Source organism: Pseudomonas sp. JC1203 (assembly GCF_056175065.1).
The window spans coordinates 1-55,396 of record NZ_JBWCAM010000030.1 but is presented as its reverse complement, the minus strand read 5'-3'; the positions used below and the strand labels follow the sequence as shown (position 1 = coordinate 55,396).

52 protein-coding genes (1 of these 52 cut by a window edge) are annotated in these 55,396 nt (G+C 64.5%); 26 read left to right on the top strand and 26 right to left on the bottom strand.

The genetic code is table 11. The features are described from left to right. The 3 genes from AC0SZ7_RS30375 to AC0SZ7_RS30365 form a co-directional block, all read right to left on the bottom strand. A protein-coding gene (locus AC0SZ7_RS30375; RefSeq protein ID WP_475507793.1) for a putative bifunctional diguanylate cyclase/phosphodiesterase crosses the window boundary here: on the bottom strand, positions 1–352 show its 5' portion. The gene continues 1,700 nt to the left of window position 1, outside the view; the window shows 352 of its 2,052 coding nt (coding positions 1–352); the start codon lies at positions 350–352; its stop codon lies off the left edge, out of view. Positions 353–614: 262 nt separating this feature from the next. After that, positions 615–1,211 carry a superoxide dismutase gene (locus AC0SZ7_RS30370; protein ID WP_475507792.1) on the bottom strand — a complete coding sequence of 199 codons (597 nt, stop codon included), beginning with the start codon at positions 1,209–1,211 and terminating at the stop codon, positions 615–617. A gap of 165 nt (positions 1,212–1,376) precedes the next feature. After that, entirely contained in the window at positions 1,377–1,976 is a 600-nt protein-coding gene (locus AC0SZ7_RS30365; protein ID WP_475507791.1) for a LysE/ArgO family amino acid transporter, read from the bottom strand. Positions 1,977–2,066: 90 nt separating this feature from the next. On the opposite strand from AC0SZ7_RS30365, the gene AC0SZ7_RS30360 reads away from it, so the two are divergent. From AC0SZ7_RS30360 to AC0SZ7_RS30350, 3 genes are all read left to right on the top strand, one after another. Next, positions 2,067–2,960, top strand: a complete 894-nt coding sequence (locus AC0SZ7_RS30360; protein WP_475507790.1) for a LysR family transcriptional regulator ArgP — start codon at positions 2,067–2,069, stop codon at positions 2,958–2,960. A 25-nt stretch (positions 2,961–2,985) separates the two neighbouring features. Further along, complete coding sequence (locus tag AC0SZ7_RS30355; protein ID WP_475507789.1) at positions 2,986–3,987, top strand: NAD-dependent epimerase/dehydratase family protein; 1,002 nt, start codon at positions 2,986–2,988, stop codon at positions 3,985–3,987. Between the two features lie 96 nt (positions 3,988–4,083). Further along, positions 4,084–4,926 carry an ATPase gene (locus tag AC0SZ7_RS30350; protein ID WP_475507788.1) on the top strand — a complete coding sequence of 281 codons (843 nt, stop codon included), beginning with the start codon at positions 4,084–4,086 and terminating at the stop codon, positions 4,924–4,926. 61 nt (positions 4,927–4,987) lie between these two features. Here AC0SZ7_RS30350 and AC0SZ7_RS30345 read toward each other — a convergent pair whose 3' ends face one another. Both AC0SZ7_RS30345 and AC0SZ7_RS30340 read right to left on the bottom strand, forming a co-directional pair. Further along, positions 4,988–6,037 carry an alkene reductase gene (locus tag AC0SZ7_RS30345; RefSeq protein WP_475507787.1) on the bottom strand — a complete coding sequence of 350 codons (1,050 nt, stop codon included), beginning with the start codon at positions 6,035–6,037 and terminating at the stop codon, positions 4,988–4,990. A 49-nt stretch (positions 6,038–6,086) separates the two neighbouring features. Next, entirely contained in the window at positions 6,087–6,392 is a 306-nt protein-coding gene (locus AC0SZ7_RS30340; protein WP_475507786.1) for an ArsR/SmtB family transcription factor, read from the bottom strand. Positions 6,393–6,544: 152 nt separating this feature from the next. Between AC0SZ7_RS30340 and AC0SZ7_RS30335 the strand changes: the two genes are divergently transcribed. Continuing rightward, the gene (locus AC0SZ7_RS30335) at positions 6,545–7,111 is read left to right on the top strand and encodes an acyl carrier protein phosphodiesterase (protein WP_475507785.1); all 567 of its coding nucleotides are present in this window, start codon (positions 6,545–6,547) and stop codon (positions 7,109–7,111) included. Between the two features lie 74 nt (positions 7,112–7,185). Here the strand turns inward: AC0SZ7_RS30335 and AC0SZ7_RS30330 are convergent, their stop codons facing one another. Then, the gene (locus AC0SZ7_RS30330; protein WP_475507784.1) at positions 7,186–7,956 is read right to left on the bottom strand and encodes a lysophospholipid acyltransferase family protein; all 771 of its coding nucleotides are present in this window, start codon (positions 7,954–7,956) and stop codon (positions 7,186–7,188) included. Continuing rightward, the gene (gene olsB, locus AC0SZ7_RS30325; protein ID WP_475507783.1) at positions 7,956–8,711 is read right to left on the bottom strand and encodes an L-ornithine N(alpha)-acyltransferase; all 756 of its coding nucleotides are present in this window, start codon (positions 8,709–8,711) and stop codon (positions 7,956–7,958) included. The genes AC0SZ7_RS30330 and olsB overlap by 1 nt, the downstream gene beginning before the upstream one ends. 132 nt (positions 8,712–8,843) lie before the next feature. Here olsB and AC0SZ7_RS30320 point away from each other — a divergent pair, with 132 nt between their 5' ends. From AC0SZ7_RS30320 to AC0SZ7_RS30295, 6 genes are all read left to right on the top strand, one after another. Next, on the top strand, positions 8,844–9,728 hold the full coding sequence (locus AC0SZ7_RS30320) for an acyl-CoA dehydrogenase family protein (RefSeq protein ID WP_475507782.1): 885 nt from the start codon (positions 8,844–8,846) through the stop codon (positions 9,726–9,728). Positions 9,729–9,791: 63 nt separating this feature from the next. Beyond that, positions 9,792–10,883 carry a serine hydrolase domain-containing protein gene (locus AC0SZ7_RS30315; protein WP_475507781.1) on the top strand — a complete coding sequence of 364 codons (1,092 nt, stop codon included), beginning with the start codon at positions 9,792–9,794 and terminating at the stop codon, positions 10,881–10,883. Continuing rightward, a complete protein-coding gene (locus AC0SZ7_RS30310) occupies positions 10,880–11,179 on the top strand; it encodes an amidase (protein WP_475507780.1) in 300 nt (99 codons plus the stop codon). Before AC0SZ7_RS30315 ends, AC0SZ7_RS30310 begins: the two co-directional genes overlap by 4 nt. 72 nt (positions 11,180–11,251) lie before the next feature. Beyond that, entirely contained in the window at positions 11,252–12,409 is a 1,158-nt protein-coding gene (locus AC0SZ7_RS30305; RefSeq protein WP_475507779.1) for a phospholipase D-like domain-containing protein, read from the top strand. Positions 12,410–12,512: 103 nt separating this feature from the next. Further along, positions 12,513–13,094: a DJ-1/PfpI family protein gene (locus tag AC0SZ7_RS30300; protein WP_475507778.1), complete on the top strand. Its 582-nt coding sequence runs from the start codon at positions 12,513–12,515 to the stop codon at positions 13,092–13,094. A 10-nt stretch (positions 13,095–13,104) separates the two neighbouring features. Continuing rightward, positions 13,105–13,422 (top strand): ribbon-helix-helix domain-containing protein, encoded by a 318-nt coding sequence (locus AC0SZ7_RS30295; RefSeq protein WP_475507777.1) that lies wholly within the window; start codon positions 13,105–13,107, stop codon positions 13,420–13,422. A 229-nt stretch (positions 13,423–13,651) separates the two neighbouring features. Here AC0SZ7_RS30295 and AC0SZ7_RS30290 read toward each other — a convergent pair whose 3' ends face one another. Continuing rightward, positions 13,652–15,175: a fumarate hydratase gene (locus tag AC0SZ7_RS30290; protein WP_416426750.1), complete on the bottom strand. Its 1,524-nt coding sequence runs from the start codon at positions 15,173–15,175 to the stop codon at positions 13,652–13,654. A gap of 336 nt (positions 15,176–15,511) precedes the next feature. Here AC0SZ7_RS30290 and AC0SZ7_RS30285 point away from each other — a divergent pair, with 336 nt between their 5' ends. Then, positions 15,512–16,618, top strand: a complete 1,107-nt coding sequence (locus AC0SZ7_RS30285) for a GGDEF domain-containing protein (protein ID WP_475507776.1) — start codon at positions 15,512–15,514, stop codon at positions 16,616–16,618. After that, positions 16,611–17,549, top strand: a complete 939-nt coding sequence (locus AC0SZ7_RS30280; protein WP_475507775.1) for an iron-sulfur-binding ferredoxin reductase — start codon at positions 16,611–16,613, stop codon at positions 17,547–17,549. Before AC0SZ7_RS30285 ends, AC0SZ7_RS30280 begins: the two co-directional genes overlap by 8 nt. On the opposite strand, the gene AC0SZ7_RS30275 is transcribed toward AC0SZ7_RS30280, so the two are convergent. Together AC0SZ7_RS30275 and AC0SZ7_RS30270 are read right to left on the bottom strand one after the other, a co-directional pair. Continuing rightward, positions 17,478–18,839, bottom strand: coding sequence for an NHL repeat-containing protein (locus tag AC0SZ7_RS30275; protein ID WP_475507774.1), 1,362 nt, complete (start codon positions 18,837–18,839; stop codon positions 17,478–17,480). The genes AC0SZ7_RS30280 and AC0SZ7_RS30275 overlap by 72 nt on opposite strands. 106 nt (positions 18,840–18,945) lie before the next feature. Further along, on the bottom strand, positions 18,946–20,268 hold the full coding sequence (locus tag AC0SZ7_RS30270) for an NHL repeat-containing protein (RefSeq protein ID WP_475507773.1): 1,323 nt from the start codon (positions 20,266–20,268) through the stop codon (positions 18,946–18,948). 141 nt (positions 20,269–20,409) lie between these two features. Between AC0SZ7_RS30270 and AC0SZ7_RS30265 the strand changes: the two genes are divergently transcribed. Next, a complete protein-coding gene (locus AC0SZ7_RS30265) occupies positions 20,410–21,603 on the top strand; it encodes an NHL repeat-containing protein (protein ID WP_475507772.1) in 1,194 nt (397 codons plus the stop codon). Here AC0SZ7_RS30265 and AC0SZ7_RS30260 read toward each other — a convergent pair. Next, the gene (locus AC0SZ7_RS30260; protein ID WP_475507771.1) at positions 21,596–24,184 is read right to left on the bottom strand and encodes a hypothetical protein; all 2,589 of its coding nucleotides are present in this window, start codon (positions 24,182–24,184) and stop codon (positions 21,596–21,598) included. The two genes, AC0SZ7_RS30265 and AC0SZ7_RS30260, sit on opposite strands and share 8 nt — an antisense overlap. Before the next feature lie 180 nt (positions 24,185–24,364). Next, entirely contained in the window at positions 24,365–25,816 is a 1,452-nt protein-coding gene (gene pyk, locus AC0SZ7_RS30255) for a pyruvate kinase (RefSeq protein ID WP_475507770.1), read from the bottom strand. A gap of 179 nt (positions 25,817–25,995) precedes the next feature. On the opposite strand from pyk, the gene AC0SZ7_RS30250 reads away from it, so the two are divergent. Continuing rightward, positions 25,996–26,370, top strand: a complete 375-nt coding sequence (locus tag AC0SZ7_RS30250; protein ID WP_416426739.1) for a tetratricopeptide repeat protein — start codon at positions 25,996–25,998, stop codon at positions 26,368–26,370. 131 nt (positions 26,371–26,501) lie between these two features. After that, entirely contained in the window at positions 26,502–26,843 is a 342-nt protein-coding gene (locus AC0SZ7_RS30245; protein ID WP_416426737.1) for a PilZ domain-containing protein, read from the top strand. Between the two features lie 21 nt (positions 26,844–26,864). On the opposite strand, the gene AC0SZ7_RS30240 is transcribed toward AC0SZ7_RS30245, so the two are convergent. The 6 genes from AC0SZ7_RS30240 to AC0SZ7_RS30215 are packed head-to-tail and all read right to left on the bottom strand — an operon-like array spanning position 26,865 to position 33,596. Further along, positions 26,865–28,196, bottom strand: a complete 1,332-nt coding sequence (locus AC0SZ7_RS30240) for a DUF58 domain-containing protein (RefSeq protein WP_475507805.1) — start codon at positions 28,194–28,196, stop codon at positions 26,865–26,867. Continuing rightward, positions 28,196–29,239, bottom strand: a complete 1,044-nt coding sequence (locus AC0SZ7_RS30235; protein ID WP_475507769.1) for an AAA family ATPase — start codon at positions 29,237–29,239, stop codon at positions 28,196–28,198. Before AC0SZ7_RS30235 ends, AC0SZ7_RS30240 begins: the two co-directional genes overlap by 1 nt. Next, entirely contained in the window at positions 29,236–30,396 is a 1,161-nt protein-coding gene (locus AC0SZ7_RS30230) for a DUF4350 domain-containing protein (RefSeq protein ID WP_475507768.1), read from the bottom strand. Before AC0SZ7_RS30230 ends, AC0SZ7_RS30235 begins: the two co-directional genes overlap by 4 nt. Beyond that, positions 30,393–31,910, bottom strand: coding sequence for a DUF4129 domain-containing protein (locus AC0SZ7_RS30225; protein ID WP_475507767.1), 1,518 nt, complete (start codon positions 31,908–31,910; stop codon positions 30,393–30,395). The genes AC0SZ7_RS30230 and AC0SZ7_RS30225 overlap by 4 nt, the downstream gene beginning before the upstream one ends. Beyond that, complete coding sequence (locus AC0SZ7_RS30220) at positions 31,897–32,874, bottom strand: stage II sporulation protein M (protein ID WP_475507766.1); 978 nt, start codon at positions 32,872–32,874, stop codon at positions 31,897–31,899. Before AC0SZ7_RS30220 ends, AC0SZ7_RS30225 begins: the two co-directional genes overlap by 14 nt. Beyond that, a complete protein-coding gene (locus AC0SZ7_RS30215) occupies positions 32,871–33,596 on the bottom strand; it encodes an RDD family protein (RefSeq protein ID WP_475507765.1) in 726 nt (241 codons plus the stop codon). The genes AC0SZ7_RS30220 and AC0SZ7_RS30215 overlap by 4 nt, the downstream gene beginning before the upstream one ends. 148 nt (positions 33,597–33,744) lie before the next feature. Here AC0SZ7_RS30215 and sbcB point away from each other — a divergent pair, with 148 nt between their 5' ends. Further along, positions 33,745–35,175, top strand: coding sequence for an exodeoxyribonuclease I (gene sbcB, locus AC0SZ7_RS30210; protein ID WP_475507764.1), 1,431 nt, complete (start codon positions 33,745–33,747; stop codon positions 35,173–35,175). Positions 35,176–35,254: 79 nt separating this feature from the next. On the opposite strand, the gene mvaT is transcribed toward sbcB, so the two are convergent. After that, positions 35,255–35,635, bottom strand: coding sequence for a histone-like nucleoid-structuring protein MvaT (mvaT, locus tag AC0SZ7_RS30205; RefSeq protein ID WP_475507763.1), 381 nt, complete (start codon positions 35,633–35,635; stop codon positions 35,255–35,257). A gap of 314 nt (positions 35,636–35,949) precedes the next feature. On the opposite strand from mvaT, the gene purU reads away from it, so the two are divergent. Both purU and AC0SZ7_RS30195 read left to right on the top strand, forming a co-directional pair. After that, a complete protein-coding gene (gene purU, locus AC0SZ7_RS30200; protein ID WP_475507762.1) occupies positions 35,950–36,801 on the top strand; it encodes a formyltetrahydrofolate deformylase in 852 nt (283 codons plus the stop codon). A gap of 27 nt (positions 36,802–36,828) precedes the next feature. Next, positions 36,829–36,996 carry a hypothetical protein gene (locus tag AC0SZ7_RS30195; RefSeq protein WP_475507761.1) on the top strand — a complete coding sequence of 56 codons (168 nt, stop codon included), beginning with the start codon at positions 36,829–36,831 and terminating at the stop codon, positions 36,994–36,996. A gap of 801 nt (positions 36,997–37,797) precedes the next feature. On the opposite strand, the gene AC0SZ7_RS30190 is transcribed toward AC0SZ7_RS30195, so the two are convergent. The 4 genes from AC0SZ7_RS30190 to AC0SZ7_RS30175 all read right to left on the bottom strand — a co-directional run bounded on the left by AC0SZ7_RS30190 (position 37,798) and on the right by AC0SZ7_RS30175 (position 42,645). Beyond that, positions 37,798–38,793 carry a lysylphosphatidylglycerol synthase transmembrane domain-containing protein gene (locus AC0SZ7_RS30190; RefSeq protein WP_475507760.1) on the bottom strand — a complete coding sequence of 332 codons (996 nt, stop codon included), beginning with the start codon at positions 38,791–38,793 and terminating at the stop codon, positions 37,798–37,800. Continuing rightward, the gene (locus AC0SZ7_RS30185; RefSeq protein ID WP_475507759.1) at positions 38,790–39,545 is read right to left on the bottom strand and encodes a DUF2334 domain-containing protein; all 756 of its coding nucleotides are present in this window, start codon (positions 39,543–39,545) and stop codon (positions 38,790–38,792) included. Before AC0SZ7_RS30185 ends, AC0SZ7_RS30190 begins: the two co-directional genes overlap by 4 nt. Next, positions 39,538–40,662, bottom strand: coding sequence for a glycosyltransferase family 4 protein (locus AC0SZ7_RS30180; protein ID WP_475507804.1), 1,125 nt, complete (start codon positions 40,660–40,662; stop codon positions 39,538–39,540). The genes AC0SZ7_RS30185 and AC0SZ7_RS30180 overlap by 8 nt, the downstream gene beginning before the upstream one ends. 93 nt (positions 40,663–40,755) lie before the next feature. Continuing rightward, entirely contained in the window at positions 40,756–42,645 is a 1,890-nt protein-coding gene (locus tag AC0SZ7_RS30175; RefSeq protein WP_475507758.1) for a methyl-accepting chemotaxis protein, read from the bottom strand. 150 nt (positions 42,646–42,795) lie between these two features. Between AC0SZ7_RS30175 and AC0SZ7_RS30170 the strand changes: the two genes are divergently transcribed. Further along, positions 42,796–44,265, top strand: coding sequence for a helicase HerA-like domain-containing protein (locus AC0SZ7_RS30170; protein ID WP_475507757.1), 1,470 nt, complete (start codon positions 42,796–42,798; stop codon positions 44,263–44,265). Positions 44,266–44,570: 305 nt separating this feature from the next. Here AC0SZ7_RS30170 and AC0SZ7_RS30165 read toward each other — a convergent pair whose 3' ends face one another. Both AC0SZ7_RS30165 and AC0SZ7_RS30160 read right to left on the bottom strand, forming a co-directional pair. Continuing rightward, a complete protein-coding gene (locus AC0SZ7_RS30165) occupies positions 44,571–46,043 on the bottom strand; it encodes an inorganic phosphate transporter (RefSeq protein ID WP_475507756.1) in 1,473 nt (490 codons plus the stop codon). 302 nt (positions 46,044–46,345) lie between these two features. Continuing rightward, the gene (locus AC0SZ7_RS30160) at positions 46,346–46,546 is read right to left on the bottom strand and encodes a hypothetical protein (RefSeq protein ID WP_475507803.1); all 201 of its coding nucleotides are present in this window, start codon (positions 46,544–46,546) and stop codon (positions 46,346–46,348) included. A 545-nt stretch (positions 46,547–47,091) separates the two neighbouring features. Here AC0SZ7_RS30160 and pcaR point away from each other — a divergent pair. From pcaR to pcaC, 7 genes are all read left to right on the top strand, one after another. Beyond that, positions 47,092–47,934 carry a pca regulon transcriptional regulator PcaR gene (gene pcaR / locus AC0SZ7_RS30155; protein ID WP_475507755.1) on the top strand — a complete coding sequence of 281 codons (843 nt, stop codon included), beginning with the start codon at positions 47,092–47,094 and terminating at the stop codon, positions 47,932–47,934. 264 nt (positions 47,935–48,198) lie between these two features. Continuing rightward, positions 48,199–49,545, top strand: a complete 1,347-nt coding sequence (gene pcaK, locus AC0SZ7_RS30150) for a 4-hydroxybenzoate transporter PcaK (protein ID WP_475507754.1) — start codon at positions 48,199–48,201, stop codon at positions 49,543–49,545. A gap of 242 nt (positions 49,546–49,787) precedes the next feature. Further along, positions 49,788–50,993, top strand: coding sequence for a 3-oxoadipyl-CoA thiolase (pcaF, locus tag AC0SZ7_RS30145; protein ID WP_416426713.1), 1,206 nt, complete (start codon positions 49,788–49,790; stop codon positions 50,991–50,993). A gap of 135 nt (positions 50,994–51,128) precedes the next feature. Next, complete coding sequence (locus tag AC0SZ7_RS30140; RefSeq protein WP_475507753.1) at positions 51,129–52,418, top strand: MFS family transporter; 1,290 nt, start codon at positions 51,129–51,131, stop codon at positions 52,416–52,418. A 48-nt stretch (positions 52,419–52,466) separates the two neighbouring features. Continuing rightward, the gene (locus tag AC0SZ7_RS30135; RefSeq protein WP_475507752.1) at positions 52,467–53,831 is read left to right on the top strand and encodes a 3-carboxy-cis,cis-muconate cycloisomerase; all 1,365 of its coding nucleotides are present in this window, start codon (positions 52,467–52,469) and stop codon (positions 53,829–53,831) included. 11 nt (positions 53,832–53,842) lie between these two features. Then, on the top strand, positions 53,843–54,637 hold the full coding sequence (gene pcaD / locus AC0SZ7_RS30130; RefSeq protein WP_475507751.1) for a 3-oxoadipate enol-lactonase: 795 nt from the start codon (positions 53,843–53,845) through the stop codon (positions 54,635–54,637). 17 nt (positions 54,638–54,654) lie between these two features. Beyond that, a complete protein-coding gene (gene pcaC, locus AC0SZ7_RS30125; RefSeq protein WP_027976947.1) occupies positions 54,655–55,047 on the top strand; it encodes a 4-carboxymuconolactone decarboxylase in 393 nt (130 codons plus the stop codon). A 251-nt stretch (positions 55,048–55,298) separates the two neighbouring features. On the opposite strand, the gene AC0SZ7_RS30120 is transcribed toward pcaC, so the two are convergent. Beyond that, the coding region (locus AC0SZ7_RS30120; RefSeq protein ID WP_475504378.1) for an IS3 family transposase at positions 55,299–55,396 on the bottom strand (98 nt) is incomplete at its 5' end.

The window sequence follows — 55,396 nt, the reverse complement described above, 5'->3', positions numbered from 1 at the left end:
CCAGGATAGGGTCGGTCAACCAGCGCGTGGCCGTCTGCAGCGGCGGGCGCGACTTGTCCGCCAGGGTCGGTTCGTTGGGGTGGCCGATGGACGCGATGCGCACGGCGTTGTCCTGGAACAGGCCTTCGATGACCTGCATGCCCATTTCCCGGTCCAGGCTGTAGACGGCCTGGGTGGACGGGTCGCGGAACATGTCGAGGATGCGCGCGGCATCACTGGCCACGGCCTGGCGAGTCTTGTAGACGTCGAACACGATTTGCGCGCAACTGAGCACCACCCCGACGATCAGCGCCGAGAGCAGTACCACGCGTAGCAACTTCACCGACAAGCTGTTCTTGAGTTCCAGCTTCAAAGGGCCATTCCTTGTTGCGTGCAAGTGGCATCAATTTGCCATTATCGTTGGCAATCCCGGTAGGCAGTCAAGGGGTAACAGTCTGACAACGGGCGGCCAATGCAGACGCCTTCCAGTATGTCGGTAGGCACAGGCTCGCACTTGAGCGCCGTCCGGCATTTTTCCTTTTTGTGAATCTTAGCCGCATCCGGGATCCAGGCAAGCCCCGGGGCAGGCACAAAAAAGCCCGGCACAAGCCGGGCTTCTTCAGCAAGCGCGAAGCTTAGGCAGTGAAGGTCTTGCCTTCGAACTGCTCGGCCACGAACTTCCAGTTGACCAGGTTCCAGAACGCTTCCACATATTTAGGGCGAACGTTGCGGTAGTCGATGTAGTAGGCGTGTTCCCAGACGTCGCAGGTCAGCAGCGGGGTGTCGCCGCTGGTCAGCGGGTTGCCGGCGCCGATGGTGCTGGCCAGGGCCAGGGAGCCGTCAGCCTTCTTCACCAGCCAGCCCCAGCCGGAGCCGAAGGTGCCGATGGAAGTCTTGCTGAACTCTTCCTTGAACTTGTCGAACGAACCGAACGCGGTGTTGATGGCTTCAGCCAGGGCACCGGTAGGTTGGCCGCCGGCGTTTGGCGCCAGGCAGTTCCAGTAGAAGGTGTGGTTCCAGACCTGGGCGGCGTTGTTGAAGATGCCACCGGAGGAAGTCTTGACGATTTCTTCCAGGGTCTTGCCTTCGAACTCGGTGCCTGGCACCAGGTTGTTCAGGTTCACGACGTAGGTGTTGTGATGCTTGTCGTGGTGGAATTCCAGCGTCTCTTTGGAGATGTGCGGCTGCAGCGCATCGTGGGCGTAGGGCAGCGGCGGCAATTCAAAAGCCATGGTGATTCTCCTAATCAGGTCTGTTGCGGTGAGCGCAAGGCCGATCACGGGCGGCCAGATATACGCCGGCGAGTTTTTACTCTTTGCGGCGCAAGCTCTGGATCATAGCACCGGGGCCTACGCATAACCACGCAACAACTGTGTGGGATAGAGGTTCCAGAGCGTTTAGGCATAGATGAGTTGCGCGGCCACGGCGAACATCATCACGCTCACCATCAGGTCCAGCAGCCGCCAGGTGGCCGGGCGGGCCAGCCACGGCGCCAACCATGCCGCGCCCAGGGCCAGGGTGAAGAACCACAGCAGCGAGGCGCTGGCGGCACCCGCCACGTAGGCGCTGGGCATGGTCTGCTGCGCGCCCAGCGAGCCAATCAGCAACACCGTGTCCAGGTACACGTGCGGGTTGAGCAGGGTGACCGCCAGCGCGCTCAACAGCACGGCGCGGCGCGAACGTTGGCCGTTGCCGTCGCCCTGTTGCAGGCTTTGGCTGGAGAAGGCGCGGCGCAGCGCCTTGGCGCCGTACCACAGCAGGAAAATGGCCCCGCCCCAGCGCGCCACGCCCAGCAGCAACGGGCTGTGGGCCAGCACATTGGCCAGGCCGAACACCCCCAGGGCCACCAGCACCGCGTCACACAGCACGCACAGCAGGGCCACTGGCAGGTGATGCTCGCGACGCAGGCTCTGGGCCAGCACAAACGCGTTCTGGGTACCGATCGCCATGATCAGTCCCGCCGCCACCAACAAGCCGTTTACATAACTGTGCCACATGACATTCACGCTCCTCTGCAAGGCTTTGAGTGTGGGGGTTGTTGCTGTATAAGAAAAACCAATAATGCTGATCGCTCATTAGGAAAAGTGATGTTCGATTACAAGTTGCTGTCGGCACTGGCTGCCGTCACCGAACAAGGCGGTTTCGAGCGCGCGGCGCAGGTGCTGGGGCTGTCGCAATCGGCCATATCACAGCGCATCAAGCTGCTTGAAGCGCGCATCGGCCAGCCGGTACTGGTGCGCGCCACGCCGCCCAGCCCCACCGAGGTGGGCCGGCGCCTGCTCAACCACGTGCAGCAGGTGCGCCTGCTGGAGCGCGACCTGCAGGGCCAGGTGCCGGCGCTGGATGAAGAGGGGCTGCCCGAACGCCTGCGCATCGCCCTGAACGCCGACAGCCTGGCGACCTGGTGGGCGTCGGCGGTGGGCAGCTTCTGTGCCGAACGGGGGTTGCTGCTGGACCTGGTGGTGGAAGACCAGGAGGTAGGGCTCAAGCGCATGCGTGCCGGCGAGGTGGCCGCCTGCCTGTGCGCCAGCGAGCGGCCGGTGGCCGGGGCGCGCAGCCTGCTGCTGGGCGCCATGCGCTACCGGGCGTTGGCCAGCCCGGGGTTTGTCGCCAGGCATTTCCCTGACGGCTTCGATGCGGGACAATTGGCCCGCGCCCCGGCCCTGGTATTCGGCCCGGACGACCTGCTGCAACACCGCTACATGGCCGCGCTGGGAATCGAGGGCGGCTTCATGCACCACCTGTGTCCTTCTTCCGAGGGTTTCATGCGCATGGCCGAAGCCGGCCTGGGCTGGGGCCTGGTGCCCGAATTGCAGGTGCAGCCGCAACTGGCGGATGGCAGCCTGGTGGAACTGACGCCCGCGCCCTGGATAGACGTGCCGCTGTACTGGCACCACTGGCGGCATGGCGGGCAGTTGCTCACCGACCTCACCGACCACCTGGCGCGCCAGGCCGGGCAGTGGCTGGTAACAGACCTTTAACGATGGAAACGATGCGGAGCGCTTCATGAAAATTCTGGTGACCGGCGCGAGTGGCTTTATTGGTGGGCGCTTTGCCCGCCATGCGCTGGAACAGGGCCTGGAGGTGCGCGTCAGTGGCCGCCGGGCCGAAGGGGTCGAGCACCTGGTGCGCCGTGGCGCGCAATTTGTCCAGGGCGACCTCACCGACCCCGACCTGGTGCGCCGCCTGTGCATTGGTGTCGAGGCGGTGGTGCATTGCGCCGGTGCCGTGGGCAACTGGGGCCGTTATCAAGAATTCCATCGGGGCAACGTCGAGGTCACCGAGAACGTCGTCGAGTCGTGCCTGAAAGAGCAGGTGCGGCGCCTGGTGCACCTATCGTCGCCGTCGATCTATTTCGATGGCCGCTCGCACCTGGACCTTCGCGAGGAGCAGGTGCCACGGCGTTTCCATGATCATTACGCGAAGACCAAATTCCTCGCCGAGCAGAAGGTGTTCGGTGCCGCCGAGTTTGGCCTCGAAGTGTTGGCGCTGCGCCCGCGCTTCGTCACCGGTGCGGGCGATGTCAGCATCTTCCCGCGGCTGCTGGCGATGCAGAAGAAAAACCGCCTGAAGATCATCGGCAACGGCCTCAACAAGGTCGACTTCACCAGCGTGCAGAACCTCAATGAGGCGCTGATGAGTGCCTTGATGGCTGGGGACACGGCGCTGGGCAAGGCCTACAACATCAGCAACGGCAGCCCTGTGCCGATCTGGGACGTGGTCAATTACGTGATGCGCCAGATGAACCTGCCGCAGGCCACGCGCTATCGCGGTTACGGGCTGGCCTACACGGCGGCGGCGCTGAACGAGGGCGCTTGCCTGTTGTGGCCGGGGCGGCCGCAACCGACCCTGTCGCGGCTGGGCATGCAAATCATGAACAAGGATTTCACCCTCGACATCAGCCGGGCAAGGCATTATCTGGAATACGAGCCCAAGGTCAGCCTGTGGTCGGCGCTGGACGAGTTCTGCGGCTGGTGGAAAGCCCAGGACCGCACCGGCAGCCGTTGAACCGGCGCCCGCTTTCGCGGTCGATCAGAGCGGCCCGTGGGCGGGTATACTCGCACCACTATTTAGCCATCATCGTGCTACATACAAGGTTTCCCCATGCGCAACGACGCCCGTGACGACGATTTTGACAATGTGCCCCGCCTGAGCGCCAAGGACGGGGATGACGACGACTTCGCCCCCGCCACCCCCGCCGAGCGCGAGCGCACCACGGTGTATTCGCGCACCACGCCGGTGGTCAAGGTAAAGGGCCCCAGCACCGGCGGCCTGTGGGCCCTGGTTGGGGCACTGACCATCGCGCTGGTGGGCTTGGGCTGGTGGAGCTTCCAGCAGATCTCGCTGATGGAACAGCAACTGGTTGCCACCCAGGAGAGCTTCGCGCGCATCAGCGAAGAAGCGGCGGGGCGCCTGCAGGACATCAGCGGCAAGGTGGTGGCCACCGAGTCCAGCGCCAACACCGGCAGCGAGCAGTTGAAGCTGCAGATCAAGCAGTTGCAGGCGCAATTGCAGGATCAGGGCCGTCAGCAACAGGGCGTGGCGGGGCAGCAGGGTGACCTGGGCAAGCGCCTGGACCAGGCGTTGTCGCTGGCCACCGCGCAGCAGGCGGCGAATGACCAGGTGCAGGCGCAACTCAAGGGCCTGACCGCCGACCTTGCCAGCCTCAAGGCGGGCCAGGCCGACGCAGGCAAGCTGGACGGAGAGATCAAGGCGTTGGCCACGGATATCGCCGCGTTGAAGAAACAGGGCAACGTCAGCGGCCGCCTGGACAGCGTCGAGCAGGACCTGGTGGTGCTCAAGAGCGAAGTGGAAAACCGCCCGGCCCCGGCCGCCGGTACCAACACTGCCGAGTTCGACTCGTTCCGCGGGCAGACCACGCGCAACATCAACACTCTGCAAAGCCAGATCCAGAACCTGCAGCAGCAGATCAATACCCGGCAGTGATCGGCCGGAAATAAAAAAGCCCCGATGCTCGCGCACCGGGGCTTTTTTTTTCAGGCCAGGCTTACAGCGTCGGGTAGTCCAGGTAACCCTCGGCACCCTTGCCGTAGAACAGTTCCGGCTTGGCGTCGTTCAGCGGTGCATCGGCAGCCAGTCGCGCCACCAGGTCGGGGTTGGCAATGAACGGTATGCCGAAGGCCACGGCGTCAGCAGTGCCGGCCGCCAGGGCGGCGTTGGCGCTGGCCTTGGTGAAGCGTTCGTTGACGATGTATGGGCCCCCGAAAGCTTCCTTCAGCGCGGCGCCGATGCTGTCGTCGGCCTGCTTTTCGCGGGCGCAGATGAATGCCACGCCACGCTTGCCCAGCTCGCGAGCCACGTAGCTGAAGGTTTCCAGGCGGTTGGCGTCGCCCATGTCATGGGAGTCGGCACGCGGTGCCAGGTGCACGCCTACGCGGCCGGCGCCCCACACTTCGATGCACGCATCGGTGACTTCCAGCAGCAGGCGCGCGCGGTTTTCCAGCGAGCCGCCGTAGTTGTCGGTGCGGTTGTTGGTGCTGCTTTGCAGGAACTGGTCCAGCAGGTAGCCGTTGGCACCGTGCACTTCGACGCCGTCGAAACCGGCAGCCTTGGCGTTTTCCGCGCCCTGGCGGTAAGCCTCGACGATGTCGGCGATTTCAGCGGTTTCCAGCGCGCGCGGGGTCGGGAACTCGGTGATCGGGCGCACCAGGCTGACGTGGCCTGCCGGCTTGATGGCGCTTGGCGCTACCGGAGTTTCGCCGTTCAGGTAGCTTTCATGGGAGACGCGGCCTACGTGCCACAGCTGCAGGAAGATGCGGCCGCCGGCGCCGTGGATGGCCTTGGTGATGTTGGTCCAGCCGCGCACCTGGTCGTTGGACCAGATACCCGGGGTGTCAGGGTAGCCCACGCCCATGGGGGTGACCGAGGTGGCTTCGCTGAGGATCAGGCCGGCGCTGGCGCGCTGCACGTAGTACTCAGCCATCATGGCGTTGGGCACGCGGCCTTCGTCGGCGCGGCAGCGGGTCAGGGGCGCCATGATGATGCGGTTCGGCAGCTCGAGGTCGCCAAGTTTGATCGGATCGAAAATCGTGGTCATGGGACTAGCCTCACAGGGTTTGAGTTGGCAAAAGGAATGACGGGCGCGCTCAGAGCTCTTGGCTCATCTGCTTGAGGAAGGCCTGGATGGTTTCCTCGTTGCGCTGGAAAAAGTGCCACTGGCCGACCTTGCGGCTGCTGATCAGCCCGGCGCGCTGCAGCGTCGCCAGGTGGGCCGAAACCGTGGACTGCGACAGGCCGCAGCGCTGGTCGATCTGCCCGGCACACACGCCGATGTCGGTGCTGTGGTGCTGCTGGTCAGGGAATTCGACTTCAGGGTTCTTCAGCCAGTTGAGGATTTCTCGCCGTACTGGGTGGGCCAGGGCTTTTATTATTTCGTCGAGATCAAGGGGCATGGCAGCAGTGCTCGGTGGGTTCAGCGTATATCGCGTTGAGGCGAAATATATATCTGTAAATCGCGATATACAAATATGATCGAGTGCTATGGGCCGGACAAATCGCTATATCGGGTTATAACGATACGGCTGGCAAGTGATACGCTGAAGGCATGAACTATCTCGCGCACCTGCACCTGGGCGGCCAGGAACCTGAACAACTGCTGGGCAGCCTGTATGGCGATTTCGTCAAGGGCCGGCTGGAGGAGCAGTATGCGCCGCGGTTGCTGGCGGCCATCCAGCTGCACCGGCAGATCGATGCCTTTACCGACAGCCACCCGTTGGTGCTGGCGGCATTGGCGCGCTTTCCTGCAGCACGGCGGCGGTACGCGGGGATCATTCTCGACGTGTTTTTCGACCACTGCCTGGCGCGGCATTGGGCCGATTACTCCAACGTGTCGCTGCGCCAATACACCGCCGGGGTCTACCGTGTGCTGAGCGCCGAGCCAGCCTTGCCGGGCCGCTTGGCGCGCATGGCGCCCTACATGATCGCCGACGATTGGCTGGGTTCGTACGCGGATTTCGAGGTGCTGGAGCAGGTATTCAACGGCATTGCGCGGCGGCTCTCGAAGCCGGAAGGGATGTTGGGCGCGATGGAAGAAGTGCGTGTGCTTTACGAACCGCTCACCGACGACTTCCGCGCCTTCTACCCCATCCTCCAGCAGTTCGCCCGCCGGTAGCAGCTGCCGCAGGCTGCGTCCGGCCGCGCTGCTGTGGCGCCTGGGGACGCGGCCTGGCGGCCGCTGCTACGGGGTTACGCGGCTTCGGCCTGTTCGGTGATCTGCCCAAACAACGCCACGCGCACCGCTTCCTGCGCCTGGAACGCCAACGCTGCGCGTTCCATGCCGGCGCTGGGGATTGGCGCCAGCAGGTGAATTTCCACATCGCCCACATCGTTGCTGAACAACCGCATCAGGTGTGACAGCAGGTCGTCTTCACCAATGAACGGCGCCAGCGGATCAATGGCGCCGTCGCGCAGGTAACGGATGGCCACCGGTTGCAGCGGCACCTCGGCCTCGATGGCGCTGGCCAGCAGGCGGCCGTGGAACGTGCGCAGGGCCTGGCCGTTGGTGGTGGTGCCTTCGGGGAAGATCATCAACGAGCACTGGCTGCCCAGGTGGCGGGTCATCTGCCGGCGAATCAGCTGGCTGTCGCCCGAGCCGCGACGGATGAACAGGGTGCCGGCCTTCAGCGCCAGCCAGCCGGCGATCGGCCATGCACGCACTTCAGCCTTGGACAGGAACGACAACGGTGCCAGTTGGCCCAGCAGGGCGATGTCAGTCCAGGAAACATGATTACCCACCCATAGCATTGGCTGGTTGGGCAGGTTGCCATGCACGGTTACGCGAAAGGGCAGGGCGTGGCTCAGGCGGGCCATGAAGAAACGCGACCAGCGCTGGCGGCGCACCATGGAGTTGCGCAGGCGCAGGCGTTCATACAGGGTGAAGATAGCCGCCATGCCCAGCCCCAGGGCGACCACCAGCAGCACCCGGGCAACGCGCGCGTACACGCGCCCGCGCGCCATCAGACCGCCGCCTTGAAGTGACGGGCGTAGCGCGGGCAGAGGTTTTCGCGCTTGAGCAGGATGAACACGTCGGCCACCTGGAATTCCTCGTCCCAGCACGGCTCGCCGCAGACCTTGGCGCCCAGGCGCATGTAGGCCTTGAGCAGCGGTGGCATTTCGGCGATGACGTTGTGTGGCACGTCCAGTTCGGGCAACGGGTTCTTCGGTTCGGCGCGCAGGTGTTCGGTGCACAGGTAGCGTTCGCGCAGGCGCTGCATGATCGCCCGGGCCTGTACGCCGCCGTCCTGCATGGGGATGCTGGCGCAGCCCATCAGGTAGCTGTAGCCGCCTTCGTTGAGCACTTCGGCCAGTTCGCCCCACAGCACGGCGATGGTGCCGCCGTTGCGGTAGTCGGCGGCCACGCAGGTGCGGCCGATTTCCAGGATCGGCCCTTGCAGGCCACCCAGGCCGTGCAGGCTGAATTCTTCTTCACTGTAGAAGCGGCCCAGGCCGTGGGCGGCGGTGTGGTCGAGCAGGCGGGTAGTGGCTACCAGTTCGCCAGTGCTCAGGTCGCGCACGCCGATGTGGCGGCAGTGGGCGTCGTAGTCGTCCATGTCCAGGCCCAGTTCGGCACCCTTGAGCTTGGCGTTGAACTCGCCGCTGAACACGTTGAAGCGCAGGCTTTGGGCTTCGCGCAGCGCTTGGGGGCCGGCCAGGCGTTCGGCTTGCAGGCGACGTTCGGTGCGAGTAACGCCAGATAGAGCGATCTGAGTCATTGCGAGTCTCCAAAAGCCAGCCATGGGGTTGCGGCCGGTCCACTTTGTTGTGCAAGCTCAGCCTAGGTAGGCCCAGTGTCATCACCGTTAAGCTTTGGTGATGCTTGTATGACAGCCCCCAAGGAGCGCCCCATGTCCTGGCTCAAGTTGCTCAATGTGCGTGAACGCCTGCCGTTGGCGGCGTCTTTGACTGATACCTACACGGCGTTGCTGGAGCGGCTGGGGCCGGTGTCGCCGTTCGAATTGGCGGTGCTCGGCGGCCAGGCGGTACACAGCCCGGGCCTGGCCTTTTTGGTCGGCTACCAGGCGGCATTGCGGGTGTTGTGGCCCAGCGCGCCACCCAGCCTTGGGGCCATCTGCGCCACCGAACAGCACAGCCTGCGCCCCGCCGACCTGCAGACCCGCCTGGCCGACCTGCGCCTCAATGGCCGCAAGGATTTCGTCACCGCCGGCGATGCCGCCGACTGGCTGCTGGTGGCCGCCCGCAGCGAGAGCGCCGGCCAGGCGCCGCGCCTGAGCCTGGTGGTGGTGTACCCCGGCGAGCCGGGCGTGCGCCTGGAACCGTTGCCGCCGATTGCCTTGATGCCGGAAATCAGCCATAGCCGTCTGCACCTGGACAATGCCTTGTGCGAACGCCTGGCCGGTGACGGCTGGGACGCCTACGTCAAACCGTTCCGCAGCCTGGAAGACCTGTATGTGCTCAGCGCCATGCTCGGTTGGCTGTATGCCTGCGGCCAGGACCATGGCTGGCCGCAGGCGCTGCAACTACGCCTGGTGGGGCTGCTGGGCAGCTGTGCCGAAGCCACGCGCCAGTGCGCCGATGCAGCGGCCAGCCATGTGCTGCTGGGGGGCGTGTTCGAACAGTTCGCGGCGCTGGGCGGGGCCTTGGAGCAGGCATTCGCCAGCGGCCCTGCCGAGCTGGTGGCGGTGTGGCAACGCGATCGCGGTCTATTGACCCTGGCCAGCGGCGCCCGACAGAAACGCCTGGATAAAGCCGTGGAAACCCTGGCCCTGTAGCAGCTGCCGCAGGCAGCGTCCGAGCGCGAATACCTGTCACATTCGCCTTCTACACTGCGCGCCATGCGCACACCCTGGCTTTGCCTTCTCGCTGTATTCGCCCTGCCAGCCCTCGCCGAGGACTGGCCCGGCCAGCAGTGGGCCCAGGACCTGCAGCCGCCCACGCCGGCGGTGCAGGCCCTGACCGGCTATGCCTTCCCCCCGCGCGACGACAGCACCCGTGCCGGTGTGCGCACCGATGCCCTGGTGGTGATTCGCGATGGCCGCCTGGTCTACGAGCACTATGCGCCGCCGTTCACCGCCGACTCCCTGCACAGCACCTGGTCAATCAGCAAAAGCCTGATGGCCTGCGTATTGGGCGTTGCCTACGGCCAGGGCCGTTTTCAGCTCGATGACCCGGTGGCGGCCTATTACCCGCCCATGGCCCGCCACCCTGACGTGCACCTGGCCGACCTGCTGCACTGGGCCTCGGGCCTGGACTGGCAGGAAGACTATGAATACGCGCCGCTGTACTCCTCGGTGGTGGCGATGCTCTACACCCGTGGCCGTAACGACATGGCAGCGTTTACCGCAGGGCTGGGCAGCTTCGCCGCGCCCGGCCAGGTATTCCGCTATTCCAGCGGCGACAGCAACCTGTTGTCCGCTGCGCTTCAACATATGGTTGGCGCCAGCGAATACCCCGACTATCCATGGCAGGCGCTGTTCCAGCCGCTGGGCATCGAGCAGGCAGTGTGGGAGATCGACGGCAGCGGCGTGTTCGTGGCCTCGTCCTACGCCTACCTGCGTGCCCGCGACCTGGCGCGGGTGGGCCTGCTGATGCTGCGCGACGGCCGCTGGCAGGGCCGGCAACTGCTACCCAAAACCTGGGTGGCCTTCAACCGTCGCCCCTTCGAGCACGCCGTTGCCGAACCTGGCGAAGCCACGGGCGGCGGCCAGTGGTGGCTCAACCAAGCCGTGGGCAACGCCCCCCGGCCCTGGCCCGACGCCCCGGCGCAGACGTTTGCCGCGCTGGGCCACTGGGGCCAGGCGCTGTACGTGCTGCCCGAGCAGAAGCTGGTCATCGTGCGCCTGGGCGATGACCGCGACGCCAGCTACCAGCACAACCAGCTGCTGAAACTGGCCACCGCTGCATTCGCCCAGGGCGCGCGGCAATGAAACGCGGGGTAACGGTGGTGATCGTGCTAGCGCTGGCCTTGTCGCTGTGGCACGAACGCGTGGCATTGCTGGCGTTCCCCGGCATTCTCAGCGCCTACAGCGCCAAGGAATACTGCTCGTGCCGGTACGTGATGGGGCAGTCGGCGGGCTACTGCGCAGGGTATGTGAAGCAGTGGTTGCCCTTGAGTGCATTGGAGGATGATGCGGCCAACACCCGCGTGTCAGCGCGGGGGCTGGGGCAGGGCGCCACGGCGGTGTGGGCTGGCTCCCGGCAGGGCTGCCGTCTGATTCCGTAACCGCACTCTTCGTCATTGCCGTTGTGCCCCCCCGCGGTTATGGTTGGTCTCCAATCTGTAACAGGAGGTTGCATGGCCGGCCCAATCTTCCCCTGGCGCCCCGACAACCACTTCGAGCTGCTGATCGACGGCCCGGTGTTCTTCCCGCGCATGCTCGCGGCCATTGCCGAGGCGCGTGCGCAGGTCGACCTGGAGCTGTACCTGGTGGAGTCGGGCGAGTGCGCACGGGTGGTGATCCAGGCATTGGCCGAGGCGGCCGGGCGGGGGGTGGCGGTGCGGTGCCTGTTCGACCACTACGGTTCGCTGGCGCTGAGCGCCGGGTTGCGCCAGGTGCTGATCGATGCGGGCGTGGAGCTGCGCTGGTACAACCCGGTGCGCCTGCGCCGCGGGCTGCGCAACCTGTACCGCGATCATCGCAAGGTGTTGATCGTTGACCAGCAGTGGGCAGCGGTGGGTGGCACCGGGCTTACCGATGAGTTCTGGCAGCCGGGCCAGCCCGACAGCGAGTGGCACGAGGTGATGGTGCAGATCCAGGGGCCCCTCGTTGCGGACTGGCAAATGCTGTTCGACCGCCAATGGCGCGCCAACCTGCGCCGTACGGCGTGGCGGCCTGCCACCCATTTCGGTTTGCCGCGGCTGCCGCGCATGCCGGCCAGTGGCGAGGGCCTGGGCCGCGTAGCCTATGCCGACGCCGGCCAACACCGCGATATTCTGCGTTCGCTGGTGCGGGCCATCAACAGTGGCCGCACACGCATCTGGCTGGCCACGCCGTATTTCCTGCCCACCTGGAAGGTTCGGCGCTCGCTGCGCCGGGCGGCGGGGCGCGGGGTGGATGTACGCTTGCTGCTGACCGGGCCACGCACCGACCATCCGTCGGTACGTTACGCCGGGCACAACTATTACCCGCGCCTGCTGAAGGCCGGGGTCAAGATCTTTGAGTATCAGCCGTGCTTTTCCCATTTGAAGATGGTGCTGATCGACGATTGGGTCAGTGTAGGGTCCTGCAATTTCGACCACTGGAACCTGCGCTTCAACCTTGAGGCCAACGTCGAGGCGCTCGATGCCTCGCTGACACAGGCGGTGGAACGCAGCTTCCTCGACGACTTCCAGGCCAGCCAGCCCATCGGTATTGCCGACTGGCGCCGCCGCCCGCTGTGGGGCCGCGTGCAGCAGCGTGTGTTCGGCTGGCTGGACCGCCTGACCATCACCGTGTTCGGGCGCCGTGAGTGACGCTATCCGATGAGTAGTAACCGCGTATTACCCGGTACCCATGCCGGGGGGCTAACTTGATAGGCGAGAAGTTATCTACGCTGTTCTATAGGAGTGTCACAGCATGGCCGCGAAAAAGATCCTGATGCTGGTCGGCGACTACGTCGAAGACTATGAAGTGATGGTGCCGTTCCAGGCCCTGCAGATGGTCGGGCACGTGGTGCACGCGGTGTGCCCGGACAAGACCGCCGGGCAGAGCGTGCGCACCGCCATCCACGATTTCGAAGGTGACCAGACCTACAGCGAGAAGCCGGGGCACAACTTCGCGCTGAACTTCGACTTCGCCCAGGTGCGCGCCGCCGACTACGACGCCCTGGTCATTCCGGGCGGTCGAGCCCCTGAATACCTGCGCCTCAACGCCAAGGTGGTGGAACTGGTGCAGGCCTTCGACCAAAGCGGCAAGCCCATCGCCGCCGTGTGCCACGGCGCCCAACTGCTGGCCGCCGCCGGTGTGCTGGAAGGCCGCGAGTGCAGTGCCTACCCCGCCTGCGCCCCGGAAGTGAAACTGGCCGGTGGCCGGTTCATCGACATCGAGGTCAACCAGGCGCACGTGCAGGGCAACTTCGCCACCGCACCGGCCTGGCCGGCGCACCCCGCCTGGCTGGCAGGCTTCCTGGGGCTGCTGGGGACCCAGATCATTCCATGAGGATTTGCCCATGTGCGAGCTCTATGTAAAAGCCGACCCCATCCTCTACGAATCGCGTTCGCGTTCGTTGCGGATTCGTGGCGTGGTGACCACCTTGCGCCTGGAAAACCAGTTCTGGGACATCCTCAGCGAAATTGCCGAGGCCGATGGGATGAGCACCAACCAGCTGATCACCAAACTCTATGAAGAGGTAATGGACTACCGCGGCGAGGTGGTCAATTTTGCCTCGTTCCTGCGCGTGAGCTGCATGCGTTATTTGACCCAGCGGCGCGCGGTGGCGGCGGTGCCGCGCGCGGCGTCGGTGGTACCGATGACCGCCCACGCCTGACCTAACCGCCCTGTAGCAGCGGCCGCAGGCCGCGTCCAACGCGTTCCGATTTTCCCGGCACACCGCGGCGAATCCGGACGCGGCCTGCGGCCGCTGCTACAGGGGCGGGCAACTGTGAATTGCAGGCACGCCGCGGCGCGGCGGGACGCCGCCTGGCGGCAGCTGCTACGGGGCCTTATAAAAAAGCCCGGCACACAGGCCGGGCTTTTTCAATGCAAGGTCTGCGACCTTACTTCACTTCAACTGCCAGGCTTTCGCTGATCTTCTGCTGCCAGATCGCCGGGCCGGTGATGTGTACCGACTCGCCCTTGCTGTCTACCGCAACGGTAACCGGCATGTCCTTGACGTCGAACTCGTAGATCGCTTCCATGCCCAGCTCTTCGAAGGCCACCACGCGCGATTTCTTGATGGCTTGCGCCACCAGGTAGGCCGCGCCGCCCACTGCCATCAGGTAGACGGCCTTGTAGTCCTTGATCGCCTCGATGGCCACCGGGCCACGCTCGGACTTGCCGATCATGCCCAACAGGCCGGTCTGGTCGAGGATCTGGCGGGTGAACTTGTCCATCCGCGTAGCGGTGGTCGGGCCTGCTGGGCCAACCACTTCTTCGCGTACCGGGTCGACCGGGCCGACGTAGTAGATGAAGCGGCCCTTCAGGTCCACCGGCAGGGTTTCACCGCGGTTGAGCATTTCCACCATGCGCTTGTGCGCGGCGTCACGGCCGGTGAGCATCTTGCCGTTGAGCAGGATGGTCTCGCCTGGCTGCCAGCTTTGCACTTCTTCCGGCGTCAGGGTGTCGAGGTTCACGCGGCGGGCCGACGGGCCGGCTTCCCAGACGATTTCCGGGTAGGCGTCCAGGTCCGGCGCTTCCAGCTCCGCAGGGCCCGAGCCGTCCAGCACGAAGTGGGCGTGACGGGTGGCGGCGCAGTTGGGGATCATGCACACCGGCAGCGAGGCTGCGTGGGTAGGGTAGTCCATGATTTTCACGTCGAGCACGGTGGTCAGGCCACCCAGGCCCTGGGCGCCGATGCCCAGCTGGTTGACCTTCTCGAACAGCTCCAGGCGGATCTCTTCGATACGGTTCTGCGGGCCACGGGCTTTCAGCTCGTGGATGTCGATGGATTCCATCAACACTTCCTTGGCCATCACCGCGGCTTTCTCGGCGGTGCCGCCAATGCCGATGCCCAGCATGCCCGGTGGGCACCAGCCGGCACCCATGGTCGGCACGGTTTTCAGTACCCAGTCGACGATCGAGTCGGACGGGTTGAGCATGGCCATCTTCGACTTGTTCTCGGAGCCGCCGCCCTTGGCTGCCACGTCCACTTCCACGGTGTTGCCGGGAACGATGGAGTAGTGGATGACTGCCGGGGTGTTGTCCTTGGTGTTCTTGCGAGCACCGGCCGGGTCGGCCAGGATCGAGGCGCGCAGGACGTTCTCGGGCAGGTTGTAGGCGCGACGCACGCCCTCGTTGATCATGTCGTCCAGGCTCATGGTGGCGCCATCCCAGCGCACGTCCATACCCACGCGCACGAACACGGTGACGATGCCGGTGTCCTGGCAGATCGGCCGGTGGCCGGTGGCGCACATGCGCGAGTTGATCAGGATCTGGGCGATGGAATCACGGGCCGCCGGCGACTCTTCGCGCAGGTAGGCTTCGTGCATGGCCTGAATGAAATCTACCGGATGGTAGTAGGAAATGAACTGTAAGGCGTCGGCGACGCTCTGTATCAGGTCGTCTTGCTTGATCACGGTCATGCGGCGCGCTCCTCTTAAAGACGGGAACATTCGTTAAGGTATTTCGACACGTCGGGCGACCATCGAAACGACCTTTCAAGACGCGCCGGGCAGCTGCGACCGACGCAAAAAAGGCGCGGCAGTATACCGCACCTGGCGCCCGTCGACACACGCCGATAGTCAAAGGCGGGGCGGTTATCGGCGCGTGGTATAGCTCAAAAGTTGTACAGGACAGTTATACAGCGTGTGCAAAATTGGATAGTTATTTTTGACGGGTAGCACTAAAGTGGCACCTGGCCATAGCGCCGTTTGGTGCCAGGACGGGAAGGAATCCCTTTGAGCACGGTGAGTCAACGAGTGACCGACAAAACCTTACAGAAGCTGCTGATCAAGCGCTTCACCCTAGCCGCCGGCACCTACGGGCTGGTGTTGATCCTGACCTGGGTGGCAACGCTCAGCGAGTACTTTCGCGCCTCGATCACCACCACCGTAGTCACCACACTGTTGGTGGTGGTGACCCAGGGTGCGCTGGCGCTGGTGTTTTTCAAGGGCTGGAACCGGCGCTTCCGCGACCCCAGCATGACCGAATTCCAGGTGCTGCTGGCGCTGCTCTGGCAGACCTGGCTGATGGCCAACCTGGACGGCGCGCGCGGTACTTTCCTGGTGTTGTACGTGCTGATTTTGCTATTCGGCTTGTTCCACCTGACGCGGCGGGTGTTCGTGCGCTGCGCCGTGCTGGTGTTCTTCAGCTTCGCCGGGCTGAACCTCTACGAAGGTTACCAATTGCAGCTGCCCGACCCAGGCCTTGCCGCCATCCAGGTGTGCGTGCTGTTCGTGGTGCTGGTGTGGCTGTGCCTGTACGCCAGCTACGTGCAAGCCTCGCGGCAGCGCATGCGCCAGCGCCGCTACGCCCTGCAGGCCCACCAGGACACCTTGCGCGGCATGATGCGCCAGCTTGAAGACCTGGTGGCCACCGATGAGCTCACCGGCCTGTTCAACCGCCGGCACTTCCTCAGCCTGGCCGGCCGCGAATTGCTGGCCATGAATGCCGGCAGCCAGCACGGCCTGGCGCTGATCGACCTTGACCATTTCAAGCGCATCAATGATGTGCACGGCCACGCGGCCGGCGACCAGGTACTGCAAGTGTTCGCCGAAGTCGCTGCCGCCTGCCTGCGCGAAGGCGATGTGCTGGCCCGCTACGGCGGCGAGGAATTCGTGTTGCTGCTGCCCGACTGCAATACCGAACGCCTGAGCCTGTGCTGCGAACGTCTGCGACTGGCCTTCGCTACCGCCGAATTGCAGGGGTTGGAAGTACAGAATCTGAGCCTGTCGGTAGGCATGACCCTGCTGCTGGAAGGCGATGACCTGGACGATGCCCTGCACCGTGCCGACCAGGCGCTGTACCGTGCCAAGCGCGGCGGCCGCAACCGTTGCGCGGCAGCTTGGGAAGGCGCCGATGCCTGAGTTGACCGTTGGCCAGCAGCGCTGGTCGGTGGCGCCGGGGCAGAATTTGCTCGACGCCCTCAATGCCCAAGGCCTGCACGTGCCCTACAGCTGCCGCGCCGGCAGCTGTCATGCCTGCCTGGTGCACTGCCTGCGCGGCGAGCCACTGGACCGCAAGCCCGACGCCCTCGATGCCGGCAAGCGCGAAGAAGGCTGGCGCCTGGCGTGCCAGTGCCAGGTGGTCGATGACCTCACGGTGGCGGTGTTCGACCCCAAGGCCGACGGGTTGCCCGCGCAGGTGGAAAGCTGCGACTGGCTGAGCCCCCACGTGCTGCGCTTGCGCCTGCAACCGGGGCGGCCATTGCGCTACCAGGCCGGGCAGCACCTGGTGCTGTGGACCGAGACCGGCGTGGCGCGGCCCTATTCGCTGGCCAGCCTGCCGCAGGAAGATCGCTTCCTGGAGTTCCATATCGACTGCCGCCAGCCGGGCGCCTTCGTCGAGGTGGCGCGCACGCTGAAAGCGGGCGACGCCCTGCGCCTGGGCGAGCTGCGCGGCGGTGCCTTGCATTATGACCCGGACTGGCAGGACCAGCCGCTGTGGCTGCTGGCGGCAGGCACCGGGTTGGCGCCGTTGTACGGGATACTGCGCGAGGCGTTGCGGCAGGGGCATCAGGGGGGTATCCAGGTGGTGCACCTGGCGCGCGAAGCCAATGAACATTACCTGGCAAGCGAGTTGATGGAGCTTGCTGCCCAGCACCCTGGCGTCAAGGTGCAATTGCTCGTCCCTGAGCAATGGGAAAAAGCACTTTCAAGCCTCAGGCCCACGTCGCGCCAGACGTGGGCGCTGGTGTGCGGTGCCCCCGCCAGCGTGGAAGCCTATTCAAAGCGCCTGTTTCTGGCGGGGGTGGCGCGTAACCAGGTGCTGGCGGATGTGTTTGTTGCCCGATCCTGAGGGTTGGGCGGCGTTGCCATGGGGGCCGTGATTCTTCAGCGAGGCATGGTCGGATGAGTCGGTGAAGTAGCCGCCTGTCAGGATGTCGCCGTTTGGCTCCACTAGCACGTCGAAATATTCCGATTCAAGGTCGGCCACTGCGTAGCCTTGACCATTGCCGAACCCGGCGTCCAGTTCGCCTTGGCGGCTCAGGCGCAGCAGCACGCCCCTGCGCTCCCTGTCGGCAACGGCGGTGCCTGCGACCACCAACTCGCCTTTCTGCCAGTGTGCGGCGTACAAACGTTCCAGCGGTGCTTGCGCCAAGGCAAAGCGCAGTGGCTGCCCATCATTGAATTCGGGCGCGGGGCGGCCATCCTTCTTGCAGTGCGCCATCAGCACGTCACCCTCCAGGTTGCCGAGCGCGAACAGGTTCTCGTCTTCGTCTACCAGCAGTGCCCCAAAGCGCGCCCGGTGGAGCGGTTCACCAATGGCAATGAACCCTGGTGACGACTCGGCATTGAATGTGTCATCCAGTTGGCCGTCATCGGTGTAGCGGGCGATCACCGCGTAGGCGCTGTTGTCCGCTGGCTGAGTGCCTCCGTACACCAGCAGCTTGTTGCCTTCGAGTACATGCAGGCCGCCGGGGTTGATCTCCAGGCCACCAATGCTGACGTGCGCGACACCGGTGTGGTTGAAGCTGGTGTCAAAGGAGCCGTCGGCATTCAGCCGGATCAATTGTGTGGTGCCGTCGGAATTTTCCCACGTTGCCTCCAGCAGCAACAGCACGATCCTGCCGTCGTCCAGCACTACCTGTGAAGAAACGTGTCGCGCCGCGCGCCGCCCCTGACGGCGCATGCCGTTAGTCGTATGCCTTGGCAGGGTATCGAGTACCAGCTTGCCGTCGTTGTCAAAGCTGCAGTCGATACTGCCGTCGAACGTGTATTTTGCCAGTGCGGCCATGCTCTGGTATTCATCGAAATCGAAGAATTCGCCTTCCAGGAAAATACCGTCGCTGGCTACGGCGATGCTATGGGCTGCGGAGTAGCCGGACCTTGGGCTGAAAACGTCGACGATGAAGCCAGCCCCATCACCAAAGCCTGGGTCCAACTGCAATCCCGCGTTCACGCGAGCCAGTACGAACTCATCCCAGAGCTGGATGGCGAGCAGTTTGTTGCCGTCCGGCAGATGATGGATTGCTACGATTTCACCCTCGAAATCCTCTATGCTGGCAAGGTTGCCAGGCCGGCTTGCAGCCCGTGACGCCTTGATCTTGGCGAGCAACGGCGCAAATTGTTTATCGGTGGTTTGCATGGTCATATGCCTCATGGGGGGGGGACGACTCCAGGGGCGGTGTCGTCGCTACGCATTAGGCAACCTACGGGCTGGCCGCGAAACTGTAAGAACTGACAGGTACCCACTAGCGCGCCGCCAACCTGATGCGTCGCCGAGTCTTTGCGGTTGGCAGCGCGACCTGCCGTAACCCATCGCCATCAAAGCGCCGCACCCACGCGTAATACCCCTGCTGGTACAGGTAACCCGCGGCGATGATGGCGCCATCGGGCTCCAACCCCAGCGCCAGGTATTCCGATTCATGTTCGGCCATCAGGTAGCCGGTGCCGGCGGCAAAACTCGCGTCCAAGTTGCCATCTGCCGCCAGGCGCACCAGGGTACCCTTGTACTCGATGGCGCCGGCGGTGACGGCTAGCAGCAGGGCGTCATGCTGGCAGGTTGCGGCCCTTACCCCGGTGACTTCGAACGGCAGCGTCACCAGCAGTGGCACGCCTGCGTTGAAACCCGAGTGCGGGGTGCCGTCGGCGCGGCGCTGGGTTACCAGCAATTCGCTGCCGAAGGTGCCGGCGGCGAAGAACTCCAGATGCTCATTGGTGGTGACCTGGCTGAACATGGCCTGGCTGCAGGCGTCGCCCACCACGATGAAACCGCTGCCGTTGAAGGTCATGTCGCGATGGCCGTCTGCGTTGAACCTGGCGATCAGGCCCAGGCTGCCGCCTTCTTCGTCTGCGCGGGTGGCGCCAAACACCAGCAGGTCGTTGCCTTGGCGAGTGACGCCCCGGGGTACCACATTGCGGCCTTCGAACTGTACCTGGGCGAAGCCTTGCTGATTGAAACCAGAATCCAGGTTGCCTGATGCATCCAGGCGCACCAGGAAGGCCCTGCCTTCGGGGTGCTGCTCGTCAGTTTCGAGGAAAAACAGCACTACGCTGCCGTCGGTCATCACCACCGGCGCCTGGGGGGTGAAGATGGCCGAGTGCAGGGTGCCGCTACGTTGCTTGCGCGGCCGGCGGCGCGAATGGGGCAGTTCGAGGATGTGCTTGCCATCGCCATTGAATGACAGGTCCGGGCGGCCATCGGCGTGGTAGCGCGCCAAGGCGATGCGGTCGACATCGAAGTCGCAGGTAGCGCCCACCACCAGCACTTTGCCGCTTACCCAGGCAATCTGGTTGACGGCGGTGAAGTCGAAGCTTGCGGTGTCGAAGCTGTCGAAGAAGTAGCCCCTGCCCGGCAGCCCGAAGGTGTCGTCCAGGGTGAGGTCGGCGTGCAGGCGGGCCACGCAGAAGCCGTAGCCTGAATCAATTGCCACCAGCCATTGGTCGCTGCCCGGTACCTGGGTGATTGCCTTGATGTCGCCATCGATATCCAGCACCTGGTGTTCCAGGGCTTGGGCAAGGGCGCGCGGCAGGGGAACGGGTGATTCGCATTGAGTCGTTATACGTGAGTGCATGCTGCAGCTACCTGTGTGGGTGAAATAGGCGGCTATTTCACCGCAGGCAGGGTAGGGCGCGGACCTGTCAGTTCTATCAGTATCGGGGCGCGGGCATCGCGCGCATTGTTGGGTTTCCTTCAATTCAACGGAGCAAACCCCATGGCTAACGCTGCCAAAAACTTTGCACTTGACCCTGATTTTGGCCAGGAGGGCAGGGTTGTATGTGATGAAACGCTGCTGGGTGATCTGGTTGCCAACAGTATTTATTCAATGGCCGTGCGCGCAGATGGCTCATTGGTTATGGCCTCCTCGGACCAGGCTCGCCAGGGCGGGCTGTTGATCGCGCTCGACAAAGATGGGAAGCCCGACGGCCCTTCAGGGCGTGCCCGTTTCATCAGGCTCGAGTTCAAGGACCATAGGTTCGAGGAGGGCGTGGGGGTACAGGAGTTGGCGGATGGCCGGCTGCTGTTCACTGCCTGGCTTGAAGGCGAAGGCGAGGCGTTGTGGGTTCCAGGTTTCGCCATGGTCAAGTCGGACCTCACCCTGGACACCAGCTTCGGTAACAACGGCTTTACGGTGGTGCCTTTCGATGAGCTGGGCAAAGCGCGGGTGGCACCAGCGGTAAAGATTGGTCGTGCCAGGGGTACTGCTGATCACTTCGTCATTCCCTTCGTGGTCAACGACGAACAGACCTTTATCATTCGCCTGTTGGCCACCGGCGAGCTGGATACCAATTACCACGGCCGGGGTTACCAGGAAATCAGTTATGCAGGTGATGCCTGCGAGCTACCCGCAGCCACCACACTGGAGGACGGGCGCCTGTTGCTGGCCGGGCGCTGCGAGGCAAGGGATCAAACCTTGATCGTTGCCTTGACCGCGCAAGGCGAAATCGACGCGAGCTTCGGCAGCGCGGGGTTTGCGCCAGTCGACCTGCCCCGGGCTCGCCTGCTGTCGATTTTCCAGTCACCTGCGCACCGGCTGCAGGTCAGCGGCTTCCTCGGCACAAATGGCCTGCTGGCCAGCCTGATGCCGGACGGCGCCCTTGATCCGCTGTTCAATCGGGGTGCTCCTTTGCTGCTTGAACCCCACGCTTTCCGCCAGCGCATTGAACGCCTCGAGACCGGGCTCGACGGCCTGATCTGCGGGGTGGGGCAGGATCATGCCGCAGACCTTGTGAGCTCCAAGGGCGTGCTGACCTGCCACGCCCCAAACGGCACCCCACAGGGCACGTTGTTTGTGGACAACAGTTACGGGTTCTGGGACCTGAAGCTGCAGCGCGACGGCAAATGGCTGGTAGCCGGCTCGGATACGGCGGTGCGAGCCGGCCTGGTGTGCCGCTACCACTTCAGCTGACCTTCGACACCCTGCCCAAGTGCCGGCGTAGCCACTGGGCGAAGCATTGCCAGGCAGCCCGTGGCGCTGGAACCGGGGCGTTGGGCAGGTAGCGCCGCAGCCTGATCTGCTGGGCGGCGCTATTGACGATCAGCAGGATTTTGCCGTCCTGCTGAAGGGCATGGCTTCCCGCCTCTTCAAAGGGGTCGTCCTGCCCCTTCGGTGTGTAGATCAGCCCGCCGTCGCCGAAGCTGGGGTCCAGGCTGCCAGTGGCGGGCATCAGGCGCGCCACCACCAGGTTGGGCACCGGCTCTGTGTTGCCTGCAACCACTATCAGCCCGCGAGCGTCGAACCCACCGCGCAGCAGGTTGCAGGGCAGGGGGCCATCGGCCGATGGCAGGTACAGGCTCAGCAAGCGTTGATTGTTGAACGTGGGGTGCAGGCTGCCATCGGCCAGCAGCCGGACCAGCATGCCCTGGGGGCCAGTGACCGCACCCTGCTGGCGGTGCAGGTGGCCGGTGCCCAGGAGGGTACCGTCGATGGGGCTGACTGCCAGGCGGTGCACCTGCAACTGCCCTGCGCCCTGGTTGCTGCCATCGATGACGGTAAAGCCTTGCTCGCCAAAGCTTTCGTCCAGCGTGCCGTCAGGGTGCAGGCGGCAGAACAGGGCCTTGCCGTCGACACTGCCGGCGACCAGTAGCCGGCCGTCATCCTGCAGGGCGATGGCGACACTGAAGGTCGGACGGTTTTGATAACGCAGCGCGCAAATGCCTTCTTCACCAAAATCATCATCCAGGCGCCCTTGGGCGGTCAGCTTGATGACCATCAGCTGGTCGATGGCATTGGCATCGCGCGGGTTGGTGAAGACCAGCACCACGCTATCGTCCGCCAGCACGATGGCCTGGGGTGTTGGCGGGGTGCCGTACCAGTCGCCTTGGCCAGACCGGTCAAGGGTATCGATCTCGGTGATCAGGCAGGTACCCTTGTCGCCGAAACTCTCGTCTGGCGTGCCGTCGGGCAACAGGCGGGCCACCAGCGGGTGCGCGAAGTCATTGCCGTTGGCGGCGTGTGCAATCACCAGGATGCGCTGGTCAGGCAGAGTTATCAGGTCGCCCAGGGTCAGGCTGGTTTCGTCATCCACCTGTAGCTCGACCGGTATGGCGTGGCCGTCGCCAAGGCTGTTGTCGGGTAGCCCTTGCGAGGTCCAGCGTTGCAGGTGCGCGACGTTGGCAAAAGCGGCGGCGACCGTTACCGCTTGATCTTCGGCGACAGGTTGAAGGCTGACCAGCGGCAGAAAGTAGAAATCGCTCAGTTGGGCGGAACCGGCATCGCCCCAGCCAGGGTCCAGCTCGCCGTCCGAAGGCAGGCGCGGGCGCGGCGCAACGGTGGCCCCAGAGTTCGCGCGCAACAACCTGAGCGTGGGTTCGCCGGGCCGGTCCGTCGCCAGCAGCAGGACGCTGCCGTCGGCTTGCACGCTGGGCGCTTGCGGCCTGGCGGCCGGTAACCACTGAATGGCGGCGCCATGGCCCCAGCGCCCATCAAAACGGCCATCGGGCATGAGCCGGGCGATAAAGGTGCCCTTGCCCGGCACGCTGCTGGTGTCCCGGCCAATTACCTGGGCGTGGCCATCGGCGGCAACTTGAATAGCCTCCACCTGCAATGTGCTGCACGCCACGGGTAATAGCCCGGCATAGCCGGGTTTCGGGTTGCCGGCCTTGTCCAGGGCTACCACCGTCAACAGGCTGCCACGGGCGCCGCCCGCCGCAGAAACGCCTACCAACCATCGAACGCCGTTTTCGAGCGCCGGCCCTATGCGTGCGAAAACGCTGTCACGGCGAATGCCCCGCAGCTCGGCAAAGCCGTGCTGGCCATAGGCGGTGTCCAGTTGGCAGTTGCGCCCCAGGCGGGCAAGGAAACCATGGCGCCTGCCATCGCCATCAGCCCAGCGCACACCACACACCAGCACCTTGCCGTCCGCCAGCACGGCCATGTCGGTCAGCACACTGTGCATGCCCGGGTACTGGAAGTGGTTGGCGTTGCCGTTGAGGGCGAACTGCGGTTGGCCCGTACCACTCAGGCGCACCACCAGAGCTTGCCAATGCGCGCGGGTGGCAGGGCGGCAGGACAAACCGATGAGAAAACCGTCATCGTCGGCCTGGGCGCTGAGGGTTGACGCCCGCAATGCCGGCAGGTTGCCGACCGGCCCCACGTTCAGGCGGGCTTGGCCGCCATGGCCGAACGTGTCTACGCAAGCGCCATCGCCGGTCAGCAGCCTGACCGTCAACTCCCCTGCGTGGCCTTGCCCCAGCACGCTCAGCGTCGTCAGCAACAGGCGGCCGTCCGCCAGCCGAGCCAGGTGCGCGGCATCGGCGGTGACCTTGACCTTCAGGTGGCCTTGCTGGCCGAAGGTGGTGTCCAGGGCCCCTGACTCGTCCAGCCGCAACAGCCGCACTTCAGTGTCGGAGCGGCTGCAGACAATGACCTTGCCCTCCACCAGCAACGGCCCGCCAGGCACCGGCATCGCTGGCCAGCCATCAGGCAGGGGCAGAGGCAGCAGGCCCTCATGACCGAACGTGGTATCTGTCTCGTAGTGCGCTGGCATCGGCTGAGTTCCCTTGGGCTGGCAAAGGGGTAGCGTGCGCTGATGGTTGGTGGCCGCCTACTGTCAGAAATACCGGTTTTTAAATGTTCAGCAGGCGCAGTCCTGAAAGAAAACCGACAGGCGCAAATGAAAAAGCCCCCGGCACTCGCGCGCCGGGGGCTTTTCGTGAAGCGCCGGTAGTTACACCAGCGGGTCACCGACATGCAGGATCTTCATGCCGTTGGTGCCACCGATGGTGTGGTAGCTGTCGCCCTTGGTGAGGATGACCCAGTCGCCTTGCTGAACCACGCCCAGCTTCAGCAGCTCGTCGACGGCAGCCTGGCTGACCTTGTCGGCCGGCAGTGCGGCCGGGTCGAAGGCTACCGGCACCACGCCACGGAACATGGCGGCACGGGCCTGGGTTTCGCGGTGCGGGGAGAACGCGTAGATCGGCACCGAGGAACGCAGGCGCGACATGATCAGCGGGGTATAGCCGCTTTCAGTCAGGGCGATGATTGCCTTCACGCCCGGGAAGTGGTTGGCGGTGTACATCGCCGCCAGGGCGATGCTCTCGTCGCAGCGCTCGAACTGGGTGTGCAGGCGGTGGCTGGACTTCATGCTCATCGGGTGCTTTTCAGCGCCCTTGCAGATGCGGTCCATGGCCTGCACGGCCTCGATCGGGTAAGCGCCGGCAGCACTTTCCGCCGACAGCATCACCGCATCGGTGTAGTCCAGCACGGCGTTGGCCACGTCGGATACTTCGGCACGGGTAGGCATCGGGTTCTGGATCATCGACTCCATCATCTGGGTCGCCACGATCACCGCCTTGTTGTTGCGGCGGGCGTGCTGGATGATCTTCTTCTGGATGGCGATCAGCTCGGCGTCGCCGATTTCCACGCCCAGGTCACCACGGGCAACCATGACTGCGTCGCTGGCGCGGATCAGGCCGTCCAGGGTTTCGTCATCAGCCACGGCTTCGGCGCGTTCGATCTTGGCGACCAGCCAGGCGGTACCGCCGGACTCGTCACGCAGGCGACGGGCGTATTCCATATCGGAGGCGTCACGCGGGAAGGAAACGGCCAGGTAGTCCAGGTCCATTTCGGCAGCCAGCTTGATGTCGGCCTTGTCCTTCTCGGTCAGCGCCGGGGCGGTCAGGCCGCCACCGCGACGGTTGATGCCCTTGTGGTCCGACAGCGGGCCACCGATCAGCACCGAGCAGTGCAGCGAGTCGCTGGTGGCGGTTTCCACGCGCATTACCACGCGGCCGTCGTCGAGCAGCAGCTCGTCGCCCACGCCGCAGTCCTTGACCAGGTCCGGGTAATCGATACCGACGATTTCCTGGTTGCCTTCGGTCAGCGGGTGGCTGGTGGAGAAGGTGAACGCGTCACCTACTTTCAGCTCGATGCGCTTGTTGGCGAATTTGGCGATACGGATCTTTGGACCTTGCAGGTCGCCCAACAGCGCGACATGGCGGCCCAGCTTGGCAGCGATGTCACGGATCAGGCGGGCGCGAGCCTTGTGCTCGTCCGGTGTGCCGTGGGAAAAGTTCAGGCGGGCCACATCCAGCCCGGCCTTGATCAATTGCTCGATCACTTCCGGCGAGTTGCTGGCAGGGCCAAGGGTAGCGACGATTTTGGTACGGCGAACGGTCATGCACTGACTCCTTTATTGAAGCGCAGCGAAAGGCTACTCCTCTCGGGCGCTGTAGTCATTGTTCCTCTGCACTACCTTGGTGGCATGGCAGTGGGCGATACTCAAGCAAGGCCCCTGGTCGCGTGGCACTGAAGAAATCGCCGGCCTGGTCGATAAACCGCTCAGGACAGGAGATACCCATGCGAATCCTCATCGTTTTAGCCCTGGCGGCCAGTGTCGTCGGTTGTACCCGTTGGTCAATGGACCATCACTTGGACGAAGCGTACCGCCAGTACGACTACGGCAACTGCAACAAGGTGATGCTGGAGTTGTCCCAGGTCGACCGTACCAGCCGCACGCGTCAATACGTGCAGCCGGAAGTGTCGTTGCTGCGCGGCCTGTGCCTTGAACGGCAGAACCTGTTCCTGGACGCGGGCCAGACCTACGAGTTCATCATCACCCAGTATCCTTACAGTGAATACGCCTATCGCGCCCGCGCGCGGCTGGACACGTTGCAGCAGTTGGGGCATTACCGCAGCGCTGTCGCCGCCGCGCAACCCCAGGCTGCACGCTGACGCTGTGGGAGCTGGCTTGCCAGCTCCCACCAGACTGTTCGTCGGGTTCGGGTACGCTTGGTCGTTCTTCACTTTTAGGCAACGTGGGTGGGTGAGATCATGGGCGGTGATCTTTAACCTGCGATGAGAACATGTTTACCGAACGCCGCATCGAGCGTCACCAGCTGCCGTGTTATCTGAAAGTCTTCAACCGTTTCACGGGTCAGCCCATTGGGTTCCTGGGCAATGTCGACGAAGAGGGATTGATGCTGATCAGCAACCTGCCGTTGCTGGTTGGCCCGGATTTCGAACTGCAGATCAAACTGCCCGATCAGGTCATCAACCTGACCGCCGCCTGCCTGTGGTGCCACGAAGACGTGACGCCAGGGCACTACGACGCCGGCTTCCAGCTGCTGCATGCCAATGCCGAGTACGAGCAGCTGGTGGTGGCGCTGCGTGACTACTTCAGCTTCCCGATGAACGAGTCGGCCTGACGCCTTTCTGTGGGCGCTGGCCTACAACGTCCCTGCCTTTTTCCAGCTCAGGTAGCGCGTTACCAGCTGCGCGCCCAACTCCTGTGGCCGTGCATCCAGCACCGGTATGCCGTGGGCGCTCAAGCGCTCATGCAGCTGCGCGCGGGCGTTCAGGTAGTCGATGGTGCCGCAGTAGCTCAGCGCCTGCTGCCAGGTTTGCACCGGTGCGTGGCGCAACTCATCCAGCACTTCCTCGCGCAGGCTGGCGACCAGTACCCGGTGCTGGCGGCCAATGCGGCGCACCGCACCCAGTAGCTGCTCATCGTCCTCGTCGCGCAGGTTGGTCACCAGTACCACCAGCGCCCGCCGGTGCTGGCGCGCCAGCAGGCGCTCGGCCGCGGCGGCATAGTCGGCCGGGGTCTGGCTGCTGTCCAGGTCGTACACGGCGTTGAGCAGCACGTTCAATTGCGCCGCACCTTTTACCGGCGCCAGGTGCCGCTGCTGTTCACTGGCGAAGGTCGACAACCCCACTGCATCGCCTTGGCGCAGGGCCACGTAGCTCAGCAGCAGGCAGGCGTTCAGCGCATGGTCGAAGTGCGCCAGGTCGCCGTCCTGGCTGCGCATGCGCCGGCCGCAATCGAGCAGGAAAATAATCTGCTGGTCACGCTCATCCTGGTATTCACGGGTGATGGGCATGCGCTGGCGGGCCGTGGCCTTCCAGTCGATCTGGCGCAGGGCGTCGCCCTCGCGAAACTCGCGCAGCTGGTTGAATTCCAGGCCCTGGCCACGCCGCTGGCGCTGGCGCACCCCCAGCTGGCTGAGCAGGTTGTCCACCGCCAACAGGCGCGCACCGTATAGCCGAGCGAAGTCGGGGTACACCCGGGTGCTGTCGCTTACCGCGACGTAACGCCGTTGCAGCCACAGCCCCAGCGGGCTTGGCAGCAACACCTCGACGCGCTCCCACTGGAAATGGCCGCGGCGCAGCGGCCGCAGGCGGTAGCCCAACTGGCTGTCCTGGCCGGGCTGCAGGTCGATGGCCTGGGGCAGGGCGTCGAAACCCAGGCCGTCGGGCACATGGTCGAACACCTGCAGGGCCAGCGGCCGGTCGTAGTCGTGGCTGATGTCCAGGCGCACCTCGCTCCAGCGGCCCAACGGCAGGCTGCCAGGCACCTGCCGGCGCAGCGTGGGCGACGGCTGCCGGTGCACGCGCCAGGCGTCCAGCGCGCCCAGCAGCAGCAACGCCAGCAACATGCCCCAGGCGATACTTTTCAAGGCATCGGGCAACGCCAGCCCCCAGGCGTCCAGGCTGCCCAGGATAAGGTTGGCCACCAGCAACGCGCCGAGCCAGGCCAGCAACAGCCGCGACGGTTTGATCACAGGCGCGGCGCCGCCACTTGGTCGAGCACCTGGCGCAGCACCTGGTCCACCGACAGGCCGTCGATGTCCAGCTCGGGCGACAACCGCACCCGGTGGCGCAGCACGGCCAGCGCGCAGCCCTTGATGTCATCGGGAATGACGAAATCGCCACCGCGCAGCAGTGCGCGCGCGCGGCCGCCGCGCACCAGCGCGATCGACGCCCGCGGCCCGGCGCCGATGGACAGGCCGGGCCAACTGCGGGTGGTGCGCGCCAGGCGCACGGCATAGTCCAGCACCTGGTCGTCCAGCGGCAGCTCGCCGGCGATGCGCTGCAGCGCAACCACGTCCTTGGCCTGCAACAGTGTGCGCAGCGGCTGCACGTCGAGCATGTCGGCGCGCACCGAACGGCTGACCTGGCGCACCATTTCCAGCTCCTGGTCGGCGTCGGGGTAGTCCAGGCGCAGCTTGAGCATGAAGCGGTCCAGCTCGGCCTCGGGCAGCGGGTAGGTGCCTTCCTGTTCCAGCGGGTTCTGCGTGGCCAGTACCATGAACGGCTGGGCGATCGGCAGCGCGCGACCTTCCAGGGTCACCTGGCGTTCCTGCATGGCTTCCAGCAGCGCGGCCTGGGTCTTGGCCGGGGCGCGGTTGATCTCGTCGGCCAGTAGCAGGTTGGTGAACAGCGGCCCCTTGCGCAGCTTGAACTGCTCGGTCTGCATGTCGTACACGGCATGGCCGGTAATGTCGCTGGGCATCAGGTCGGGGGTGAACTGGATGCGCGTGAAGTCGCCGCCGAAGCAGCGTGCCAGGGCCCGCACCAGCAGGGTCTTGCCCAGCCCCGGCACGCCTTCGAGCAGCACGTGGCCGCCGGCGATCAGCGCGGTCAGCACGTCTTCGATCACCGACGGCTGGCCGATCACCGCCTTGCCCAGTTCGCTGCGCAGCGCCTGGGCCAGCAGGCTGGCGCGGTGGCGCTGCTGGGCCAGGTGCTCAGGGGATTGGCTGGCGGGTGCCGGCACCGGCTGGTCGCGTTCGTCGTGGACGTCGTGGGTTGGGTCGCTCATAGGGCATTCCTGAGAGTTTGCAGGTGGGCCACCTGGCGGCTGAAATCGGCCGCGCCGAGGCGCTGTTTCAAGGGCGGGCGCAGGGCCTGGCCAATGGCGGCGGTAGGCTGGCGGGTCAGGCGCGACAGCACCTGCCACTGCTCGGCCACGGCCAGGCGGTCAAAGCCGGGATGGCGCCGGCGGGCACGGCGCAGTATGTCCTGTTGCAGGGCGCGCAGCAGGCGGTCCTGCCCTGCGTTGCGCAGCAGGAACGCCGCCGTCGCCCGCAGGTGTTCACGTAGCTGCCGGCGCGCCAGCGCGGGGGCCGGTTCGAGCGGGCCGTGGCGCAGGGCGAAATGCCAGGCGCCCAGCAGCAACAGCAGCGCCAGGCTGGCCAGCGCCTGCGGGTAATGGCGCCACAACAACGTGGCCAGGCTGTCGCGGGCGCTGCGGAAAACCAGGGTCACGTCGGTGTCCTGGTTCAGATACCACAGCAGCCAGGCGTTGTCGTAACGGCGAATGGCAGCATTGGTCCACAAGTCGGCGTCGGTGACCACGGTAATCAGCCCTTCGCCGTAGCGTAGCTGCATCAAATGCGTGGCGTTGGCGCTGTTGGCCCAGGACTGGGCCTTGTTGGCCGGGTCTTCCAGATGGAAGTCCGGGTCGAAACTGAAGTAGGCCGGTGCCTTTTCGTTTTCCAGGTACAGCTTGGTCAACTGCGGATAAGGGTCGGGCTGCACCTCTGGCAGGGCGGGCAGGTCGGCGGCCAGGAATTGGCGCAGTTGCAGGCGGTCCAGCAGCAGGTCGCCGCTCATGGCCTTGTCGTCGTTCCATACCGCCTCGGCCACGAACAGCAGGCGGCCACCGCTGCGCACCCAGGCCAGCACGTCTTCGGTCTGCCGGGCGGTCATGGTGGCGCGGTCGCCCAGCAGCAACAGGCTGTGGCCCTTGGCGGGCAGCGTTTGCAGTACCTCCAGGCCGTTGGCCATGGCGGCTTTCAAGCCACGCTGGCGCAGGAAGGTCTCGGCGGCCAGGAACGGGTTGGCGCGCGCCTGGGGTGAGGGCCCGTGCTCCACCACCTCGTCGTACGGGTGCAGGTGGCGGCTGAGGTAAAAACCGGCGCCGGCCAGCGCAACCAGCACCAGCAAGGCGGCCAGCCATTGGCTGCGGCGGGTCATGGCCGCGCCCCGTGTGCAGTGAACAACTGGCTCCAATCGTCAAACAGCTGCATGGCCAGTGCTTCGCTGGGCAGCCGGTGGCCGTAGGCGAGGGCCTGCCAGTGACGGGTCAGCACCTGGCTGAAGGCTTCAAGGGCCGGGTCCTGCAGGCCGGCCACCTTGGCCAGCACCTGGCCTTCGGTGTCGGCTTCGTGCAGCGGCAGGCGGTATTCATGCAGCAGGCGGTTGAGCAGGCCGCGGTACAGCAGGCCCAGGGCCTCGCGCGGGTTGCTGGCCCACAGTTGGCGGGCGTGGCCGGCGATGTCGTCGGGCAGGCTCTGGCCGCTCACCGCCAGGCCCCACAACTGCGTGGGCAATGGCGGTTGCGCAGGCGTGGCGGGCGCGCGGCGGTTGACGAAGGTACGCAGCCAGCTGCGGTAGCGCCAGGCAACCAGGGCGATGCCGGCGATGACCGCCGCCCACAACGCCGCTTCCAGGACCCGCGCCAACAGTTTCAGCCACGGCTGTTCCAGCAGGCGCTTGAGGTCGGCCGGTGCAGCCTTGGCTTCGTCCGGTTGGCCCAGCCGCCAGCGGTGCAGGGTCTGCTTGTTGCTGAAGGGTGGTTGTTCGAGGAGCGCCTTGATGTCCTGGCGCGCGGCCTGGCTGGTAACCGCCTGGTGCACCAGCCGTGGTTGGTCGAAGGGGTTGGGTGCAGGCGCCGCTTCACTGCGCGGCGCCATGCCCAGTACGCCCAGGCTTACCACCAGCAGCAACGGCGCCACGCCGGCCAGGCGTTGGCGCAGGCTGCGCAACACCAGCTCGATGTCCCACGCTTCAAGTTGTGTGCGCCGGTTCAGGTACAGGGTAAACCCGCAGGCCACGTAGATTGGTTCCCAGAACACCAGCACCAGGGCGTAGAACCCGTTCGTCAGGTGCTCCACCCAAAGCCACTGGCCGTTGGCGGCCTCGATCAGGCGCCGCCAGCTCCACTCCACCTCCATCTGTTGCGGCACCATCAGGTAGAACAGGCTGATCAAGCTTACCCACAGGGCGCCTTCCAGGTGTATGCCCACCAGGGTCAGCCAGCGCGCCGTGCGCCCGGCGTGCGGGTCGAGCACCGCCAGGCGGCGCTGGCGCTCGATGCCTTCCAGGCCTTCGAGCTGTTGCACCGGCAGGTGAAAGCTGCGGCTCAGGCTCGGCCGCCGCCACAACAGGCTGGGCCACAGCTGCACCTTGAGCAGCCGTGGCCATTCACGCAGGGCCTCGCGCAGCGTAGGAGGCTGGGTGAACAGCGCCTGGGCAAGAATGTGCAACGGCAAGCGCTCGAACAATGGCTTGAGCCACCAGAACAGGAACATCGCCAGGGTTGGCGAGTCCCACAGCAGTAGCGTCAGCAGAGCGAATATCGGCAGGGTCAGCGCGGCCCAGCTCAGCATCAACAGGCGCCGGTGCCGACGGGCCAGCAGCACGCCCAGGTCCAGGGCTTCCCAGGTGTTGCGCGGGCGGATGGCAACGCTGGCGTCAGTCAGGCGCATGGTGACGTCCGCCCAAGGTCAGGTAGCCGGCCACCAGCAGCCACAGGATGGCGCCCACGCTGTATTTGCTGGTTGCACTGAAGTCGGTGCGCGACGACCAGTAGGCTTCGATGAAGGCGGCGGTCAGCAGCATCGCGATCACCCCGTACACCAGTTGGATGGCCACGTTTGCCGCCCGGCGCAGGGCCTGGCTGCGGCTCAGGCGCCCGGGTGCCACCAGCGCCCAGCCCAGCTTCAGCCCGGCGGCGCCGGACAGCGCAATAGCAGTCAACTCGAAGGCGCCGTGGCCCACCACGAAGGGCCAGAAGGTCTGCACGTAGCCGATTTCGGTCAAATGGCCGGCCACTGCGCCAATCATGAGGCCGTTGAACAGCAGGAAGAAAAGGCTGCCCACGCCCAGCAACAGGCCGCTGGCAAAGGTCTGGAAGGCGATGCCGATGTTATTCATGATGTAGTAGCCGAACATCATCCAGTCCTGGCCGGCCAGGCGCTGCGCGGCAGGGCCCAGGCGGGTCTGGTCGGGGTCGTACATCGCCTCTGTCTGCGCCACGCGGGCCGGGTCCAGCAGGCTGTAGACCAGGTCGGGAAAGGCGTACACCAGCACGCCGGTCAGCAGCAGGCTGCCGAAGAACAGCAGGCAGGCCAGCAGCACGAAGCGCCATTGCTGGCGCACCAGCCGCGGAAACCCGGCCAGTACGAAGGCCAGGATGTTGGCCCCCACGGCATGGCGGCGGCGGTACAACTGCTGGTGGCCGCGCAAGGCCAGCTGCTGCAGGCTGTCCACCAGGTGGCTGCTGTAGCCGCGTGATTGCGCCAGGGCCAGGTGCTGGCACAGGCGGCGGTAATCCTGGGCGAAGGTCTCGCTGGCCTCGGGCCGCGATTTGCCGTGCTCCAGTAGCGTCAGCAGGTGCTCGAAGGCCAGCCACTGGGCCTGGTGCAGGTGTTCGAACTGGCTCTGCTTCATGTTGGCCCCAGCAGGCTGCGGGCGATGCCGTTGATGCGCGCCATGGCCATGGCCGGGGTGACTTTCAGGCTTGGCGCGATGATGTTCGCAAGCTCGGCCAGGCGTTCGGCGGACAGTTCATCCTGGCGCTCGGCCAGGCTCAGCAGCGCGCGCTGTTCGGCCAGTGTCAGCGCAAAGGGCGGGGCGATGGGTTCGGCTGCTGGCAGGCGCGGGCGCAGGTTCGGCTGGTCGCGGTACACCACCAGGGTGCCCGCCGCCAGGTCGCCCAGGCGCTTGAAGGCGGGGTGTTGCAGGCAACTGACGGCGCCCAGGAAGTAGCCGAACGGCAGCATGTCGGCCACCCGCAGCAGGTTGCGCACCAGCGACGCCGACCAGCCGATGGGCGTGCCATCGTCCTCCACCACGCGCAGGCCCATGGCCTGTTTGCCGGGTGAGCGGCCCTGGTTGAACACCTCGAACAGCACCATGTACCACCAGTTCACCAGGAACAGCAGCATCGCGGCCAGCCCCATACCCAGGCTGCCCAGCCACGCCAGCGCGGTGAACACCACGCCCAGCAGCAGCCCGCGCAACAGCAGGTCGATGGCGAACGCCAGGCTACGCACCACAAGCCCGGCCGGGCGCAGGCTCAGGTCAATGCCTTCGGGGGTTTCGATCTGGTAGCGGGTGTCCACTGGCGGGACCAGCATTGCATTCCGTCGCGTCGCTGTGGTGTGGGGCATGGATGCCTTGGGTGCGGGGCTGAAGTTGACTGCGTGCCATTCGATCCTAGCTACCCGGCGGGGGCGAAGCAACCCGACATTCATGCATGGCTGGTCCCGGTGGCCGCTAACGCCTAGACTTTGCCGACTTTGTGTACAGGAACACCCCGTGAACTCCAGCATTTTCTGGTACGACTACGAAACCACCGGCATCAACCCGTGCAATGACCGGGCGCTGCAGGTCGCCGGTATTCGCACCGATGCCGACCTCAACGAGATCGAAGCGCCGATCAACCTTTATTGCCAGCCCAGCGACGATATCCTGCCGCACCCGGCTGCCTGCGTTGTCACCGGCATCACCCCGCAGCGCCTGGCCGACAGCGGCCTGTGCGAGGCCGAGTTCATGACCCGGGTGCACGCGCAGATGGCCCGCGCCGGCACGTGCAGCGCGGGCTACAACACGCTGCGCTTCGACGATGAAGTCACCCGCTACAGCCTCTACCGCAACTTCTTCGACCCCTACGCCCGCGAGTGGCAGGGCGGCAACAGCCGCTGGGACTTGATCGACGTGGTCCGCGCCGCCTATGCCCTGCGCCCCGACGGCATTGTCTGGCCGCAGGTGGATGGGCGGGTCAGCATGAAGCTGGAGTTGCTCACTGCCGCCAACGGCATTGATCACGGCCAGGCCCACGACGCATTGTCCGACGTACGGGCCACTATTGCCTTGGCACGACTGATTCGTGACCGCCAGCCCAAACTGTATAACTGGTTGTATCAGCTGCGCAGTAAAACCAAAGTGCTGGACCAGATTCGCCTGTTGCAGCCACTGGTACATATTTCCGGACGTTTTTCCGCCGAGCGCAATTATCTCGGCGTGGTGCTGCCGCTGGCCTGGCACCCGCGAAATAAAAATGCGTTGATTGTCTGCGATCTGCATTTTGATCCACAGCCGTTGTTGCACGAGCCGGTGGAAGTTTTGCTGCAGCGTTTGTACACGCGCCGCGATGAATTGCCCGAAGGGCAATTGCCGGTGCCACTCAAGCTGGTGCATGTCAATCGCTGTCCGGTAGTGGCGCCGCTGGGTGTAGTGCGTGAGGAAGATCGTCAACGCCTGCAACTGGATATGAACCTTTATCTGCAACGTGCCGAGCAGTTGACGCAGGCCCACGCACAATGGCGCGACAAACTGCCGGCGCTGTATGGCGAGGAAGCATTCAGTAGCGTGGACGATCCGGAGCAACAGTTATACGCAGGCTTCATCGGTGACCGTGACCGGCGTTTATGTGAGCGAGTGCGTACACTGGATCCGCATCAGTTGGCGCTGGAAACCTGGATGTTCGATGATGAGCGTTTGCCCGAGTTATTGTTTCGCTACCGCGCACGTAACTTCCCCGATACGTTGAACGAAGAGGAACGCCAGGCGTGGGCCGAGTTCTGCCGCCAGCGTTTGACCGACCCGGCCCAGGGCGCGCCCAATACCCTGGATGGTTTCGCCGAGGCGTTGCGCCAATGGCAGGCCCAGGCCACGCCCGCCCAGGCGCAGGTGTTGGCGCAGTGGCAGGCGCATGTCGTTGCGCTGAAAGCACGCCTGGTGTTGTAGCACTTTATTTCAGGCATAAAAAAACGCCAGCAAATTGCTGGCGTTTTTTCTGGGGATCGAACGGCGCGAGCCGATTCAATTAGCCCAGCAGAGTTGCCCAGCTTTCGACGACGTCGCCGCCCCACTTGGCTTTCCACTCTTTCAGGGTCTTGTGGTTGCCACCTTTGGTTTCGATGACTTCACCGTTGTGCGGGTTTTTGTATTGCTTAACTTTACGAGCGCGCTTGGTGCCAGTGACTTTAACGGCAGCGCCACGTGGAGCTTTGTTCAGCTTGGCTTCAGGATCCAGCAGCGCGATGATGTCACGCAGGGATTTCTGGTATTCGCCCATCAGGGTGCGCAGTTTACCTTCGAATTCCAGCTCGGTTTGCAGTTTGTCGTCTTGCGACAGGTTCTTCAAACGGGCTTGCAGTTCTTTGATGGCTTCTTCTGTGGCGCGGTATTCGTTGATCAGGGACATGAGCAGGACCTTGTGAATGCTGTGTGTCAGGGATACTTGGCTCAATAATAGTCATAGCTTTTGTTCAAGTAAACATTAAAGCGCCGATGGCTTCACAAATGACGTTATTTTAATCGTGACCGGCGGTAGCTATTTAAGTTTGAACGGTCGCTTATTCATGAGTGTCGTCGGCAATCAAGGCAGCCCCTGCCGGATAACCCTGATAGATGCAGGGGCAATCACGCTGCACGCTTCGCACCGACGCAAGGAATACTGCAGTTTTTTCGAGTGTCCGCTAGAATAGCCGCCTTTGCGAAGTCTTGGAGTTTCCCCTCATGCGCACTTTTCGGCTGGTTATCGCTTGCCCGGACCGCGTTGGCATTGTTGCCAAAGTCAGTAATTTCCTGGCTTCCCATAACGGCTGGATCAATGAAGCAAGCCACCACTCTGATGACCAGAGCGGCTGGTTCTTCATGCGTCACGAAATCCGCGCCGACACCCTGCCGTTCGGCATCGAAGCCTTCCGCGAGGCGTTCGCGCCAATCGCCGAAGAATTCGCCATGGTGTGGCGTATTACCGACACCGAACAGAAAAAGCGCGTGGTGCTGATGGCCAGCCGCGAGTCGCACTGCCTGGCCGACTTGCTGCACCGCTGGCACAGCGACGAGCTGGACTGCGAGATCGCCTGCGTGATCTCCAACCACGACGACCTGCGCAGCATGGTCGAGTGGCACGGTATTCCCTACTACCACGTGCCGGTAGACCCGAAGGACAAGCAGCCGGCGTTTGCCGAAGTCTCGCGCCTGGTCAATCACCACCAGGCCGACGTGGTGGTGCTGGCGCGCTACATGCAGATCCTGCCGCCGCAGCTGTGCCAGGAATACGCGCAGAAGGTGATCAACATTCACCACAGCTTCCTGCCGTCGTTCGTTGGTGCCAAGCCGTACCACCAGGCTTCCCTGCGTGGCGTGAAACTGATCGGCGCCACCTGTCACTATGTGACCGAGGAACTGGACGCCGGGCCTATCATTGAGCAGGACGTGGTACGCGTAAGCCACAGCGACAGTATCGAAGACATGGTGCGTTTCGGCCGTGACGTCGAGAAAATGGTGCTGGCCCGTGGCCTGCGCTACCACCTGGAAGACCGCGTGCTGGTGCACGGCAACAAGACCGTGGTATTCAACTGACCCTGGCTTGAGCAGCGAGGCGGCCCCATGAGCGACCCCCGCGACAAGGCGGCTGCCACGCCCCCGCCCACCCTGGGCGAGGGCTGCCTGGCCCGTTACGACCCGGATGCCCTGAGCGACGACGACGGCACCGAGTTCCCCGGCGCCGAAGCGTTGTGGGAGCAAACCCACCCCAAATCCCCCGAAACGCCGTAGCAGCTGCCGAAGGCAGCGTCCGGGCTCGCTGCGGTGTGCCGGGAAAAGTGCGGCGCCTTGGACGCGGCCTGCGGCCGCTGCTACAGGGAACTGCCCAAACGACGCGATGCATCCCCGTAGCAGCTGCCGAAGGCTGCGTCAGGGTTCGCTGCGGTGTGCCGGGAAAAGTGCGGCGCCTTGGACGCGGCCTGCGGCCGCTGCTACAGGGAACTGCCCAAACGACGCGATGCATCCCCGTAGCAGCTGCCGAAGGCTGCGTCCGGGCTCGCTGCGGTATGCCGGGAAAGTGCGGCGCCTTGGACGCGGCCTGCGGCCGCTGCTACAGGGAACTGCCCAAACGACGCGATGCATCCCCGTAGCAGCTGCCGAAGGCTGCGTCAGGGCTCGCTGCGGTGTGCCGGGAAAAGTGCGGCGCCTTGGACGCGGCCTGCGGCCGCTGCTACAGGGAACTGCCCAAACGACGCGATGCATCCCCGTAGCAGCTGCCGAAGGCTGCGTCCGGGCTCGCTGCGGTATGCCGGGAAAGTGCGGCGCCTTGGACGCGGCCTGCAGCCGCTGCTACAGGGGAACAGCCCAAACGACGCCATGCGTCCCCCGTAGCAGCTGCCGAAGGCTGCGTCCGGGCTCGCTGCGGTATGCCGGGAAAGTGCGGCGCCTTGGACGCGGCCTGCAGCCGCTGCTACAGGGGAACAGCCCAAACGACGCGATGTGTCCCCCGTAGCAGCTGCCGAAGGCTGCGTCCGGGTTCGCTGCGGTGTGCCCGGAAGAGCGCCGCGCAACGGACGCCGCCTGCGGCAGCTGCTACGGGGTTGTGCGGTGCTTGAGCCGGCGCAGCAGCGGGCCGCCGACCATGGCGGCGAACACTGGGCCGCCGGCTACCAGGTAGAAGTAATAGGTCACCACCCGCCATATCAGAATCGCCGCCGCCGCGCTGGCCTTGCCCACCATGGGCGCGAGCAACGCCGCCGAGGTCAGTTCTGCCGCGCCTGCGCCACCTGGCAGCAAGCTGAATTGCCCGGCGCTCAGCGACAGCATCTGAATCAGGAACGTCCACGCCCACTGCACGTCGGCGCCCAGCCCGCGCAGGGCCAGGTACAGCACGCTGTAGCGCACGCCCCAGTGCAGGCAGGTCAGCAGGAATACCTTGGCCAGCACCGGCCGTGGCAGGGCGCAGGTGTCGGCGAAGGCTTCGAGAAAGCGCAGCAGCTTGCGCGCCCAGCGCCGCCGTTTCAGCCTGCCCACGCCGACGGTAGCCAGCAACCGGCCGTTGAAGCGGATCACGTGCCGATGCCAGCGCACCAGCGCCAGGCCAAGCGCCGCTACGCCCAGCATCAGCAAGGCGCTCAGGGTCAGCAGCCATTGCAGGCCGTGGTTAAGGTGATGAAACAGGGCGTAAAGGAATATCCCGGCCAGTGCGCAGAGGAAAAACACCAGGTCGCTGAGCTGGTCCATGGCAAACACCGCGCTGGCCCGTGCCGGGCGCACGCCGAAGCGCCCCAGCAGCGCCAACAATGTCAGCGGCCCGCCGCTGCCGCCGGGTGTGGCGCAGATGGCGAACTCGGTGGCCATCACCGTGCCCAGGCAGCGCCGCAAGGTCAGGCGGCCGGCCATGGCGCCCAGCAACAGCCGCAGCCGCAGGGCATTGATGCACCAGCACAAGCCGATCATGGCGAACATGACCGGCCACAGCGCAGCTGGGAAACGCTGCAGTCTCCCGAGCATGTCGGCGCCACCCAGCCACAGCGGAATCAGTACCGCCACCAGGATGGCCGCCGCCAGCCACAGCCAGCGTTTCATGCGGCGTTGCGGGCAACGACCTGGCGTTGCACCCAGGCCAGTTTGGTCAACGGTTGGCGGCCTTGCTGCAGCAGGCGCTGCAGGGTGTCCAGCCAATATTGGCGCGAATATTCATGGCGCATGTCCACGGGGTGCAGGCCCAGGCGGATGCAGGAGGCGGCCTGCCACTGCTGTTCACGCCAGTCGCTGAGCACCTTGGAGAAGCCGCGGCGCCAGGCGCTGCCGGCGCTCCACACCAGGCCCGGAGCCGCTATTTCGGTGAAGTCGGGCAGGCGGTACAGCTGCTGCGGGCCGCTGGTATAGCTCAGTGGCAGCCGGCCCAGGGCGCGGCGGGTGCCCTCGCTCATCAGCCAGGCCGGGGCGACGAAGCCCTGTACCGGCCAGTCGTTGCGGGCGAATACCTCCAGCCCCGACTCCAGGCGCAGTAGCGCATCGGCTTCGGACAGCTGGTAGAACTCGCCTTCCCAGGTGTACACCCGGCGCATGAAATACTCGCGCGGGGTATGCGGCATGGGGCCGTCGTCGGCATGGTAGAAGCCGTGCAGCGCCAACTCGTCGCCACGGGCCAGGCGCAGGTCCATCATGCGCCGGAACGCCGGGAAGTTATGCAGGTGGTTGTGGTGATGAAAATCAGGCACTACCAGCAGGGTCATGGGTATGTCACCCAAGGCATCGACAGCGTCGACAAAGGGTTTGTAGTCTTCCCAGCTTTGTGGGGACACGTCGTGCAACACCAGTAACACATCAGCCATGGCGAACCACCTTGCGGGCGCTGGTGCCGAGCACCGCGCGGTAATGTTCCAGGAGCCCGGCCACTACCGTGTCCCAGGCATAGTGCTGCTCTGCGTGCAGCCGTGCACGCTGGCCCAGGTCGGCGGCGGCGTGGCTGAAAAGCTCGCGCACGGCCTCGGCCATGGCCAGCGGTTCATTGGCGCGGCACAGCAGGCCGCAGTCGGGCTGGACGATCTCGTTGAACGCGCCGGCCGCCACTGCCACCACCGGTATGCCGCTGGCCATGGCCTCCAGAATTACCAGGCCGAAAGTCTCCTGGTCACCGGCGTGCAGCAGGGCGTCGGCGCTGGCCAGCAGCCTTGCCAATTCATGGGCTGGGCGGAAGTTGTCCATCACCGTGACATTGCGTGGCACGTTGGCCGGCATGTGTGAGCCCACCAGCAGCAGGTGGTACTTTGGGCCCAAGCGCTGCATGCACTGCAGCAGCACCGGCAGGTTCTTTTCCTTGGAGCCGCGGCCGGCAAAAATCAGCAGGCGCACGTCGTCGCCCAAGCCCAGTTCACTGCGTAAGGCAGGGTCACGGCGGCTCGGGTTAAAGGTGTTGAGGTCGACGCCCAGGCGCTGCACATGCACGTTGCCCACGCCCAGGCCGCGTAGCTTGTCAGCCATCACCTGGCTGGGCGCCAGCACTCGGTCGAAGTTGCCGTACAGCTTGCTCACGTAGGCTTCGACGTTGGGTGTGAACCAATTGCCCATGCGGTTGCTCACCAGCAGTGGCAGGTCTGAATGGTAAAAACCGATGACCGGCACATCCAGTTGGCGCCGTGCGTCCAGGGCGGCCCAGGCCGTGAGGTAGGGGTCGCCTACCTCGATCAGGTCCGGCTGCAGGTCCTTGAGCACGTTGCGCCAGGGGGCCAGGCGCAGGGGGAAACGGTAGCCGTTGCCGAAGGGCAGGGCGGGGGCGGGCACCTGGTAGATGCCGTTGTCCTCATTCAACGCCGGGCCGGGTATCAGCAGGCTGTGGCGCACGCCGGGGCTGGTCATGAGGCGACGGTGTTTGGCATCAAGATAGGTTCTCACGCCGCCACTGGCGGGCGCGTAGAACATGGTGATGTCAGCGATATGCACGATCGGTATCCCTGCGCAGTGTCATTCCATTAGGTTGACCGCTGGCAGGGACAGTTGTTTCATCCGATCGCGCGCCCCAGGGCGGGGCGCGCTCGGCGGGGCTTAGATGCGGAAGCTGCCCACCAGTTGCTTGAGGCGGGTGGCCTGCTGCTCCAGGTCCGAGCAGGCGCGCAGGGTGGATTGCAGGTTCTCGATGCCTTCCTGGTTGAGGGTGTTGATCTCGTTGATGTCCATGTTGATGGAGTCCACCACGGCGGTCTGTTCCTCGGTGGCGGTGGCCACCGACTGGTTCATGCCGTCGATCTCGCCAATGCGCACGGTCACGCTGCCCAGGCGCTCGCCGGCCTGGTTGGCGATGGAAACGCTGTCCTGGCTGTGGCGCTGGCTTTCGCCCATGGTGCTCACCGAGGCGCGGGCGCCCACTTGCAGCTCCTCGATCATGGCTTGCACCTGCTGCGCCGATTCCTGGGTGCGGTGCGCCAGGTTGCGGACCTCGTCGGCCACCACCGCGAAGCCGCGGCCAGCTTCACCGGCACGCGCTGCCTCGATGGCTGCGTTGAGCGCCAGCAGGTTGGTCTGCTGGGAGATGCTGGTAATCACCTCCAGAATCTGGCCGATGTTCACGGTCTTGCTGTTGAGTGTCTCGATGTGGCCGCTGGAGGTGCTGATCAGGTCCGACAGGCGGTTCATGGCCTGGATGCTGTTCTCAACCACCTGCTGGCCTTCTTCGGCCAGGCGCCGGGCGCTGGTGGCCTGTTGCGAGGCTTGCGCGGCGTTGTGGGCGATTTCCTGGGCGGCGGCGCCCAGTTGGTTGATGGCTGCGGCGACGCTGTTGGTGCGGTTGGACTGCTCGTCGGAGTTGAGCATCGACGAGTTGGACGCCGCGACCACGCGCAGCGCTACCTCGTTGACCTGTTCGGTGGCCGACGACACTTCGCGGATCGAGCCATGAATACGCTCGACGAAACGGTTGAAGGCGCGCCCCAGCATGCCAAACTCGTCGTTGCCGCTGATCTGCAGGCGGCGGGTCAGGTCGCCTTCGCCTTCGGCAATGTTCTCCATGGCGCGGATCATGGTGTGCAGCGGCCCCATCAGCACGCGAATCAGCATGCCCAGCAGGGCAATGATGATGACCACGGCCACCACGGTGGCGATCATCGCCGAGGTGCGGAACTGCGACAGCATGGCGAACGCCTTGTCCTTGTCCACGGACAGGCCGATGTACCAGTTCACCGAAGGCAGGCCCTGCACCTGGGCGAAGGTGACGATGCGGGTCTTGCCGCCGATTTCCACTTCATGCAGGGCGCTGTCGATCTTCAGGTCGCTGCCTGGGGCCATGTCATTCAGGGTCTTCATCACCAGGTCGCGGTCGGGGTGCACCAGGATCTTGCCGTCGGCGCTCACCAGGAACGCATGGCCCATGCCGCCGAAGTCCAGCGAGCGGATGATCTTGTCCATGGTGTCCAGGCTCAGGTCACCGCCCACCACGCCCAGGTTGGTGTTGCCCTGGTTGGCGGCCTGCACGATTGAAATCACCAGTTTGCCGGTGCTCATGTCGATATAGGGTTCGGTCAGCAGCGGGCCACTGGTGGCCAGGCCGCTTTTGTACCAGGGGCGCACGCGCGGGTCATAACCGGCGGGCATGGTGGCCTCCGGCTTGTTGTAGAAGTTGCCCTGCGGGTCGCCGAGGTAAATGTTCAGGAAGTTGTTGTTGAGCGTGGGTTGTTCCAGCACCCGGTTGACGTTGCCTGGCTCGGGGTTGAGGCGAATGTTTTCCACCACGTTCTGCACCAGCAGAATTCGCCCGCCCAACCAATTGCTGATGTTGGTCGAAGTTACATCGCCCATTTCATGCAGGTAGCTTTCCAGGTCCTTGCGGATCGCATTGCGTTGCAGGTAATCGTTATACAGGGTGAACAACGCAAAGGCGGCGAGCACGATGAGCGAGGCCGCGATGAGAATCTTGTGGCTGAATCTCAGGTTTTTATTCATGGGGGATACGATCCGCTAAGGTCTTAATTCGGGGCAGGTGGATTAAGCAGTGCCTTCATCCCTAAAAGGCGGGGCGAACGTTTTTTAAAGTTAGGGTCTTCCACCCGCTATATCGACCGCGGCCAGAGAAAACTTAAGCGAGGTGACGAAATGCCTGACCTAGCGCAATTGCTCATTGGTGCCGACCTTGCCGGCCAGCCCCTGGGCCAGGACCTGCGCCTGGCCAACCGTCACGGCCTGATCGCCGGTGCCACCGGCACCGGCAAGACAGTGACCTTGCAGCGCCTGGCCGAAGGCTTCAGTGATGCGGGGGTGGCGGTGTTCGCCGCCGACATCAAGGGAGACCTGTGCGGGCTGGGCGCGGCGGGCGCGCCCAGCGGCAAGATTGCCGAACGCATCGCCGGCATGCCGTGGCTGCAGCACCGGCCCCAGGCCTACCCGGTGACGTTGTGGGATGTGCACGGGCAAAGCGGCCACCCGCTGCGCACCACGCTTAGCGAAATGGGCCCGCTGCTGCTGGGCAGCCTGCTGGAATTGACCGATAGCCAGCAGGCCGCGCTGTACGCGGCGTTCAAGGTGGCCGACCGCGATGGCCTGCTGTTGCTGGACCTCAAGGATTTGAAAGCGCTGCTGGGTTACCTGCGCGACAACCCCCAGGTGCTGGGTGAAGACAGCGCGCTGATGACCACCGGCTCCAGCCAGGCCTTGCTGCGGCGCCTGGCCACCCTGGAGCAGCAGGGCGCCGAGGCGCTGTTCGGCGAGCCGGCGCTGCAGCTGCAGGACCTGCTGGCACCGGCCGCCGATGGCCGCGGGCGCATCCACCTGCTCGATGCCAGCCGCCTGGTGCACGAGGCACCCAAGGTCTACGCGACCTTCCTGCTATGGCTGCTGGCCGAACTGTTCGAGCAACTGCCCGAACGCGGCGACGCCGACAAACCGCTGCTGGCGCTGTTCTTCGATGAAGCGCACCTGCTGTTCGCCGACACCCCCAAGGCCTTGCAGGAGCGCCTGGAACAGGTCGTGCGGCTGATCCGTTCCAAAGGCGTGGGCGTGTATTTCGTTACCCAATCCCCCGCCGACCTGCCTGACAACGTGTTGGCGCAACTGGGCCTGCGGGTGCAGCACGGCCTGCGAGCCTTCACCGCCAAGGAGCAGAAATCCCTGAAGGCGGTGGCCGATGGTTTTCGCCCCAACCCTGCGTTCGACAGCCTGGCAGTGCTGACCGAACTGGGCATTGGCGAGGCGCTGGTCGGCACCCTGCAGGACAAGGGCACGCCGGCCATGGTGCAGCGTGTGCTGGTGGCGCCACCACAGTCGCGCATCGGGCCGTTGAGCGAGGCGGAGCGGGCGGCCATCATTGCCGCATCGCCGCTGGCGGGGCGTTATGACAAGCCTGTCGACCGCGAATCTGCCTACGAAATGCTGCTGGCACGCAAAGCGCCAGCGCCTGAGGAAGCGGCGCCAACGGAGCCGAGCCTGGCGGACAGGGCCGGGGAACTGCTGGGCGGGGCGGCCGGGCAGGCGTTGAAATCGGCAATGCGCCAGGCGGCGAACCAGCTAGGGCGTGAGTTGGTGCGGGGGCTGATGGGGTCGTTGCTGGGCGGCAAGAAGCGCCGGTGACCGTGGCGCCCGGGGCGCGCGCACCCCGCCGATCGCGTCGTTCGCATCGCGTCCAAGGCAGCTCCCCTGTAGCAGCAGCTGTATTTGTGGGAGCTGGCTTGCCAGCGAGTTTTTAGGGCCTCAACAGCTCGCTGGCAAGCCAGCTCCCACAACAACGTCGTAGCAGCGGCCGCAGGCCGCGTTCAAGGCGCCGCGTTGTTCCCGACATACCGCAGCGAACCCGGACGCAGCCTTCGGCAGCTGCCACGGGGTTTCTTCAGGCATGAAAAAGGCGCCCGTGGGCGCCTTTTTCAGCAGCGGTGGCCTTACGCCACGACTTTCGACGACAGCCAGAACAGGCCGGCCGCCAGCGCCATCGACGCTGGCAGGGTCAGTACCCAGGCCAGCATGATGGTCTTGATGGTGCCGCCCTGCAGGCCGCTCTTGTTCGCGACCATGGTGCCGGCCACGCCCGAGGACAGCACGTGGGTGGTGGACACCGGCAGGCTGAACACGTTGGCCAGGCCGATGGACAGCGCGGCGGTGATCTGCGCCGACATGCCCTGGGCATAGGTCATGCCCTGCTTGCCGATTTTCTCGCCGATGGTCAGTACCACGCGTTTCCAGCCGATCATGGTGCCCAGGCCCAGCGCCAGCGCTACTGCAACCACAACCCAGAAGGGCGCGTATTCAGTGGTGGTGGTCAGGTCCTTGCGCAGCTTTTCCAGGTCCGACTTCTCACGCGAATCCAGCACTGGCAGCTTGCTCACCTGGCGTGCGGTGTCATCCAGGCACAGCAGGTAGCGGCGAACTTCGATGCGCTTCTCGGCTGGCAGGGTGTGGTAGTCGGACACGCCGTTGAGGGTGGTCATCAACGCATTGATGGTCGGCTCGGTCTGCTGTGGCTCGCAGCGGAACTGGTCCGGCAGGTCACCGCTCTGGGCCTTGCCCAGGGCCAGGTACTCGCCCAGCGTTGCTTCATTGCGCTTGTAGAACTGGCTCAAGTGGACGGTGGCGTCGCGGGTGCGCTCGATCTGGTAGGTAGTGCTGCCCAGGTCCAGGACGAACTGCGCCGGCACGATACCGATCAACACCAGCATGATCAGGCCGATGCCTTTCTGGCCGTCGTTGGAGCCGTGCACGAAGCTCACGGCCATGGCCGAGACCACCAGCACCAGGCGGTTCCAGAACGGCGGGTGTTTCTTGGAGTCGGTCTTTTTACGCTGCTCGGGGGTCTTGTGCATGTTCGACAGCGGCCGCCAGGCCTTCAGTGCGATCAGCAGCAGGGCCGCCACGAAGAAGCCGACGATGGGCGAAACCACCAGCGAGGCGCCGATGTCGATCGCCTTCTGCCAGTTCACGCCCTTGCCCAGCGGGATGTGGTTGATCATGGCATTGGCCAGGCCCACACCCAGGATCGAACCGATCAGCGTGTGCGAGCTGGACGACGGGATGCCGAAGTACCAGGTGCCCAGGTTCCAGGCAATCGCGGCCGCCAGCAGCGAGAACACCATGGCCAGCCCCTGGCCGGTGTTGACGTTGATCAGCAGCTCGACCGGCAGCAAGTGAACGATTGCGTAGGCAACGCCCACACCGCCAAACAACACCCCCAGGAAGTTGAAGGCGCCGGAGAAGAACACGGCCAGGTGTGGCGGCATGGCTTTGGTATAAATGACTGTAGCGACCGCGTTGGCGGTGTCATGAAAGCCATTGATGAACTCGAAAGCCAGGACAAAGGCGAGAGCGAAGAAAAGGCTCACCAGTACCCAGGCGTCGACTCCGTGGAATAAATCAATCATGAAGGTTTTCTGACCCGGTCATAAGGGGGCGCGATTATGCCAGAAAACCCCGGAAATCGATGCCCCCGCTGCTCACTGGTAACAAATTTCGACAATTTGGTCAGGTCGGCCGCCAGCTCCCAGCCCGCTGGGGCAGGTGGGCCAGGGCCGCGAAACAGCGGGGTTTGACGGGAAAAGCACGGCCTTGAGCGCCTGCTTGGGTACCCTCAAACGGGCGTATGAAATTTCCCTGTCACTGGATCGTCATCACTCGGTCATGGTGCGTGCCGCACCAGGGCACGCCATCAGAGTGCGATCAGGCGTCAAGGTTCCTCGCCCTTCAGATCCTTTTCGATCTTTTGTATTTCCTGGGCAAACGCCTGGTCGAGCAGGCTGGCGCGTTTGCGCCATGGCTTGCGTTCCGGTTCGGGTTGCGCGGCGTAAGTGGTCACTTCTCCGCCGTAAACTTCCTTGTAACGTTGTTCCTTGCGCTCAAGTTCCGCGCGCAGTTCATCTTTCGTCACATTGTTACCTAAAGGTCCGTTGTATTTCGGTGTTTGCGCATTGCCGTGCTGGCAGGCGGCCACGGCACCGAAACGGGGGCTGTCGTAGCAACAGTCTGGTTATTGGCTTGGGGCCGGCCGTGGTGGGCCGGGCCTATATGGGCAAAGAGTGAAGTGGCCCATACAAGGTTGTTTGCCAGTGTGAACTAAACTATCACACGGCTCACGACGAATATTATAGCAATCCTTGCAGATAACTCTATCTGCCGCCGGCAGGGCCGCCAGCAAGTTTGGTGTGTTTTTTGTTACCGAGGAAAACAGCGACTTGAATGGGCTGCCGGAGGGAATAAAAACGGCCTTGCCAGAGCAAGGCCGTGCCTGGGACTTCTTTGGTGGGTACCTGACCAGTCTCTCCAAGAAGCCACATGGTGGCAGTGGAAAGGTATAAGCAACCCGTCGAATCGTCAATTGCGATTATCGGCCAATCGTTCGATAATCGCCCTTCGCGAGCGGTTTTTTACGGCAGCGGCCCGCGATGTACTGATTGACCACGCAAAGGACCCGGAATGAACGATCAACTGCGCAATTCATTCACCTCACTGGCGCCGCCCATCGTGGCGTCGCCGGCCAAGCGTATCCAGGCGTTCGCCGGCGATCCGGACTTCATGACCTCGCTGGCCCGTGGCCTGGCGGTGGTGCAGGCGTTCCAGGAGCGCAAGCGCCACCTGACCATCGCCCAGATCAGCCATCGCACCGAGATTCCCCGCGCGGCCGTGCGGCGTTGCCTGCACACGCTGATCAAGCTGGGCTATGCCACCACCGACGGGCGCACCTATTCGCTGCTGCCCAAGGTGCTGACCCTGGGCCACGCCTACCTGTCGTCGACGCCGCTGGCCGTCACCGCCCAGCCGTACCTGGACAGCATGAGCGAGCAATTGCACGAGGCCTGCAACATGGCCACCCTGGAAGGCGATGACATCCTCTATATCGCCCGCTCGGCCACCACCCAACGCCTGATTTCGGTGGACCTTGCCGTGGGCGGCCGCCTGCCGGCCTATTGCACGTCCATGGGGCGCATTCTGCTGGCGGCGCTGGACGACGTGACCCTGAAGGACTACCTCGACCACGTTGAACTGCAGCCCAAGACCAGCCGCACCCTGACCTCGCGCGAAGCGCTGTTGGAATGCCTGCAACTGGTTCGCCAGCAGGGCTGGTGCATCGTCGACCAGGAGCTGGAACAGGGCCTGCGCTCCATTGCCGTGCCGGTGTACGACGCCTCGGGCCAGGTGCTGGCTGCGCTGAACGTCAGCACCCACGCCGGCCGCGCCAGCCGCACCGATCTTGAGCAGCGCATTCTGCCGATCATGCTCAACGCCAGCCGCGGCCTCAGCGCGCAATTGTTCGCGTGAGCCGCCCAGCGGTTGCTGTTCGATAAACGCACAGATCCACGTTTGTCGAATTGCGCCGCGCAGCGCTGCTGATTAATGTCGCCCGCACAGGTCGAGCCATGCTCGGCCTTCCAATAATAAAGTGCAGAGGTTGACCCCATGACCCCAATCCCTTTCGTGCGCCTGCGATCCCGCGGAGCCTGATCCCCGTTCAGCTATTTTTTTGAGTGTGCGGTCCTGTACCGGCATACGTGCACCTGCGCGTCTTTTGCGGAAATAAAAATAATGAATCGTCCCCAAACTGCTGTAGGGAACTGCCTTGATGTGCAGTCCTTCATCAACACCCAACCGCTGTCCCGTTACCAATGGCGGGTGGTGATCCTGTGCTTCCTGATTGTTTTCCTCGATGGCCTGGATACCGCGGCCATGGGCTTCATCGCCCCGGCGCTGTCACAGGACTGGGGCATTGACCGCGCCAGCCTGGGCCCGGTAATGAGCGCGGCGCTGATCGGCATGGTGTTTGGCGCGCTGGGCTCGGGCCCGCTGGCCGACCGCTTCGGCCGCAAGGTGGTACTGGTGGGCGCGGTGCTGTTGTTCGGTGCGTTCAGCCTGGCCTCGGCCTACAGCGGCAACGTCGACCAGCTGCTGGTGCTGCGCTTCCTCACCGGCCTGGGCCTGGGCGCCGGCATGCCCAACGCCACCACGCTGCTGTCCGAATACACCCCCGAGCGCTTCCGTTCGCTGCTGGTCACCAGCATGTTCTGCGGCTTCAACCTGGGCATGGCCGGCGGCGGCTTCATTTCCGCCAAGCTGATCCCGGCCTACGGCTGGCACAGCCTGCTGTTGCTGGGTGGCCTGCTGCCGCTGGTGCTGGGCGTGGTGCTGCTGGTGTGGCTGCCTGAATCGGCGCGTTTCCTGGTGGTGCGCAACCGTGGCACTGACCGCATCCGCAAGACCCTGGCACCCATCGCCCCGGCCGTGGTGGCCGAGGCGGGCAGTTTCAGCGTGCCGGAACAGAAGACCGTGAAGGGCCGCAACGTGCTGGCGGTGATCTTCTCCGGCACCTACAGCGCCGGCACTTTGCTGCTGTGGCTGACCTACTTCATGGGCCTGGTGATCGTGTACCTGCTCACCAGCTGGCTGCCGACGCTGATGCGCGACAGCGGCGCCAGCATGGAACAGGCCGCCTTCATCGGCGCGCTGTTCCAGTTCGGTGGCGTGCTCAGCGCCGTGGGCGTGGGCTGGGCGATGGACCGCTTCAACCCGCACAAGGTCATCGGCACCTTCTACCTGCTGGCCGGCGTGTTCGCTTACGCGGTGGGCCAAAGCCTGGGCCATATCACCGTGCTGGCGACCCTGGTACTGGTGGCGGGCATGTGCGTGAACGGCGCCCAGTCGGCAATGCCGTCGCTGGCCGCGCGTTTCTACCCCACCCAGGGCCGCGCCACCGGCGTATCGTGGATGCTGGGCATCGGCCGCTTCGGTGCCATCCTGGGTGCCTGGATGGGCGCGACCCTGCTGGGCCTGGGCTGGAACTTCGAGCAGGTGTTGACCGCGTTGGTGATCCCGGCGGCGCTGGCCACCACGGCCGTGATCATCAAAGGCATGGTCAGCCACGCTGACGCGACCTGATTGTTGATTCTTGTGGGAGCTGGCTTGCCAGCGAGCTTTTCGAGGCCCCAAAAGCTCGCTGGCAAGCCAGCTCCCACAAATTGAATAGCAAGGCAAGGATTGGTTCGGTGATCGCACACAAGGTCGATTATCGGATTGTTTCAACAAATTCGGCAGCTTACTCTGCTACCCATTCCGGCGTGCCCCTCGCGCCTTTTTTTATTCTGAGCTGCCACCGCTCACGGCCCATTACCAGGAGAAGATTGATGCGTGAAGTATTCATCTGCGACGCGATTCGCACCCCCATCGGCCGTTTTGGCGGTGGCCTGTCCACCGTGCGTGCCGACGACCTGGCGGCAGCGCCCATCAAGGCCCTGATCGAACGCAACCCGCAAGTGGACTGGAACGCGGTGGACGAAGTGTTCCTGGGCTGCGCCAACCAGGCCGGTGAAGACAACCGCAACGTGGCGCGCATGGCGCTGCTGCTGGCCGGCCTGCCGGAGTCCATTCCGGGCGTTACCCTGAACCGCCTGTGCGCTTCGGGCATGGACGCCATCGGCACCGCTTTTCGCGCCATCGCCAGCGGCGAAATGGAGCTGGCCATTGCCGGCGGCGTCGAGTCCATGTCGCGTGCCCCGTTCGTGATGGGCAAGGCTGACGCGGCGTTCTCGCGCAACATGAAGCTGGAAGACACCACCATCGGCTGGCGCTTCATCAACCCGCTGATGAAAGCCCAGTACGGCGTCGACGCCATGCCGCAGACCGCCGACAACGTCGCCGACGACTACAAGGTTTCGCGCGCCGACCAGGACGCCTTCGCCGTGCGCAGCCAGCAGCGTACCGCCGCCGCCCAGGCCGCCGGCTACTTCGCCGAGGAAATCGTGCCCGTGCGTGTTGCCCACAAGAAGGGCGAGACCATCGTCGACACCGACGAGCACCCACGCGCCGACACCACCCTGGAAACCCTGGCCAAGCTCAAGCCGGTCAACGGCCCTGACAAGACGGTTACCGCCGGCAACGCCTCGGGCGTCAACGACGGTGCTGCCGCGCTGATCCTGGCCTCGGCCGAAGCCGTGAAGAAACACGGCCTCAAGCCACGTGCCCGGGTGCTGGGCATGGCCAGCGCCGGCGTCGCCCCGCGCGTCATGGGCATTGGCCCGGTGCCTGCGGTGCGCAAGCTGATCGAGCGCCTGGGCGTGGCGGTCAACGATTTCGACGTCATCGAACTCAACGAAGCCTTCGCCAGCCAAGGCCTGGCAGTGATGCGCGAACTGGGCCTGGCTGACGACGCCCCGCAGGTAAACCCCAACGGCGGCGCTATCGCCCTGGGCCATCCGCTGGGCATGAGCGGCGCGCGTATCGTCATGACCGCCTTGCACCAGCTGGAAAAAACCGGCGGCAAGAAAGGCCTGGCGACCATGTGCGTGGGCGTCGGCCAAGGCCTGGCACTGGCCATCGAACGCGTCTGATACAGAGCAGTCCGGTTACCCGAAACGCCCATCGGCCTCCACGCAAGGCCGCTGGGCTTTCGGGTAATTGTTTTGTTGAGGGAGGTTGTTACGGTATATGTCTTACCAGTACCAACCTTAACGAGTGATAAGAACATGACAACAACTCATTACACCGGCGAAGAGCGGAGCAAACGCATCTTTGCAATCGTCGGCGCTTCCTCGGGCAACCTGGTCGAATGGTTCGACTTCTATGTGTATGCCTTCTGCGCGATTTACTTCGCACCGCATTTCTTCCCGTCCGCCGATGCCACCGTGCAGTTGCTCAACACCGCAGGCGTGTTCGCGGCCGGCTTCCTGATGCGCCCCATCGGTGGCTGGATCTTCGGCCGCGTGGCCGACCGTCACGGTCGCAAGAACTCCATGATGATCTCGGTGCTGATGATGTGCGCCGGTTCGCTGGTGATCGCCTGCCTGCCAGGCTACGAAAGCATCGGCCTGTGGGCCCCGGCTCTGCTGCTGTTGGCGCGCTTGTTCCAGGGCCTGTCGGTGGGCGGCGAATACGGCACCACCGCTACCTATATGAGTGAAGTGGCGCTGCGCGGCCAGCGTGGCTTCTTCGCCTCGTTCCAGTACGTGACCCTGATCGGCGGCCAACTGCTGGCCGTGCTGGTGGTGGTGATACTGCAGCAAGTGCTCAGCGAAGACGAACTGCGCGCCTGGGGCTGGCGCATTCCGTTCGTGGTGGGCGCCATCGCCGCAGTGATCTCGCTGCTGCTGCGCCGCACCCTGAAGGAAACCACCAGCGCCGAGACCCGCCAGGACAAGGACGCCGGCAGCATCGTCGGGCTGTTCCGCAACCACACCCCGGCCTTCATCACCGTGCTGGGCTACACCGCCGGCGGCTCGCTGATCTTCTACACCTTCACCACCTACATGCAGAAGTACCTGGTGAACACCGCTGGCATGACCGCCAAGACCTCCAGCTTCGTGATGACCGGTGCACTCTTCTTCTATATGTGCATGCAGCCGCTGTTCGGCATGCTGGCCGACAAGATCGGCCGTCGCAGTTCCATGCTGTGGTTCGGCGCCCTGGGCACGCTGTTCACCCTGCCGATCCTGTTGGTGCTGAAAACCGTGACCAGCCCGTTCCTGGCGTTTGTGCTGATTACCCTGGCCCTGGCCATCGTCAGCTTCTACACCTCGATCAGTGGCCTGGTCAAAGCCGAGATGTTCCCGCCGCAAGTGCGCGCCCTGGGCGTGGGCCTGGCCTATGCCGTGGCCAATGCCATCTTCGGCGGCTCGGCGGAATTCGTCGCCTTGAGCTTCAAGTCCGGCGGCAACGAAAACGCGTTCTACTGGTACGTGACGATCATGATGGCCATCGCCTTCCTGTTCAGCCTGCGCCTGCCCAAGCAGCCGTCGTACCTGCATCACGATCACTGATCCAGCCAGCGCGCGCCCGGAACGGGCGCGCGCCATTAAGGAAGGTTTATGAGCGAGAGACCGAGCAACCAACTGTTCGATGCCTACTTCAGCGCCGATGCCATGCGCGATATTTTCAGCGACCGTGGCCGTGTGCAGGGCATGCTCGACTTCGAGGCGGGCCTGGCCCGTGCCGAAGCGCGGGCAGGGGTGATTCCCGCCGACGCAGTGGCGCCCATCGAGGCGGCCTGCCAGGCCTCTCGCTACGATTACCAGGCGCTGGGCCAGGCTATCTGCAGCGCCGGCAACTCGGCCATTCCACTGGTCAAGATGCTGGGCAAGCAGATCGCCAGCCAGGCGCCGGAAGCCGAGCGCTATGTGCACCTGGGGGCTACCAGCCAGGACGTGATGGACACCGGCCTGGTGTTGCAACTGCGCGACGCGCTGCAACTGCTGGAGGCTCGCCTGGCCACCCTGGGCGACTCGCTGGCACGCCAGGCCGAGCGCTACAAGGCCACGCCGCTGGCCGGCCGCACCTGGCTGCAACACGCCACGCCCGTGACCCTGGGCATGAAAATAGCCGGCTGGCTGGGCGCGGTTACCCGCAGCCGCCAACGCCTGCAAGAACTCAAGCCGCGCCTGCTGGTGCTGCAGTTTGGCGGCGCTTCCGGCTCGCTGGCGGCGTTGGGCGACAACGCCATGCCAGTTGCCGAAGCCTTGGCGCAAGAGCTGCAACTGACCCTGCCCGAGCAGCCCTGGCACACCCAGCGCGACCGCCTGGTGGAGTTCGCCTCGGTGCTGGGCCTGGTCGCTGGCAGCCTGGGCAAGCTGGGCCGCGACGTCAGCCTGCTGATGCAGACCGAAGCCGCCGAGGTCTTCGAACCTTCCGCGCCGGGCAAGGGTGGTTCGTCCACCATGCCGCACAAGCGCAACCCGGTGGGCGCGGCCGTGCTGATTGGCGCCGCCACCCGCGTGCCGGGCCTGGTGTCGACCATGTTCGCCGCCATGCCCCAGGAACACGAGCGCAGCCTGGGCCTGTGGCATGCCGAGTGGGACACCCTGCCGGAAATCTGCTGCCTGGTGGCCGGTGCCCTGGAGCAGGCGCAGCTGTTCGCCGACGGCCTGGAAGTGGACGCCGCGCGTATGCTGAAAAACCTCGACCTTACCCAGGGCCTGGTACTGGCCGAAGCGGTGAGCATCGTCCTGGCGCAGCGCCTGGGCCGCGATGCGGCGCACCATCTGCTGGAACAATGCTGCAAACGCGCCGTGGCTGAAAAGCGCCACCTGCGCGCGGTGCTTGGCGACGAGCCGAAGGTGACCGCCGAACTTTCCGCGGACGAGCTTGATCGTCTGCTCGACCCCGCGCATTACCTCGGCCAGGCGCAGGCCTGGGTCGAACGCGCGGTGGCTGAACATTCTCGTTTTAGTGCCTAAGGAGAACCGTTGTGGGCAAGATTCAACTCGCTGATGGTGAACTGAACTACCAACTCGATGGCCCGGCAGACGCGCCGGTGCTGGTGATGTCCAACTCCCTGGGCACGTCCCTGGAAATGTGGGACACGCAGATCGCCGGGCTGACCCAGCATTTCCGCGTATTGCGTTATGACACCCGTGGCCACGGCGGTTCGCTGGTTACCGAAGGCCCTTACAGCATCGAGCAACTGGGCGGTGACGTGATCGCCCTGCTGGACGTCCTGCACATCGAGCGCGCGCACTTCTGCGGCCTCTCCATGGGCGGCCTGATCGGCCAATGGCTGGGTATCAACGCCGGCGCGCGCCTGAACCGCCTGATCGTCTGCAACACCGCCGCCAAGATCGGCAACCCGGATGTGTGGAACCCGCGCATCGAGATGGTCCTGCGCGACGGCCAGGCTGCCATGGTCTCCCTGCGTGACGCCTCCATTGCCCGCTGGTTCACCCCTGATTACGCCGAAGCCAACCCGGCCGAAGCCAAGCGCATCACCGACATGCTGGCCGCCACCTCGCCCCAGGGCTATGCCGCCAACTGCGGCGCCGTGCGTGACGCTGACTTCCGAGAGCAACTGGGCGCCATCAAGGTGCCGACCCTGGTCATCGCCGGCACTGGCGATGCGGTCACCACCCCGGCCGATGGGCGCTTCCTGCAAGAAAACATCAAGGGCGCCGAGTACACCGAGTTCTACGCGGCGCACCTGTCCAACGTACAGGTTGGCGAACCTTTCACCCAGCGCGTGCTGGATTTCCTGCTGGCCAAACACTGATAGTCGAGGAGTCATCCGTGGACGAGAAAGAACGCTACAACGAAGGCATGAAAGTTCGCCGCGCGGTGCTGGGCGACGCCCACGTGGACCGCAGCCTGACCAACATCACCGAGTTCAACGGTGAGTTCCAGGAAATGATCACCCGTCACGCCTGGGGTGACATCTGGACGCGTCCAGGCCTGCCGCGCCATACCCGCAGCCTGATCACCATTGCCATGCTGATCGGCATGAACCGCAATGAAGAGTTGAAGCTGCACTTGCGTGCTGCGGCCAACAATGGTGTTACTCGCGCGGAGATCAAGGAAGTGCTGATGCAGAGCGCGATCTACTGCGGTATTCCGGCGGCCAATGCTACGTTCCACCTGGCTGAGTCGGTGTGGGATGAGTTGGGTGTTGAGTCGCGCGAGTAAGCGCGGGGCTTGAAATACCAAAAGGGCGATGAGAGATCATCGCCTTTTTTTATTCGCTGTTGGCAGCCACCACCACTATCGGCCGTTGATCTTGATTGTGTGCCCCATAAAGCGCCAGGGCCGACTGGAGGCGTTGGCCGAGCGGTCCCTGGCGTAGCCCGCTTCGGCGATTTCGGAGATATCCATTTTCGCGGGGCGACCACCGACCGTTTCGGCCTTACGTGAACTGACCCCCTAATGTTGGACAAGGGTTAGTGTTTCCGTGCTTGGGTCCGAAATTGTACCGGACTCAAGCCATTCAATCTGAGGCTTATGCGTTCCTGGTTGTAGTAGGCGATGTAGCTCTCTA

Excerpts from the sequence above, each read along its gene's own strand:
- pyk (WP_475507770.1), bottom strand. The coding sequence starts at position 25,816 with ATGACCGTTCGCCGTACCAAAATCGTCGCTACCCTTGGCCCTGCCAGC.
- AC0SZ7_RS30345 (WP_475507787.1), bottom strand. The coding sequence starts at position 6,037 with ATGACCACGATTTTCGATCCGATCAAACTTGGCGACCTCGAGCTGCCG.
- AC0SZ7_RS30305 (WP_475507779.1), top strand. The coding sequence starts at position 11,252 with ATGGCCGGCCCAATCTTCCCCTGGCGCCCCGACAACCACTTCGAGCTG.
- AC0SZ7_RS30175 (WP_475507758.1), bottom strand. The coding sequence starts at position 42,645 with ATGAATAAAAACCTGAGATTCAGCCACAAGATTCTCATCGCGGCCTCG.
- AC0SZ7_RS30365 (WP_475507791.1), bottom strand. The coding sequence starts at position 1,976 with ATGTGGCACAGTTATGTAAACGGCTTGTTGGTGGCGGCGGGACTGATC.
- AC0SZ7_RS30335 (WP_475507785.1), top strand. The coding sequence starts at position 6,545 with ATGAACTATCTCGCGCACCTGCACCTGGGCGGCCAGGAACCTGAACAA.
- AC0SZ7_RS30275 (WP_475507774.1), bottom strand. The coding sequence starts at position 18,839 with ATGCAAACCACCGATAAACAATTTGCGCCGTTGCTCGCCAAGATCAAG.
- AC0SZ7_RS30235 (WP_475507769.1), bottom strand. The coding sequence starts at position 29,239 with ATGAGCGACCCAACCCACGACGTCCACGACGAACGCGACCAGCCGGTG.
- AC0SZ7_RS30140 (WP_475507753.1), top strand. The coding sequence starts at position 51,129 with ATGACAACAACTCATTACACCGGCGAAGAGCGGAGCAAACGCATCTTT.
- AC0SZ7_RS30245 (WP_416426737.1), top strand. The coding sequence starts at position 26,502 with ATGTTTACCGAACGCCGCATCGAGCGTCACCAGCTGCCGTGTTATCTG.
- mvaT (WP_475507763.1), bottom strand. The coding sequence starts at position 35,635 with ATGTCCCTGATCAACGAATACCGCGCCACAGAAGAAGCCATCAAAGAA.
- AC0SZ7_RS30360 (WP_475507790.1), top strand. The coding sequence starts at position 2,067 with ATGTTCGATTACAAGTTGCTGTCGGCACTGGCTGCCGTCACCGAACAA.
- AC0SZ7_RS30170 (WP_475507757.1), top strand. The coding sequence starts at position 42,796 with ATGCCTGACCTAGCGCAATTGCTCATTGGTGCCGACCTTGCCGGCCAG.
- AC0SZ7_RS30300 (WP_475507778.1), top strand. The coding sequence starts at position 12,513 with ATGGCCGCGAAAAAGATCCTGATGCTGGTCGGCGACTACGTCGAAGAC.
- AC0SZ7_RS30340 (WP_475507786.1), bottom strand. The coding sequence starts at position 6,392 with ATGCCCCTTGATCTCGACGAAATAATAAAAGCCCTGGCCCACCCAGTA.
- AC0SZ7_RS30185 (WP_475507759.1), bottom strand. The coding sequence starts at position 39,545 with ATGGCTGATGTGTTACTGGTGTTGCACGACGTGTCCCCACAAAGCTGG.
- AC0SZ7_RS30290 (WP_416426750.1), bottom strand. The coding sequence starts at position 15,175 with ATGACCGTGATCAAGCAAGACGACCTGATACAGAGCGTCGCCGACGCC.
- purU (WP_475507762.1), top strand. The coding sequence starts at position 35,950 with ATGCGCACTTTTCGGCTGGTTATCGCTTGCCCGGACCGCGTTGGCATT.
- pcaR (WP_475507755.1), top strand. The coding sequence starts at position 47,092 with ATGAACGATCAACTGCGCAATTCATTCACCTCACTGGCGCCGCCCATC.
- pcaK (WP_475507754.1), top strand. The coding sequence starts at position 48,199 with ATGAATCGTCCCCAAACTGCTGTAGGGAACTGCCTTGATGTGCAGTCC.
- AC0SZ7_RS30260 (WP_475507771.1), bottom strand. The coding sequence starts at position 24,184 with ATGCCAGCGCACTACGAGACAGATACCACGTTCGGTCATGAGGGCCTG.
- AC0SZ7_RS30215 (WP_475507765.1), bottom strand. The coding sequence starts at position 33,596 with ATGCCCCACACCACAGCGACGCGACGGAATGCAATGCTGGTCCCGCCA.
- AC0SZ7_RS30265 (WP_475507772.1), top strand. The coding sequence starts at position 20,410 with ATGGCTAACGCTGCCAAAAACTTTGCACTTGACCCTGATTTTGGCCAG.
- AC0SZ7_RS30225 (WP_475507767.1), bottom strand. The coding sequence starts at position 31,910 with ATGCGCCTGACTGACGCCAGCGTTGCCATCCGCCCGCGCAACACCTGG.
- AC0SZ7_RS30310 (WP_475507780.1), top strand. The coding sequence starts at position 10,880 with ATGAAACGCGGGGTAACGGTGGTGATCGTGCTAGCGCTGGCCTTGTCG.
- AC0SZ7_RS30320 (WP_475507782.1), top strand. The coding sequence starts at position 8,844 with ATGTCCTGGCTCAAGTTGCTCAATGTGCGTGAACGCCTGCCGTTGGCG.
- AC0SZ7_RS30250 (WP_416426739.1), top strand. The coding sequence starts at position 25,996 with ATGCGAATCCTCATCGTTTTAGCCCTGGCGGCCAGTGTCGTCGGTTGT.
- AC0SZ7_RS30330 (WP_475507784.1), bottom strand. The coding sequence starts at position 7,956 with ATGGCGCGCGGGCGCGTGTACGCGCGCGTTGCCCGGGTGCTGCTGGTG.
- olsB (WP_475507783.1), bottom strand. The coding sequence starts at position 8,711 with ATGACTCAGATCGCTCTATCTGGCGTTACTCGCACCGAACGTCGCCTG.
- AC0SZ7_RS30295 (WP_475507777.1), top strand. The coding sequence starts at position 13,105 with ATGTGCGAGCTCTATGTAAAAGCCGACCCCATCCTCTACGAATCGCGT.
- AC0SZ7_RS30270 (WP_475507773.1), bottom strand. The coding sequence starts at position 20,268 with ATGCACTCACGTATAACGACTCAATGCGAATCACCCGTTCCCCTGCCG.
- AC0SZ7_RS30355 (WP_475507789.1), top strand. The coding sequence starts at position 2,986 with ATGAAAATTCTGGTGACCGGCGCGAGTGGCTTTATTGGTGGGCGCTTT.
- AC0SZ7_RS30195 (WP_475507761.1), top strand. The coding sequence starts at position 36,829 with ATGAGCGACCCCCGCGACAAGGCGGCTGCCACGCCCCCGCCCACCCTG.
- AC0SZ7_RS30230 (WP_475507768.1), bottom strand. The coding sequence starts at position 30,396 with ATGACCCGCCGCAGCCAATGGCTGGCCGCCTTGCTGGTGCTGGTTGCG.
- AC0SZ7_RS30190 (WP_475507760.1), bottom strand. The coding sequence starts at position 38,793 with ATGAAACGCTGGCTGTGGCTGGCGGCGGCCATCCTGGTGGCGGTACTG.
- AC0SZ7_RS30135 (WP_475507752.1), top strand. The coding sequence starts at position 52,467 with ATGAGCGAGAGACCGAGCAACCAACTGTTCGATGCCTACTTCAGCGCC.
- AC0SZ7_RS30220 (WP_475507766.1), bottom strand. The coding sequence starts at position 32,874 with ATGAAGCAGAGCCAGTTCGAACACCTGCACCAGGCCCAGTGGCTGGCC.
- AC0SZ7_RS30370 (WP_475507792.1), bottom strand. The coding sequence starts at position 1,211 with ATGGCTTTTGAATTGCCGCCGCTGCCCTACGCCCACGATGCGCTGCAG.
- AC0SZ7_RS30350 (WP_475507788.1), top strand. The coding sequence starts at position 4,084 with ATGCGCAACGACGCCCGTGACGACGATTTTGACAATGTGCCCCGCCTG.
- AC0SZ7_RS30280 (WP_475507775.1), top strand. The coding sequence starts at position 16,611 with ATGCCTGAGTTGACCGTTGGCCAGCAGCGCTGGTCGGTGGCGCCGGGG.
- AC0SZ7_RS30165 (WP_475507756.1), bottom strand. The coding sequence starts at position 46,043 with ATGATTGATTTATTCCACGGAGTCGACGCCTGGGTACTGGTGAGCCTT.
- AC0SZ7_RS30315 (WP_475507781.1), top strand. The coding sequence starts at position 9,792 with ATGCGCACACCCTGGCTTTGCCTTCTCGCTGTATTCGCCCTGCCAGCC.